The 56,814-nt window shown below is 56.9% G+C and carries 49 protein-coding genes (1 of these 49 only partly in view); 17 read left to right on the top strand and 32 right to left on the bottom strand.

What is annotated here, in order from left to right; genetic code table 11:
* The 4 genes from BMZ01_RS07425 to BMZ01_RS07410 all read left to right on the top strand — a co-directional run.
* The coding region (locus tag BMZ01_RS07425; protein WP_143067472.1) for an LPXTG cell wall anchor domain-containing protein at nucleotides 1–384 on the top strand (384 nt) is incomplete at its 5' end.
* Between the two features lie 313 nt (nucleotides 385–697).
* Nucleotides 698–1,585, top strand: coding sequence for an ABC transporter ATP-binding protein (locus BMZ01_RS07420; RefSeq protein WP_092286006.1), 888 nt, complete (start codon nucleotides 698–700; stop codon nucleotides 1,583–1,585).
* A gap of 3 nt (nucleotides 1,586–1,588) precedes the next feature.
* On the top strand, nucleotides 1,589–2,323 hold the full coding sequence (locus tag BMZ01_RS07415; protein WP_092286004.1) for an ABC transporter permease: 735 nt from the start codon (nucleotides 1,589–1,591) through the stop codon (nucleotides 2,321–2,323).
* Between the two features lie 3 nt (nucleotides 2,324–2,326).
* Entirely contained in the window at nucleotides 2,327–3,064 is a 738-nt protein-coding gene (locus BMZ01_RS07410) for an ABC transporter permease (RefSeq protein WP_092286002.1), read from the top strand.
* A 137-nt stretch (nucleotides 3,065–3,201) separates the two neighbouring features.
* On the opposite strand, the gene BMZ01_RS11555 is transcribed toward BMZ01_RS07410, so the two are convergent.
* The 5 genes from BMZ01_RS11555 to BMZ01_RS07390 form a co-directional block, all read right to left on the bottom strand.
* Entirely contained in the window at nucleotides 3,202–3,534 is a 333-nt protein-coding gene (locus BMZ01_RS11555) for a helix-turn-helix domain-containing protein (protein WP_092286000.1), read from the bottom strand.
* A 281-nt stretch (nucleotides 3,535–3,815) separates the two neighbouring features.
* Complete coding sequence (locus tag BMZ01_RS11195; protein WP_177180112.1) at nucleotides 3,816–3,971, bottom strand: hypothetical protein; 156 nt, start codon at nucleotides 3,969–3,971, stop codon at nucleotides 3,816–3,818.
* 120 nt (nucleotides 3,972–4,091) lie between these two features.
* The gene (locus BMZ01_RS07400; protein WP_092285998.1) at nucleotides 4,092–5,219 is read right to left on the bottom strand and encodes a glutamate--cysteine ligase; all 1,128 of its coding nucleotides are present in this window, start codon (nucleotides 5,217–5,219) and stop codon (nucleotides 4,092–4,094) included.
* Between the two features lie 61 nt (nucleotides 5,220–5,280).
* A complete protein-coding gene (locus tag BMZ01_RS07395; RefSeq protein WP_223845900.1) occupies nucleotides 5,281–5,907 on the bottom strand; it encodes a LytR C-terminal domain-containing protein in 627 nt (208 codons plus the stop codon).
* 198 nt (nucleotides 5,908–6,105) lie between these two features.
* Entirely contained in the window at nucleotides 6,106–6,363 is a 258-nt protein-coding gene (locus BMZ01_RS07390) for a DUF3263 domain-containing protein (protein WP_092285996.1), read from the bottom strand.
* On the opposite strand from BMZ01_RS07390, the gene BMZ01_RS07385 reads away from it, so the two are divergent.
* The 4 genes from BMZ01_RS07385 to cls all read left to right on the top strand — a co-directional run bounded on the left by BMZ01_RS07385 (nucleotide 6,362) and on the right by cls (nucleotide 10,560).
* A complete protein-coding gene (locus BMZ01_RS07385) occupies nucleotides 6,362–6,958 on the top strand; it encodes a peptide deformylase (RefSeq protein ID WP_092285994.1) in 597 nt (198 codons plus the stop codon). The genes BMZ01_RS07390 and BMZ01_RS07385 overlap by 2 nt on opposite strands.
* 5 nt (nucleotides 6,959–6,963) lie before the next feature.
* Nucleotides 6,964–8,094, top strand: coding sequence for an N-acetylglutamate synthase, CG3035 family (locus tag BMZ01_RS07380; RefSeq protein ID WP_177180111.1), 1,131 nt, complete (start codon nucleotides 6,964–6,966; stop codon nucleotides 8,092–8,094).
* A 67-nt stretch (nucleotides 8,095–8,161) separates the two neighbouring features.
* Nucleotides 8,162–9,019: an exodeoxyribonuclease III gene (locus BMZ01_RS07375; RefSeq protein WP_092285992.1), complete on the top strand. Its 858-nt coding sequence runs from the start codon at nucleotides 8,162–8,164 to the stop codon at nucleotides 9,017–9,019.
* Nucleotides 9,020–9,063: 44 nt separating this feature from the next.
* Nucleotides 9,064–10,560 carry a cardiolipin synthase gene (gene cls / locus BMZ01_RS07370; RefSeq protein ID WP_092286038.1) on the top strand — a complete coding sequence of 499 codons (1,497 nt, stop codon included), beginning with the start codon at nucleotides 9,064–9,066 and terminating at the stop codon, nucleotides 10,558–10,560.
* Nucleotides 10,561–10,598: 38 nt separating this feature from the next.
* On the opposite strand, the gene BMZ01_RS07365 is transcribed toward cls, so the two are convergent.
* The 4 genes from BMZ01_RS07365 to BMZ01_RS07350 form a co-directional block, all read right to left on the bottom strand.
* A complete protein-coding gene (locus BMZ01_RS07365; protein WP_092285990.1) occupies nucleotides 10,599–11,831 on the bottom strand; it encodes a multidrug effflux MFS transporter in 1,233 nt (410 codons plus the stop codon).
* A gap of 271 nt (nucleotides 11,832–12,102) precedes the next feature.
* Nucleotides 12,103–12,870: a hypothetical protein gene (locus BMZ01_RS07360; protein ID WP_092285988.1), complete on the bottom strand. Its 768-nt coding sequence runs from the start codon at nucleotides 12,868–12,870 to the stop codon at nucleotides 12,103–12,105.
* The gene (locus tag BMZ01_RS07355) at nucleotides 12,870–13,844 is read right to left on the bottom strand and encodes an ABC transporter ATP-binding protein (RefSeq protein ID WP_092285986.1); all 975 of its coding nucleotides are present in this window, start codon (nucleotides 13,842–13,844) and stop codon (nucleotides 12,870–12,872) included. The genes BMZ01_RS07360 and BMZ01_RS07355 overlap by 1 nt, the downstream gene beginning before the upstream one ends.
* Before the next feature lie 46 nt (nucleotides 13,845–13,890).
* Nucleotides 13,891–14,418 carry an NUDIX domain-containing protein gene (locus BMZ01_RS07350; protein WP_092285984.1) on the bottom strand — a complete coding sequence of 176 codons (528 nt, stop codon included), beginning with the start codon at nucleotides 14,416–14,418 and terminating at the stop codon, nucleotides 13,891–13,893.
* A gap of 141 nt (nucleotides 14,419–14,559) precedes the next feature.
* Here BMZ01_RS07350 and BMZ01_RS11190 point away from each other — a divergent pair, with 141 nt between their 5' ends.
* From BMZ01_RS11190 to BMZ01_RS07330, 3 genes are read left to right on the top strand one after another with little or no spacing between them, the layout of a single operon-like run.
* A complete protein-coding gene (locus BMZ01_RS11190; RefSeq protein ID WP_177180110.1) occupies nucleotides 14,560–16,299 on the top strand; it encodes a hypothetical protein in 1,740 nt (579 codons plus the stop codon).
* A complete protein-coding gene (locus tag BMZ01_RS07335) occupies nucleotides 16,299–17,474 on the top strand; it encodes a glutamate ABC transporter substrate-binding protein (RefSeq protein WP_092285980.1) in 1,176 nt (391 codons plus the stop codon). Before BMZ01_RS11190 ends, BMZ01_RS07335 begins: the two co-directional genes overlap by 1 nt.
* Nucleotides 17,475–20,363, top strand: coding sequence for a serine/threonine protein kinase (locus BMZ01_RS07330; protein ID WP_177180109.1), 2,889 nt, complete (start codon nucleotides 17,475–17,477; stop codon nucleotides 20,361–20,363).
* Nucleotides 20,364–20,473: 110 nt separating this feature from the next.
* Here BMZ01_RS07330 and BMZ01_RS07325 read toward each other — a convergent pair whose 3' ends face one another.
* The 3 genes from BMZ01_RS07325 to pta all read right to left on the bottom strand — a co-directional run bounded on the left by BMZ01_RS07325 (nucleotide 20,474) and on the right by pta (nucleotide 23,653).
* The gene (locus BMZ01_RS07325) at nucleotides 20,474–20,704 is read right to left on the bottom strand and encodes a hypothetical protein (RefSeq protein WP_092285978.1); all 231 of its coding nucleotides are present in this window, start codon (nucleotides 20,702–20,704) and stop codon (nucleotides 20,474–20,476) included.
* A gap of 262 nt (nucleotides 20,705–20,966) precedes the next feature.
* Nucleotides 20,967–22,160 carry an acetate kinase gene (locus tag BMZ01_RS07320; RefSeq protein WP_092286034.1) on the bottom strand — a complete coding sequence of 398 codons (1,194 nt, stop codon included), beginning with the start codon at nucleotides 22,158–22,160 and terminating at the stop codon, nucleotides 20,967–20,969.
* Between the two features lie 104 nt (nucleotides 22,161–22,264).
* On the bottom strand, nucleotides 22,265–23,653 hold the full coding sequence (gene pta, locus BMZ01_RS07315) for a phosphate acetyltransferase (RefSeq protein WP_092285976.1): 1,389 nt from the start codon (nucleotides 23,651–23,653) through the stop codon (nucleotides 22,265–22,267).
* A gap of 641 nt (nucleotides 23,654–24,294) precedes the next feature.
* Here pta and BMZ01_RS07310 point away from each other — a divergent pair.
* Nucleotides 24,295–25,656 carry an FAD-dependent oxidoreductase gene (locus BMZ01_RS07310; RefSeq protein WP_092285974.1) on the top strand — a complete coding sequence of 454 codons (1,362 nt, stop codon included), beginning with the start codon at nucleotides 24,295–24,297 and terminating at the stop codon, nucleotides 25,654–25,656.
* Between the two features lie 358 nt (nucleotides 25,657–26,014).
* A complete protein-coding gene (locus BMZ01_RS07305; RefSeq protein ID WP_223845899.1) occupies nucleotides 26,015–26,506 on the top strand; it encodes a hypothetical protein in 492 nt (163 codons plus the stop codon).
* A gap of 1,156 nt (nucleotides 26,507–27,662) precedes the next feature.
* On the opposite strand, the gene BMZ01_RS07300 is transcribed toward BMZ01_RS07305, so the two are convergent.
* From BMZ01_RS07300 to BMZ01_RS07285, 3 genes are all read right to left on the bottom strand, one after another.
* Nucleotides 27,663–28,523, bottom strand: a complete 861-nt coding sequence (locus BMZ01_RS07300) for a hypothetical protein (RefSeq protein ID WP_143067471.1) — start codon at nucleotides 28,521–28,523, stop codon at nucleotides 27,663–27,665.
* 268 nt (nucleotides 28,524–28,791) lie between these two features.
* On the bottom strand, nucleotides 28,792–29,025 hold the full coding sequence (locus BMZ01_RS07295; protein ID WP_092285970.1) for a helix-turn-helix domain-containing protein: 234 nt from the start codon (nucleotides 29,023–29,025) through the stop codon (nucleotides 28,792–28,794).
* A 760-nt stretch (nucleotides 29,026–29,785) separates the two neighbouring features.
* A complete protein-coding gene (locus BMZ01_RS07285) occupies nucleotides 29,786–31,033 on the bottom strand; it encodes a tyrosine-type recombinase/integrase (protein WP_092285966.1) in 1,248 nt (415 codons plus the stop codon).
* Between the two features lie 164 nt (nucleotides 31,034–31,197).
* Here BMZ01_RS07285 and BMZ01_RS07280 point away from each other — a divergent pair, with 164 nt between their 5' ends.
* A complete protein-coding gene (locus BMZ01_RS07280; RefSeq protein WP_223845898.1) occupies nucleotides 31,198–32,649 on the top strand; it encodes a phosphoenolpyruvate carboxykinase domain-containing protein in 1,452 nt (483 codons plus the stop codon).
* 453 nt (nucleotides 32,650–33,102) lie between these two features.
* On the opposite strand, the gene BMZ01_RS07275 is transcribed toward BMZ01_RS07280, so the two are convergent.
* The gene (locus BMZ01_RS07275; protein WP_143067469.1) at nucleotides 33,103–33,363 is read right to left on the bottom strand and encodes a hypothetical protein; all 261 of its coding nucleotides are present in this window, start codon (nucleotides 33,361–33,363) and stop codon (nucleotides 33,103–33,105) included.
* Between the two features lie 392 nt (nucleotides 33,364–33,755).
* Here BMZ01_RS07275 and BMZ01_RS07270 point away from each other — a divergent pair, with 392 nt between their 5' ends.
* Nucleotides 33,756–33,944, top strand: coding sequence for a hypothetical protein (locus tag BMZ01_RS07270; protein WP_092285960.1), 189 nt, complete (start codon nucleotides 33,756–33,758; stop codon nucleotides 33,942–33,944).
* 79 nt (nucleotides 33,945–34,023) lie between these two features.
* Here the strand turns inward: BMZ01_RS07270 and purT are convergent, their stop codons facing one another.
* Both purT and BMZ01_RS07260 read right to left on the bottom strand, forming a co-directional pair.
* Nucleotides 34,024–35,364, bottom strand: a complete 1,341-nt coding sequence (gene purT, locus BMZ01_RS07265) for a formate-dependent phosphoribosylglycinamide formyltransferase (protein WP_092285958.1) — start codon at nucleotides 35,362–35,364, stop codon at nucleotides 34,024–34,026.
* A 232-nt stretch (nucleotides 35,365–35,596) separates the two neighbouring features.
* Nucleotides 35,597–36,886, bottom strand: coding sequence for an adenylosuccinate synthase (locus BMZ01_RS07260; protein ID WP_092285956.1), 1,290 nt, complete (start codon nucleotides 36,884–36,886; stop codon nucleotides 35,597–35,599).
* A 76-nt stretch (nucleotides 36,887–36,962) separates the two neighbouring features.
* On the opposite strand from BMZ01_RS07260, the gene BMZ01_RS07255 reads away from it, so the two are divergent.
* Nucleotides 36,963–37,997: a hypothetical protein gene (locus BMZ01_RS07255; protein ID WP_223845897.1), complete on the top strand. Its 1,035-nt coding sequence runs from the start codon at nucleotides 36,963–36,965 to the stop codon at nucleotides 37,995–37,997.
* Between the two features lie 28 nt (nucleotides 37,998–38,025).
* Here BMZ01_RS07255 and BMZ01_RS07250 read toward each other — a convergent pair whose 3' ends face one another.
* From BMZ01_RS07250 to BMZ01_RS07200, 10 genes are all read right to left on the bottom strand, one after another.
* Nucleotides 38,026–39,228: an FUSC family protein gene (locus BMZ01_RS07250; protein ID WP_092285954.1), complete on the bottom strand. Its 1,203-nt coding sequence runs from the start codon at nucleotides 39,226–39,228 to the stop codon at nucleotides 38,026–38,028.
* A 219-nt stretch (nucleotides 39,229–39,447) separates the two neighbouring features.
* Nucleotides 39,448–40,521, bottom strand: a complete 1,074-nt coding sequence (fbaA, locus tag BMZ01_RS07245; RefSeq protein ID WP_263364359.1) for a class II fructose-bisphosphate aldolase — start codon at nucleotides 40,519–40,521, stop codon at nucleotides 39,448–39,450.
* Nucleotides 40,522–40,828: 307 nt separating this feature from the next.
* Complete coding sequence (locus BMZ01_RS07240; protein ID WP_092285950.1) at nucleotides 40,829–42,034, bottom strand: glycoside hydrolase family 76 protein; 1,206 nt, start codon at nucleotides 42,032–42,034, stop codon at nucleotides 40,829–40,831.
* A 100-nt stretch (nucleotides 42,035–42,134) separates the two neighbouring features.
* Complete coding sequence (locus BMZ01_RS07235; protein WP_092286028.1) at nucleotides 42,135–42,857, bottom strand: TrmH family RNA methyltransferase; 723 nt, start codon at nucleotides 42,855–42,857, stop codon at nucleotides 42,135–42,137.
* 140 nt (nucleotides 42,858–42,997) lie between these two features.
* Nucleotides 42,998–43,552, bottom strand: a complete 555-nt coding sequence (gene pyrE / locus BMZ01_RS07230; RefSeq protein ID WP_092285948.1) for an orotate phosphoribosyltransferase — start codon at nucleotides 43,550–43,552, stop codon at nucleotides 42,998–43,000.
* Between the two features lie 3 nt (nucleotides 43,553–43,555).
* On the bottom strand, nucleotides 43,556–45,409 hold the full coding sequence (locus BMZ01_RS07225) for a type III secretion system chaperone family protein (protein ID WP_092285946.1): 1,854 nt from the start codon (nucleotides 45,407–45,409) through the stop codon (nucleotides 43,556–43,558).
* Nucleotides 45,410–45,519: 110 nt separating this feature from the next.
* A complete protein-coding gene (locus BMZ01_RS07220) occupies nucleotides 45,520–46,386 on the bottom strand; it encodes a sulfurtransferase (protein WP_092285944.1) in 867 nt (288 codons plus the stop codon).
* 292 nt (nucleotides 46,387–46,678) lie between these two features.
* Entirely contained in the window at nucleotides 46,679–49,237 is a 2,559-nt protein-coding gene (gene clpB, locus BMZ01_RS07215) for an ATP-dependent chaperone ClpB (protein WP_092285942.1), read from the bottom strand.
* Between the two features lie 691 nt (nucleotides 49,238–49,928).
* Entirely contained in the window at nucleotides 49,929–50,267 is a 339-nt protein-coding gene (locus BMZ01_RS07205) for a hypothetical protein (RefSeq protein ID WP_143067468.1), read from the bottom strand.
* A 636-nt stretch (nucleotides 50,268–50,903) separates the two neighbouring features.
* Entirely contained in the window at nucleotides 50,904–51,929 is a 1,026-nt protein-coding gene (locus BMZ01_RS07200) for a PTS sugar transporter subunit IIC (RefSeq protein WP_092286026.1), read from the bottom strand.
* Between the two features lie 842 nt (nucleotides 51,930–52,771).
* On the opposite strand from BMZ01_RS07200, the gene BMZ01_RS07195 reads away from it, so the two are divergent.
* On the top strand, nucleotides 52,772–53,218 hold the full coding sequence (locus BMZ01_RS07195) for a PH domain-containing protein (RefSeq protein ID WP_143067467.1): 447 nt from the start codon (nucleotides 52,772–52,774) through the stop codon (nucleotides 53,216–53,218).
* Between the two features lie 98 nt (nucleotides 53,219–53,316).
* Here the strand turns inward: BMZ01_RS07195 and BMZ01_RS07190 are convergent, their stop codons facing one another.
* From BMZ01_RS07190 to dnaK, 4 genes are all read right to left on the bottom strand, one after another.
* Nucleotides 53,317–53,805 carry a heat shock protein transcriptional repressor HspR gene (locus BMZ01_RS07190; RefSeq protein ID WP_092285935.1) on the bottom strand — a complete coding sequence of 163 codons (489 nt, stop codon included), beginning with the start codon at nucleotides 53,803–53,805 and terminating at the stop codon, nucleotides 53,317–53,319.
* 149 nt (nucleotides 53,806–53,954) lie between these two features.
* Complete coding sequence (gene dnaJ / locus BMZ01_RS07185; protein WP_092285933.1) at nucleotides 53,955–55,160, bottom strand: molecular chaperone DnaJ; 1,206 nt, start codon at nucleotides 55,158–55,160, stop codon at nucleotides 53,955–53,957.
* A gap of 203 nt (nucleotides 55,161–55,363) precedes the next feature.
* Nucleotides 55,364–56,074: a nucleotide exchange factor GrpE gene (gene grpE, locus BMZ01_RS07180; protein ID WP_092286024.1), complete on the bottom strand. Its 711-nt coding sequence runs from the start codon at nucleotides 56,072–56,074 to the stop codon at nucleotides 55,364–55,366.
* 26 nt (nucleotides 56,075–56,100) lie between these two features.
* Nucleotides 56,101–56,814, bottom strand: partial view of a molecular chaperone DnaK gene (gene dnaK, locus BMZ01_RS07175; protein WP_092285931.1) — the 3' end only. It continues 1,134 nt past the right edge of the window; 714 of the gene's 1,848 nt are visible here — the last part of the coding sequence; its start codon lies off the right edge, out of view; it ends in the stop codon at nucleotides 56,101–56,103.

Here is a 56,814-nt window from a genome sequence, read left to right as displayed (position 1 = left end):
GAAACCGGCACCGCGCTGCCGACGACGACCGAAAGCAGCACCACAGCACCAGTCGAACCCGAAGAGACCACCACCCCGGCTCCTGGATTCGACGCCGGCTCCCTCATCCTGCCCGGCCTAGCCCTCGGCAGCATGGCGCTCGGCTCCTCCGGCAGCAGCAACGGCTCCGCACAACCGGCACCTGCACCGACCCCGAATCCCGCCCCAAACGCTGACCCCAGCAAACCCGCAAAGGGCGCACAACCTGCCCAACAGCAACCAAAGCGCACCGGCACCCTAGCTAACACCGGCGCCAACAGCACACTGACCCTAGCCATCGCATCGATGCTCAGCGTCGCAGGCCTCACCGTACTGCTCGCCGCACTACGCCGCCGCAACACCTAAACGACTCGCGTTCTAAAACGCCGTATCTCGCACACCGCGGGGTGCGGCGTTTTCTGCCCTAAACCCTTGCTTTAAGCACCTTAAAAACCCGACCAACACCAACCTCGCGCAGAGGCCCCGGCCCCACACACGGGCCTCACCCCACCGGCACACGCCCTGACACACCCCCAACTCCCAACCCCCAACAAACACGAGCACAAAACACCACACCCTGTTAGGAAAGTAAATATTCCATAACAAACCTACCCAGCGGTCTTAACACGAGTTACCCTGGCTAAATCGAAAAAACTAACCACGCATTTAGGCACCCAGGATGAACGTTGTAACTCTTAAAAGCCTCAGCAAAAGCTACGGCAAAAAACAGGTCGTGCAGGATATTTCCCTCACCATCCCCCAAGGCGCAATCTTCGGATTCATCGGCCCCAACGGCGCCGGCAAATCCACCACCATGAAGATGATCCTCGGCTTGGTGCCTCCTACTAGCGGCAGCATCCACCTCTTCGGTGAGGATCTCAGCACCCAATCCCGCAGCACCCTGGTCTCCAGCATCGGCGGCATGATCGAAGAACCCTCCGGCTACGCACACCTCACCGCCACCGAGAACCTGAAGATAGTGCAATCCCTCCTGCACTTCCCCGCCGAAAACATTGACTGGGCCCTCGACATCGTGGGGCTTCAAGAGGCAAAGAACCAGAAGGTCGGCACCTTCTCCCTCGGCATGAAACAACGCCTCGGCATCGCGCTTGCCATCTGCCGCAAACCTTCCCTTTTAGTGCTCGACGAACCCACCAATGGTCTCGACCCCTATGGCATTGAAGAGATGCGCGCTCTCATTCTGCGCCTCGCCAAGGAAGAAAATGTCACCGTCATGGTGTCCTCCCACGTGCTTGCCGAGTTAGAAAAAATCGCCACGCACTTCGCCATCATTAATAAAGGCCGCATGATCTTCCAGGGCCAAAGAAATGAACTCTTTGATCAACACGCCCCAGCGCTGTTCATTAGAACCAACCACATCCCAGAAGCCTTAGCCGCCATCCCCACCGCTACCGCCGTGCTCGAAGGGATCGAAGTCCCCGCCATCGCGGAAGAAGAAATCCCCAAGGTCTGTGCCACCTTGCTTCATGCCGGGGTGGACTTCTATGAGGTCTCCCGCCCACACCAAAGCCTCGAATCCATCTTCATGCAGCTCACGGGGCATTAAACCATGAACACCACCGCCATTTCCCACGAGCTCTCTAAAGCCCGCGCCACCAAAGTGCCCTTCATCAGCCTCAGCGCCGGCATCGCCATCGCCGTACTCGCCACCTTCTCACTCTGGGCTGGCAGCGGCGATAGCGCCTACCGCACCTACCCCGCCGTCCTTCTCTCCTCAGCATTCTTCAGCGCCCTGATCTGGCCAATCATCGGCGCGGTCATTGCTTCCCGCCTGGCCGATATCGAATTTTCCAACCGCGGCTGGCTCTTCATGGTCACCTCCGGAAGCAGCGTGCGTACCCTGCTATCCGCCAAGGGCCTCGTCGGAGCACGCGCCTTAGCCCTCGGGGTATTCACCCAAAGCCTCACAACCGCCCTGATCTGCACATTAGTCCACGTCAAGCAAGCGATCCCCGGCCCCTGGGCGCTCTATTTTTGCTGCATGTGGGCCACCACCACAGTCTTCTTCCTCGCCGCACTCTTATTAGCCTGCGCAGTGGAATCTCAACTAGCCACCCTCATCTTCGGCATCAGCAGCGCCTTCATCTGCGTCTTCGCATTCCTGCTGCCCACCCACTTCTTCCGCTTCATCCCCTTCGGCTACTACGCCCTCCCCTTACCCTTTACCCAAAGCGAAGGCAGCATCACCGCCACCGAGGTGCACTACCTCCCCTTCTTCATCTTCCTGCTGATCAGCGCCATCCTGTGGCAGGTTGGCTCCCGGCAACTCAAGATTTGGAGCTAAGGCATGTTCCACAGCGAAGCACTAAAACTCAAACGATCCTGGGTCTGGATAATTTGCCTAATCATCCCCCTCTTATCAGTCACCCTCGGGGCCCTAAATTTCGCCCGCAACCAGGAACAACTCGACAGCGGCTGGATCTCCCTAAGCTCCCAAGCCGGCCTGTTTTATGCGCTAATTTTCTTCAGCGTCGGTAGCGCGATCATCCTCTCCACAATCTGGCGCCCAGACTTAAATAAAAGCAATTGGAATGGCGTGCTCTGCTGCTACCAACACCCCTGGCTGGTCTTTGCCATAAAAGCCCTCATCGGTGCAGCACTGATCATCCTCATGCACCTCATTTTCCTGATACTCACCCTCGCCACCGCCTGGCTGCTCGGCGTGAAAGACATCGATCTTGGCGCACTCGCTGCCGATTCCTTGGTCGTCTTCATCGCCGCCTTCCCCCTCGCAGTTTTCCAAAGCCTGCTGTCTTTCCTGCTGCGCAGTTATTCCTGGCCCATCGGCATGTGCCTCGTCCTATGCGTAGCGGGTTTCGCGGTGGTCAGCAGCGACTCCGTAGGCTTCCTCATCTACCTTCTCCCCCAAGCGCTTGCCGCCTACGCTATCGCCGCGCCCTCCGCAGCCTTCGCGATCGGCAGCGCCAGCACACACCTCATCTCCCAATGCTTCGGCGCAGCATTAATCCAGGTGATCGCCTATTTTGGGTTCACCATCGCCCTTTTCAAACTCCGCCAACGCTAAGAGCCCGCAGGCACATACACCACCGGCGAATTGACCTTCATTTCTAGAGCTATCTGCCACTGGAACCCACCATCACTGGCGTAGCGGACCGCACACAATATGGTCCTACGCCAGGTTCCGGAAGCGGTAGCCCCAGGTCATAGCCCTAAGAGATCCTTCGGACTCAAGGCCTTCACTTTTAGCACTGCTCCTTGGGGCGCGCTAAAAACCCAGTGGTTGAGGAGGCTCCGTCCGTTCTTGGAAGATAACAGTATTCGCCGCCGCCCCTCAGGGGTATCGCTAGGCAGATCCCGGACTTGAGCGAGCAATTCAGCAAGCCGCTCCTCGTTCGGAGGAGACATGCGCCTCCCCCTCATCCAGTTATGCACCGACCTCCTAGAAACACCAAAAATACGGCCGATTTGGTCAATGGTAAGCCCAGAAAGCTCCTTCAACTCTTTCACTAACTCTGCAGTGTCGGATCTCGGCATGAGCGTCTTCCTCCACGTTCTTAGATGATTCCCCCGCGTCGAACTTTGTGCTTTTGGTCATCGGCTTTGGCACTAACTGAAGCACACAAACTCCGCCCCCCCTCAGCCTCGGCAGGAATACCCAGCTTTGACGCTCAACTGCTGGGCTTCCTACGCACAGAAAAAGGAGGGCGGAGTCTGCGTTACAGGCATGGGGCTTTGCTCGAGATCCGTCTTCCCTCGGTCGGCAGCTTTCACTGCGGCGGGGTCAACGGGGCTGGGCTTAGCCACACGCTGTAGGTCTAAGAGCTGAGTTTGGGGATATAAATCCCGCTGGGGCGCTCATCAAAGGGTGGTTCATTAAAGAGCGGGTCGAGGAAGAGGTTGTGGAGGATGAACTCATTAAGCCAGCGAGTGGCCATCAGGATCGGGTCTTGGAGGATCAGTATTAGGTTCATGGTGAAGCGCTACCTCTTTTCTTGCCTAGGGGTGTGAAGCTCATGCGCTTGCGCACCAAGGTTAGCTAGAGGAAAACACTTTGAAAAGAGGCTCTTTAGCTGTAATCGTTTCAGCAACACCTAGGGCCAGGTGAGCTCATCCAGTTCCGCGCAGGTGGCATCCACAACCTCAAGCCACGAACCAGTTTCCTCATAGATCTTGCGTTGGCGCTGGTAGAGCGCCCCGCGGTCCAGGATCTCCAATACTGAGCGCAATTCTGCTTCGCACTGAAATTCCTTAGCGATGGGTGTCAGGGTGTCCACCAGCTGCGCAAGCTCATCGCGCACCCAGGCTTCTTCAGTATCACGGTTGGTAATCACCAGGGCATCAAGCCCATAGCGAGCACCCCGCCACTTATTTTCTTCCACATGCCACGGCTGCAACACCACCGGGGTTTCCCCGCTGGCCACCTGGCGATCCAGATGCACCGTGAGGCAATGCGTGAGCGCGACCAGCCCGGCAAGTTCGCGAAGGTTACTGGTGGCATCGCTTACCCGCACCTCAATAGTTCCCCACTGGCCGGCGGGGCGAATATCGAAGTGCATGGAGCCGGTGTGGTTAATCACCCCAGAGATGGACTGGTCTTTCATATAGGATTCCCACTCATCCCAGGTAGTGAATTGTGGGGGCAGCCCGGCGGTGGGCAGTTGTTGATACAACATGGTGCGATTAGAGGCGTAGCCAGTATCTTCCCCATCCCAGCCCGGTGAAGAAGCAGTCAGTGCTAAAAGATGCGGATAGTAGGTGGTCAGCGCATTAATCACCGGCCACACGCGGTTGCGATCCCCAATGCCCACATGCACATGCACACCCCAAATGAGCATCTGCTGCCCCCACCAACGGGTGCGCTCAATGATCTCAGCATAGGAGCCCTTTTCACTCACCGGTTGCTGGCGCACATCAGAAAAGGGATGCGAACCAGCACCAAAAAGTTTCAGGCCACGATCATCAGCGGCCTGCCGGATGGCGTGAACATCGCGGGCTAATTCGGCAACCGCCTCCCCAGTGGTGGTGCACACCCCGGTCACCATCTCAATGGTGTTTTGGAGGAATTCCTTTTCCAAATGAATCTCGGGGTCGGCTTTTTCGGCAGCGGCGATCACCTCCGCGGCGGCGGGCACGAGGTCGCGCGTAGTGGGATCTACCAGGGCTAGCTCCCACTCCACCCCCAAGGTGGGTCGCGGTGAGGCGTTGAACTGCTCAGTCATAATGTGGATTCACTACATCTTGGTCGCGGAGTGTGTTGGGCAGGGCACGCCACGGCGCGGCTTAAAGTGCAGGTGCGTTCACCAGCACCACAACGAGGGAATGAGGCCCCTCAGTTTCCTGAGGTAATTCCGGGATTCGTTCGCGGGCCACTCCACCAATACGGGTCGCTAATTCGCGGGCCTCATGTTCAGCTGCGGCATCCCCGGGGTTAAAGAAAACGGTGTTTTCGGAGAGGATGGTGTTCGGCAGGTTGCCCACTTCGCCGGCATGGTACTTCGGATCGCCGGTGAGTTTTTGGGATACCTGCGCAGCAAGGCCCTGTTGGGTGGAGTTATTCAACACATGGATGGTGGCTTCTTCCATGGGTGCTGCAGGGGTTTGTTCAGCACTGCTTTCTGCTGGTTGGGGTTGTTCAGCAGGGGAAGGTTGCGCGGGCGCCGGGGATTGTGGCGCTGCGCTAGCAGGGGCAGCGCTGCTAGTAACAGAGGTGGTACTAGAGGCTGCGTTATTGGCCGCTTCGGTGCGGCTCATGGAGTAGATCGCCCAGAGGGCAAGGAGGGCGGCAACGGCAATAAGCACCATTGCCAGGCCCCGAAGCGGGAGGTTTTGGACGCCGCTGCGGGGTTCATCGGAGTAGTCAGCTGGGGGTTCGGCCTGGGTATCGGGTTGGCGGTTGTGGGAGCTCACGGTGTGTGAATCATCCTTCCCTTCAGCGACTGAAGATTAATGGAGAGCTTAAAAACAATAGGCTAGCGCGCAATCACCTTTAAGCACAGCAGTCCCTACAGTTTAAACAGTGTGGTGCGGCATGCCGAACCCCGGGGTGAAGCGTCCAGGAATTTCTGCGCACCTTCGGGGACACCGATCTCGAGGAAGGCTCAAATGCTAGTGCTGCGAACGCCACGCTGCCTGGCGGCGATCCCGGAGCCTGCGCAGACGCGCGGTAAGCATGGGTTTTTTGGCGATCGCGGTGGGATCTTCGATGAGCTGGTTGAGGCGCTGGTAGTAGCGGACGGGGGAGATCCCGAGATGCTTGCGGATGGCATCTTCCTTAGCGCCGAGGCTTTTGGGTGCGCGCTCCTCGAAATTGAGGATGCGGGCATCCATCTCATTGAGCTCATCCATGCCTACACTGTAGGCCATGACTATTCGACCAATTGTGATTCATGGCGACCCAGTATTACACAACCCCACTGAGGAAGTAACCGAGCCAATTAGTGAGCTCCAGGAGTTGATCGCGGACATGTATGAAACCATGGAAGCCGCGCATGGGGTGGGGTTAGCCGCCAACCAAATTGGTGTGAATAAAAGGATTTTTGTGTACCACTGCCCCGATGATGAAGGGCATTTACATCGCGGCTGCATTATTAACCCCGTATTAGAGACCTCCGAGATCCCCAAAACCATGCCGGCTGATGATGGCAGCGATGATGAAGGGTGTTTATCGGTACCCGGGGAAGGCTGGCCGACCCCGCGCGCGCAGTGGGCGAAAGTCACCGGCTTGGATGAACACGGCGAGCCAGTGGAAGTGGAAGGCACCGGGTTTTTAGCGCGCTGCTTCCAACATGAAGTGGGGCACCTGGATGGGTTTTTATATACCGATGTGCTGGTGGGGCGCCATAAGCGGGCTGCGAAGAAAACCATTAAACGCAATGGTTGGACCGAAGCCGGATTGACCTGGATGCCGGGTGAGGACCCGGACCCCTTTGGCCATGACCTGGCCGAAGAGGACGCATAAAACTGATGGGTTCCTTGCACGGGGTATTTCGCTCCGATGAACCTGCCATTGGCGACCGCGTGGTGGTGCGCCGCATACTGCCGGATACGCCGGGGCATTTATCCGATGTGATTGGGCATGTGATCAGTGTGGATCCGCTGCAGATCCGCCCGCAGTCGGTAGGTGGGTTTGTTTCTGATGCGCCGGTGATTGAGATTCCGCCGCAGCAGGTGAAGATTTTGAAGAAGCTGAGTCCGCGGCGGATCCGAAATTCGGATATTCGTGCGCTGGAGCATGCCACCGCGCGGGCCTTCCCCGGGATTGAGCACCGCTGGGTGGGGCCGTGGTTATTGCGGGCTGGGGATGGTGTGACGGAGCGGTCGAACTCGGCTGCGCCGTTGGGGCCAACGGCGGCGTTTGAGCAGGTGCCCTTGGCGGAGATTTGTGAGTTTTATGAGTCTTATGAGTTGCCGGCGCGGATTTTGATTCCGGAGCGGATTGGGAATCCGGTATTAAGAAGGTTGACGGCAATTGAGCGTGCTGGGGGTGCTGGTGGTTCTGAGGGTGGTTCTGGCGCTGGCGCCTTTGGGGGTTCCTGGCGCCTGGGCCCGGAGATTATTGTGATGGTGCGCGACTTACTCGGCGGCGTGGAGGCCGAGGATGAAGAGCTCAGCGCGCTGCTTCATAAGCTGCGGGAAGAACAACAGGGCATTCGCTTCCAGATTGATGATCAACCCGATGATGAGTGGCTAAGCCTCTACCATTTCCGCGGGAAACCTTTGCCCACCAAGGCCCTGGAATTATTGCGCACCCGCATTGAAGGGCAGATGGCTTTTGGGCGATTGGTCAATGAGGCTGGGGAAACCCTGGCGATTACCCGTGGGACTTTAACCCGGGGTGGTTTTGAGGATCCCTGTGATGCTGATGATCCCCTGCTGTTGGGGTATTCCGCGGTGGAGGTGACACCGCAGTGGCGGCGCCGGGGGTTGGGTACCCGCTTGGGTGCCGAGATGATGGCCTGGGGTGCTGCTTGTGGTGCCGCGCAGGTGTATTTGCAGGTCATTGCCAGCAATAAGGCTGGTATTGGCTTGTATCACAACCTGGGTTTCCGGGAGCATCATCGGCATCGCTATGCCGAGCAGATCACCTCCGAATAAAAATTGGAAATACATATCGCCAACCTGCTCTTCCCCGCATTGCGGGGTGGTAGGTAGGCTATGATCCATGCGCTTGGCCACTTGGAATGTCAATTCCGCGCGAACACGGAAACAGCACATTGTTGACTTTTTGAAGCAACGTGACATCGACGTGTTAGCGGTGCAGGAAACTAAATGCCAGGACAAACAATTCCCGGCAGAACTTTTTGAAGACTTAGGCTACGCGGTTGCCCACGTAGGGGTTAATCAGTGGAATGGCGTGGCTTTACTTTCCCGCGTGGGTCTAGCTGATGTGCAGCGCAGCTTCCCTGGGCAACCGCGCTTCCACAAAGATGCTGATGCCCCACAGGAATTAGAACCCCGCGCCGTTGGCGCCCTCTGTGGTGGGGTGCGGGTGTGGAGCCTTTATGTACCCAATGGCCGCAGCATTTTTGATCGGCATTATGACTACAAGCTGCGCTGGCTGTATGCCCTGCGCAACCATGTGCGCCAGGAATTAGCAGCAGAGCCCGAGCAACTCATGGCTTTAGTGGGGGATTTCAATGTGGCCCGGCGCGATGAGGATGTGTGGGACCGAGAATTCTTCCGCGGGAAAACCCATGTGACCCCCGCTGAGCGCGTGGCTTTAGAAGACCTCATGGATGCCGGGCAACTGCGCGATATTGCTGGGGAGTTAAGCAAGAACTCCTGGACCTATTGGGATTATCAGAGGTTTCGTTTTGATCGCGATGAGGGCATGCGCATTGATTATCAGCTCGCCTCCCCGGCTTTAGCGAAGGTGGCGGTATCCGCGCAGGTGGATAAGCAGGCACGCGCTGCCCAGAAGGCTTCTGATCATGCGCCGGTGATTGTGGAGTATGAGGTGCCGAAGACCCCTCGGGGTTCGGAGGGCACTGCAGCTTCTTCATTTGACTCTGAGGATTAAGGGAGCGCGATGCAGTGAGTACTTCGCTCCAGATCAACTTGGAGATGTGGCAGACCATTGGCCTGATCATCGACTATGCGATCAAGATCGTGGCCATTGGCTTTGTCCCAGAAGGACGCCGACCTAGTTCCTCAACTGCCTGGTTGCTCGCCATTTTGCTGCTGCCTTTTATTGGTTTGCCGCTCTTCTTGCTGATGGGCAGCCCCTATATCAATCGGCGTCGTCACCGCATCCAACAAGAAGCCAACCTCCTTATCCAAGATGTCCAAGCTGGCGTGCCGGATCATCCCCCAGCTGTACAACTCAGCCCCGCCCAACAATCCGTGGTGGCCTTAAACCGCAGACTTACCCGTATGCCCGCGGTCGCAGGCCTCAACCTGGGGTTATGGACAGACTATGACCTCACCATTAGACGCATGGCCGAAGCCATTGATGGTGCCAAAGAATATGTGCACGTAGAGATCTACATCATGGCCTGGGATGACACCACCGATTGTTTCTTCCGCGCCATGGAAAATGCGGTGAAACGCGGGGTCACCGTGCGCCTACTCTTTGATCAAGTAGGCAGCCTCAAATACCCCGGCTATTGGAACCTAGGGCGAAGGCTCACAGCCATTGGGGTGAACTGGGAAGTCATGTTGCCGCTTCGCCCCTGGAAGCTGCGCTTCCGCCGCCCGGATCTACGCAACCACCGCAAAATGCTCATCATTGATGGTGAACGCGGTTTCTTGGGCTCCCAGAACATGATCGACCGCTCCTATTTGGTGAATAAACACACCAAGGTACGTCGCCAATGGATCGATGCGATGGTGGAGTTAGAAGGCCCCATCGTCAGCTCCATGGACATGGTGTTTGCCACCGACTGGTGCCAAGAAACCGAAGAGGCTCTCACGCTGCCGAAGCAAAAACTTCATCCGGAATTAAGCTATGAGGCGTTGAGCTCTTCCGATGCGATTTCCACCATTGAAGATGTCAATATTTTGCAATTAGTGCCCTCCGGGCCGGGATATTCCACCGAACCGAACCTGCGGATGTTTACCTCCCTGGTGCACCACGCCAAGGATCGTTTGGTGCTGTGTAGCCCCTATTTCATCCCGGATGAGTCCCTGCTTGAGGCCATTACCACCGCCTGTTACCGCGGGGTGCAGGTGGAGCTTTATGTTTCGGAAAAAGCCGATCAATTCTTAGTGCATCACGCGCAATCCTCTTATTATCGGGCACTCCTAGAAGCCGGCGTAAGGATCTTCCTTTTCCCCGAACCCTACGTATTGCACACCAAGTTCATGCTCTCTGATCCGGATACTGAAGGTGGCGAACCAGTAGGCGTGCTGGGCTCCTCAAATATGGATATGCGCAGCTTTGGGTTGAACTACGAGATCTCTTTGATGGTCAGCCACGGCAATCTCATTGATGAACTCAATGAGCTCACCACCGCTTATCGCCGGGTGTGCCGGGAGCTGACGGAAAAGGAATGGGCCCAGCGCAGCTACCTGCGCCGCTATGTAGATAATGTGGCGAAGCTGACCTCCGCGCTTCAATAATCCGCGCTCCAATAAACGCCGCAGCCCCCGCTGCTCCGCTACTCCCCGCTTCCCATCCCACGGCGCGCCGCCACACGCCCGCCCATCACGGTGCCACATAAAGCAATGCAGGCAGAGACCAACATCCCCAACCCCATCGTCAAGGTCGGGTTCGAACCCAACCCCATCAGGGGACTTAAAAGCGCGGCTAAGAAGAATTGGCTAAAACCCATCAAGGCCGTTCCCGAACCAGCGCGCGCCCGCACATAACCGGTGCCCACCGCCATGGCATTACCCATCACCATGCCGATCTGGCTGACCGCAATAAAAAGCAGAGGCAAAATCAACACCGCGGTGGGTTTACTTAAAGCCGTCACCACAATCAGCGCACTCGCCACCGCCATTACGCTGAGTGCTGTGCGCAGAATCTTCGCCGGAGCAATACGATCCACCAGCCGCGCATTCAACATATTGCTGGCCATCAGCCCCATCGCGTTTACCCCGAAAATAATGGAGTACACCTGCGGGCTAAGCCCCAAATGCCCCTGAATCACAAAAGATGATGCCGCAATATAACTAAACATCACCGAAAAACTGAAGCCAAAGGCCACCACATACCAGCGAAACACCGGATTACTCAGCACATAATGGTAATTCGCCATAATGCCGCGCACACTCGCCGGACTGCGCTCCTCCACCGGCTTCGATTCGCGCACTAAAAATAGTGGCACCGTCAATTGCAGCGCCGCGATCCCGGCTAGCACCCAGAACAACCCCCGCCAACCAATCGGCTCAAGCAAAAAGCCACCAGCAATCGGCGCCACAATCGGCGCGATCGCCTGAATCGTCATCAGCAGCGCAAAACCCTTCGCCGCCTCACGGCCTTTCGCCAGATCCGGCACCACCGCACGCGCCAACACCACGCACGCCCCGCCACCTAAACCTTGCAGCAAACGAGTCACAATCAAGGTGGTCATATCCGGCGCCACCGCGCACCCAACCGAGGCCATAAGCTGCAAAAAGGCGCCCGCAATCAGCAGCCCCCGGCGCCCCAGGGAATCCGAAATCGGCCCAATGATCAGCTGCCCCACCCCGAGCCCCAGCATGAACCCGGACAAAGTCAGCTGCACCATCGCCGGGCTGGTCGCCAGGTCGTCCACAATCACCGGCAGCGCCGGCAAATACATATCCGTCGCCAACGGCCCCGACGCCGAAAGCAGCGCCAGCCCCGCCAACAAAGGCAAGGTCAGCGCTTGTTTCGGCTGGCTACGATCCGCAGGTTGAGTACTCATCACATTCACTTAGTTACACAAAAAGACCAGGGAGAGGTATTCAGCTAATATACCCAGGGCTTTCCCCGAGATCGGCGTGCCCCCGGGCATCAGCGCTACTAACGGTTCGCACAAGGCCCACGCTATGCCACACCTCATGGGTGTTTCCGGCCTGGGTAGGCGGATGGAATAACGCACCCCTCAAAAAACCTTCACCCTGCACACACATGTGCAGGGTGAGGGGGTCGGCCAGCTGTGGCTATCTCCGCATGGGTCTCAGGAGGGTTAGCGTTTAGGCATCGCGGCGCTCCAAAGCCACTATGCCCAAAATCAAGAGGCCGAAAGCCCAGGCTGCGAAATACCCCAAAGCGGTCCAGGTATTCAGCGCAAAATCTGGTGGGAAGCTCTCACCCACAAAGCGATTAAGAATCCCGAAGGGTACCCACTCGGAGATCTTGTCACCCCACTTCGGGATGAAGGATAAAGCGATCTCCAAGATGGCGAAGAAGAGAATGAAAATCCCCACCGCACCCGCGGTTTGGCGCAGAATCCAGGCCAAGCCTTGAGCAAACGTTGCCGTGAGTGCAGTAGCTACCGGATAGCGCCACATCACCCGCAGCGCAGCCTCATCATCAAAGGGGTTGAAGTCCTTCGCCACCGGAGATGGCGAGACGAAACGCACAATGTACAGCGCAATCAGCACCGTAATGAAGGTCAACGCGGCCACAATCAGCACGGTCAATAGCCACTTGGCTAAAGCCACCATCCAGCGGTGCGGGTTCATTAAGAAGGTCACCGATTGGTAGTTATGACGATATTCCGCCGTGACCACCATGATCGCTAATACTGCGATGGCAATAAAGCCCATCACCCACATCATTGCCACCACGGTGTCTGCGGCGGGTGGTGGCGCATCCGGGGCATCGAAAGCTGGGGACCTGGATACTAGGAATGCACCCATGAGGGAAACGAAGACGAAGGCGAAGCTCGCCCACCAAAAGCCGCGGGTGGTGCGCAGTTTCGACCATTCAGAACCTAGGGTGTGGAAGAAGGCACTCATTATTTGGCCTCCTGTTCTTTAGCAGCAGCTGGGACAAGCCCTTGCCGATAGTGTTCTGGTAGGTCAGCGTGGTGTTCCAAACTATCGCCTGTCATTTCCATAAATGCGTCTTCCAAGGAAGCCTTTTCCAAACGCAATTCCTTCACCAACACCCCATAGCTATAGGCCAGGGCGCCGATATAGTCCGTGCTTTGCTGCGGAATGACGAACTGTCCGCGCTGCTCTTCATCTACCCGGGTTGAAAACTCAATGCCCTCGCTCTTAAGCGCCTGGGCGAATTCCAATGGATGCTCGGTGCGCACCACCACAGTAGATTCAGAATGTTGGCGGATGAACTCATAGGTTGAACACTGCGCCACCAACCGGCCACGCCCAATAACCACCAGATCATCAGCGGTTTGGGCCATCTCTGACAGCAGGTGAGAGCTCACCAAAATGCTACGGCCTTCACTAGCCAAGCCCCTTAAGAGGCCACGGACCCAACGGATGCCTTCTGGATCCAGGCCATTGACTGGCTCATCCAGGATCAGAACTTCCGGATCACCTAGTAGCGCGCCAGCTAGGCCGAGGCGTTGCCCCATGCCTAGTGAGTATCCGCCAGCAGGTTTCTTTGCCACATCAACCAGCCCCACGAGGGCCAGGACTTCATCTACGCGGCTAGTAGGCAGCCCATTGGACTTCGCCATCCACCGCAGGTGATTAATCGCCTTGCGGTTAGGGTGCAGCGCTTTAGCATCAAGCAGTGCCCCAACCTTGGTCAACGGCCGCGGAATATCGCGATAACGCACCCCATCAATGGTGGCGCTTCCGGCATTGGGATTATCCAAGCCCACAATCATCCGCATGGTGGTGGATTTTCCAGCGCCATTGGGCCCTAGAAAACCAGTTACTACTCCGGGCTTGACGGTGAAGCTTAAATCATCGACCGCTCGGACTTTGCCATATATCTTGGTGAGTCCGTTGACTTCAATCATGACTTATACAGTGCCACAACTTGGCATTCTCATGGATCTTGAGTTCCTAGAGGTGCTTGGCTAGGTGTTCTTTCAAAGTCGCCAAAGAGGCCTCGAATGCAGGCAATAAAGGCAGGTTTTTTAAGTCTTTGAAAGCCACCCACCTTAATTCCAAGGATTCTTCGTTAGCGGTGGTGTCGATTTCTTCCCCGGAGCTCGTGCGCGCCAATACTGTCGTGTAGCTCCAACCCACAGGTTCCCCATCGGCCATCGCGGCATCTTCTCCCGGCGTAAACGGCCCGCAGGTGAGGATTTCTTCTAATACCTCAACGGCTGTGGGATCAATGCCCGCTTCTTCGACGCTTTCGCGCACTGCTGCTTCCGCGGCGCTTTCGTGGGAGTCTCGTGCTCCACCAGGAAGTCCCCAGGTGTTTCCTTGGTTAGTCCAGGGAGCTCGGTGTTGGAGGAGCACCTTGATTTCTTCTAGGTCTTGGTCTGGTGCTGCGGCCAATAGCATTAATCCAGCGGCCCCATAGCGTCCCCATACTTTGGTGCCTTGAGGTCCTTGTGCCCAACCGTCGCCGTCTCCACGCATGGTTTCTACGCTAGCGCTCTCTACGGTTGGCGGTTGAAGACTGCCCCCGTTTGTTTGGTGCTTAAGGGCCCTTCACACCTAGGAATACTGCTTTCAGGTGCTTATCCACATTTGATCCACAATTGCAGTTATCCTTAGGCAATGACCAGCGCGAAGGATTCCGTGGCCAATGAGGGGCAGAACTCTGCCCTTTCCGCTACGCCTTCGACTCCTTCTAGTCGTTCTCGACGCTCTAAAACTCGAGATACGCGGACGGTTCGTCGCACCAAAGTCAGCACCGCGACGCATGGCTCACGACGTGCTTGGCGTAAAGCTGAGGCACGGGCGAAGAATAATCCTGGCTCCAGCATGAGTGATGCAGAGCTGCACGATAATTGGCTTGATCAGGTCGCGGTGGAGGAGCCAGCTGGTGGCCACCGTCCGGTGTGGAATCGGGTGTATGAAACCTTCGGTTTGCCGATTATGTGGCTACGCCGAGGCTGGACCTTCGTATCCACCACACCAGGTAAAATGGTGACCTTAACGTTGATCCTGTCCATCGCAATTTTGGCTGCCGGCTATTCAATGGCGCAATCAGCGGATCAACGTCGCCAGTCCTTAGATGTGCTGGTCAATACCACCGAGCCTATGAGCTACTCGGCGCACAACCTGTACACCTCTTTATCCCTCGCAGATGCGATCGCTACTACTGGTTTTGTGCAATCTGGGGTAGAAAATGCAGAAACTCGGGCGCGCTACTCCAACTCCATTGATCAGGCAGCTATTGCTACGGTGCGTTCGGCTTATGGCACCGCGAGTATGAACTCACGCGCCATGGAGCTGATCACCACCATCCAGCGGGAGGTCCCGGTCTATACCGGATTGGTGGAAACCGCGCGGGCTAATCACCGCATCGGTAACCCCGTCGGTACCGCCTATATGGCAGAAGCTTCTGACCTGATGCGGTCGCGGATTCTTCCGGCGGCAGCTGAACTTTTTGAGATTTCTTCGCGGCAGGTTTCTGACTCCCAAAAGTCTTTGAGCCGTCCACAGTGGATTCCGCTTTCTGGTCTTGCTGCTGCTTTGTTATTCCTACCGTTGGCGCAGTGGTGGTTGTGGCGAATCACTAGGCGGCGCCTCAACCGTGGTTTTTTGGTGGCTACAGCTTTGATGGCGGTTGCGATGGCCTGGGTCTCAGCGTCGAATTGGATGACCTGGCAGGCCGGTACCAGAGGCTTCGAGGAAGCCAGTATGCCCTGGGATTCCTTAACGAACTCCCGCATTGAAGCGCACCAGGCGCGAACCTCGGAAACCTTATCGTTGGTGCGCCGCCAATCAGTTGAATCCACCGCACCAGCACTGGGCTTAGCACCAGGTGAAGATAGTCTGAAACCCGGCCAAAGCGGGGAGATTAATCAAACCGATGGTGCTGCCCCTAGTGATCCGACTACCTCCTTATCCTCCGGGGCGGTGAGCTTCGATGAAGCATGGCTTTCGGTGGAGAGCGCCCTCAACGATATGGAGGCTGCCGATACCACGGCTTCGCCGAAGGAAGTGCACGCCGAAATTGAGCGAGCCCGGGAAGCTTTGCACGCTTGGGAGGATGCGCACCATCGCCTCGTTGATGCCATTAATGAGGGGGACTATCAGCAGGCGGTGGACATCTCCACCCGGGTTGATGGGCCCATCACCCATGGTCAGCCCACCGCAGCGCAATCCTATGCGCGCTTAGATGCCTCATTATCGCGGCTCATTTCTGAAGCCCGCACCACCATGCGCTCTTTCATTAATGATGGTTTGGCGGCAACAAACCTCGTGTCGCGTGCAGTGATGATCCTGAGTTTGCTGTCGGTCGTTGCTATTTGGATGGGTATTCGCCCGCGTTTGCAGGAGTATCTGTGATGAGAAAAACCCATCCGCATCGCATCTCCCTCCTCGCCGCACTATTGGCGCTGAGTATGGGGGCAAGTACCTTGAGTGCTTGCTCGGAGAAACCTCAATCACCGAGTGCCAGCCCGCAGGATAATGCCAGCATGCAAGAAGCTTCCCGATGGCAGCGGCTACGCGAGGCCTTGCGTTTCGGTGACGCCCCAGAAGAAGCACTCAAGCCCTGGGATTCTGAAGATACTCATGCCGAAGTGCACGGTCCCCCCCTTCCGCCGGATGCGATTGTGGAAAAAGCAGGTGAGATTTCCGCGCTATTCCCAGATGGTGAGGAACGCCCCGCTCCTTTGGGGTCTTTAGCACCACAGGAAGGCGCTGATCCGCAGGATCTCATTCCCCGGATTGTGGCCCGCGGACGACTAATTGTGGGGGTGGATAATTCCCAGTACCTGTTGAGCTTCCGGGATGCTCTCAGCGGTGAGCTGCAAGGCTTCGAAGTGGATCTCGCTAGAGAGGTCGCACGGGATATTTTTGGGGATCCTAGCCGCGTCGATTTCCGTTTCGTGGCCAGCAATGACCGTCTCGAAGCCCTAAAAACTGGGCGGGTCGATGCGGTGGTGCGCACCATGACTATTACTCGAGATCGCCAATCATTAGTGGAGTTCTCCACCCCCTACCTACGGACACACACGCGTTTAGCGGTGCCCTTGCAATCAGATATCCAAGGGGTCGAGGACTTAGGCGGTAGAAGTGTCTGCATCACAGATAATTCAACACTGCTGGAATTATCGCGCCGACTAGCCCCAGAGGCTGTGAAACTGCGGGTACGCGGCTGGGCTGATTGCTTATTAGCGCTTCAGCAGAACCAGGTGGACGCGATTATGAGTGACGATGCAATCCTGGCGGGAATCATTGCTCAAGATCCGCACACCCAGATCGTCGGTAGGTCCCTAAGCGCAGAGGAATACGGGATTGCGGTGGCCCGGCCCTTGGAGAACCCCGAATCCCATGGGTTGGTTCGCCAAATTAATGCCACGCTGGAACGACTGCAGCGAGATGGCACCTGGGTGCGCCTGCATCACCAGTGGCTTGGTCCGGATCATCGTGACGCGAAACCTTATCCTCCTCAGTATCGTGAGGAAGAAGTAGATACTCCCGAGCAGCCCGGCGACAGTGGAGAGGAGGAGCATTAAATGAGCCCCCGTGCTGATCATGATGCTGCGCCCTGGCCGGGAGATGAGGACTTCCCCACTGGTTCCAGCGCGCATTCTCCCGGCGATCAATCCTCCTCCGCCAACCCCGGGACCGAAGCAGTCCTCTTCGACCCCTTCGCGGAGGATGACGATGAAGACGACATCGATGTGATGGCCTTATTGGCGGCCGATAATTTCGGGTTGGGCCCCTCTAATACTGATGAAGAATTAACGCCTAAAGCCGGGCCTCAAAAACGCCCGGATTTAGAAGATTTAGATGAGATCTTAGCTGGCCTCCCTCTCCCCCAACCCACGATTTCTGGGGCTTCCACAGCAGGAATCTCCCAAGCTGGCCCAGCACTGCACGGGGAAGAATCAGAGCCCAGTCAAAGCGGAGCTGCGCAAACACTCCCACCACTAGGCCCGGGGCTTAAACCAGGGGTTTCCGCCCGCGATGCGCGCGCCGCAGCTCAACGCGCCAGTATGCAGGGGGCCACAAAAGCTGGGGCGGCTGATGCGGTTGGTCTGCCTACCGCGGGTACTGCCCACGACTTTGATGATGATGCCGCCGAGCGACCTACCCAACCAGGTGGCCACCACCAGCCCTTAGCGCAGGCCGTTCCGGGGATACCCACGGCATCAACTCAAGCCGGGGGTTTTAAGACAGATGCTTCCGCCGACACGCAACCGCCTGGTGCGGATGCACTTTCGCGCTTAGATACCAGTGAACGTTCCCGGCAGGAAGCTTTGTCGACCTTCCGTGAACGCCGTGGCGCTCACCGCGTCGGCCGAACCGTAGCTGATGGCATGGTGCACCTGCCCTTTGTGGGGCTCACCCAGCCTTCTGCTGCCTTAAAAGATCCGGAGTCTTTAGCTAAAGCCGCCAAGGATAAGAAGATTGGGCCGCCACAACTGCATCGCGGCGATATTGTGGCTGAGCAGTACGAAATTTTAGGGGTTATTGCTCATGGCGGAATGGGCTGGATTTATTTAGCCAATGACCGCAATGTGTCTGGCCGACTCGTCGTGCTCAAAGGAATGCAGTCCTCCGCGAGTGCTCATGATCAAGGTGCCGCCCAAGCAGAACGTGAATTCCTAGCAGATATTACGCACCCCGGCATCGTGAAGATTTATAACTTCATTGATGATCCTCGCGTCGCCGGTGGGTTCATTGTCATGGAGTACGTGGGTGGGCCTTCGCTGCGGAGTCGGCGCAATGTATTGCCCAATAAGGTGTTTGCCCCGGATATCGCGATTGCGTACATCTTGGAAATCTTGCCGGCGTTGGATTACCTGCATTCCCGTGGGGTGGTTTATAACGACCTCAAGCCAGACAACATCATCATCACCGAAGACCAGGTGAAGTTAATTGACCTTGGTGCCGTGACTGGTATCGGGGCCTATGGCTACATTTATGGCACCCGCGGTTTCCAAGCCCCCGAGGTCGCTACTGCCGGTCCGAGTGTGGCCAGCGATATTTACACCATTGGTCGCACCCTGGCAGCTATGACGGTTCGCCTTCCGGTAGTTGATGGTGCCTATGCAATGGGTATCCCTTCGCCTTCAGAAGAACCCCTATTCCGGCGTTATCTCTCTTTTTATCGCCTCCTGCGCCGCGCCACCCATGAGGATCCGACTCAGCGCTTCCGTGATGTCGGCGAACTACAAACACAGCTTTTCGGAGTGCTACGCGAGATCCTTGCGGTGCGCGATGGTGCGCAGTTCCCTGCCCAGCACTCCTTGTTCTCCCCGCAGCGTTCAACCTTTGGCACTAAGCACCTGGTTTTCCGAACAGATCAGCTCATTGATGGGATTGATCGCACGGTGCGGATTACTTCCTCCGAGGTAGTCGGCGCGCTGGCTGCGCCCTTGATTGACCGCAGTGACGTGGGTGCAGCGATGCTTTCCGGTTCTTCCTATGCCGAGCCGCAAGAAGCTTTGGAAACTTTGCGCCAAGCAATGAACACCGAAGAATATGAGCATTCCGCCGAAATTCCTTTAGGTGTGGTGCGGGCACTCTTGGATCTGGGGTTCACCGCCCAGGCTCGTGCCTGGTTGAAGTCTTTGGAGCCTCGCTTAGGCCCTGATTGGCGTTTCCAGTGGTATTCCGGGATTACTGATCTGCTGATGGAGGATTATGCCAACGCCCAGAAGCACTTCAACCGAGTACTTAATATTTTGCCCGGTGAGGCTGCCCCTAAGTTGGCTTTAGCTGCTGTCGATGAGCTCTTATTACAGCAGCTAGGGCACCATCATGCGCCTCTGCTTGACGATGAAACCGCGCGTGCTGCCTCCGGGTTGTCCTCTCATCTTGATGAACTAGACAACAAGCACTTCGTGGAAATGTCAGAAAGCTGGTCGCATATCACTTTGGACCCGCGGGTACTGCGCTTCCATGCAATGCGGCTTTATGGGTTGGTGTGGGCGACTAACCCCACCACCGTGTCCTCCGCTTTCGGTCTTTCGCGCCAGTTGGTTGCGGAAGGCCAAACAGAGATGGCGGTCGCCGCGCTGGATAAGGTCTCCCAAGCCTCGCGGCACCACCGGATGGCGCAACTCACCACCATTTTGTTGCTGATCTCTGCGCAATTAACGGAATCCCGTATCCGGCGGGCGGCACGTCGCTTAGAAGGCATCCCCACCAATGAACCGCGTTTCTTACAGATCAAAATTGCGGTGATGTCAGCGGCACTCACCTTCTTACGCGACGCCAAAGTCGATGCCGCTGCCAGCCCTAATGATCTCTTTGAGTTTCCTTTTAATCAGCGTGGTTTGCGTGGGGGTTTGGCGGAAACCTTAAGGCAGCAGGCACGCCAAGCACCATTCGCACGGCACCGCTATGCCTTAGTGGATATGGCTAATCAAGTACGCCCCGCCACCTGGTGGTAAGCACGCGCGGGTAGCGACACCAGACCCCTTATCGGAGGCGCCAAACACGAACACTGCCGGCCTGGCGCAACAGCACCCAGCAGTGAGGGGTTTCAAAAGAGCTAGCGGGGTTAAGAAAAGGACTTCAGCAACCGGATACGGATCGCCTCAGCAACAATCACCACGGCACACAAGAAGGCGCCCAGGAAGAAGACGCCGCCGATGGGTGTGAAGCCGATCAGGCTCAGAACAAAACCGATGAGCAGCAACGTGAGCATGATATTCGAGGTGCGTCGAATATTGACGGGTTCTTGGGTTAATAACCCGCGGACAAATGAACCTCCCTGATAAAAAGCTGCCATGATCTAACCCCTTTGGGAACGCACCTATGTTGTGGGAATTACTATGCAGAATATTCCGGTATTCCGCGGCGCGCAATGCTTTCTCCCATATTTTCTTTATCGGTCTTGGTTAGCGGTTTCGCCCCAAGCACCCCTCGCGCACAAGCACCCCGCGCATACGCTCCCCACGCACACAAGTGCCCACGCGCACAAGCTCCCCGAAAACCAGAAATACCCTAGATATCTCTTCAGACATCTAGGGTATGAGCCCAACGAGCCGGTGTTATTGCTTTTCAGCTAGCTCCACCGCGTACTTGGCGATAGCCAATTCTTCATTGGTGGGAACCACAAACACCTTCACCGCGGAGTCATCGGTAGAGATCTCCCGCGGCCCATCATTAGGCGCAGCATTGCGTTCCGGATCCAGCTTGATGCCAAAGGCCTCCAAACCAGCCAGCGCGTCGGCGCGAACGAAGCGATCATTCTCACCCACACCAGCGGTGAAGGTAATGGCATTCACGCGACCCAGGGCGATCATGTAGGCACCAATGAACTTGCGTAGCTGGTGGATGTAGACGTTATAGGCCAGCCAGGCGTCTTGGTCTTCATCTTCGATCATGGCACGCAGCTCACGGAAGTCATTGACACCCGAAAGGCCCTTCACACCGGATTTGCGGTTGAGCAGCTCATCAATGTCATCAATGCTCATGCCGGCGGTGCGATAGAGGTGGAAGATAATGCCGGGATCAATATCACCGGAGCGAGTACCCATCACCAAACCAGCCAGCGGGGTCATACCCATGGTGGTGTCTACTGCTTCCCCACCGCGGATGGCAGCAGCGGAAGCACCATTGCCAAGGTGCAAGGTGATCTGGTTGACGGCACGTTCCGGCAACCCCAAAAGGCCAGGCACCTGTTGGGAAACATATTCGTGACTGGTGCCGTGGAAGCCATAGCGGCGCACACCATTTTGCATAGCCACCTCAGCATTGACGGCATAAAGCGCGGCAGCCGGAGGCATGGAGTGGAAGAAGCCGGTATCAAAGACCGCAACGTGCGGAATATCGGGCAGGATGCGGCGAGCAACCTCAATGCCATCAATATTGGCGGGGTTGTGCAGCGGCGCTAGGGGGATAAGGTCGCGGATCATGTCCACGATCTGGTCGGTGATGATCTCCGGTTGGCTAAAGAGGATGCCGCCGTGCACCACGCGGTGCCCCACTGCCTGGATCTTCACCTGGGTGGGGCCGCACCCATGTTGATCCATGAGGTCGAAGGAAAGCCGCAGGCCTTCGGCATGGTCCGGGATGGGCTCTTCCAGAACGTATTTCTCGCCACCGGCTTTTAAGGTGATACGCCCCATGGGCTCACCGATTTGTTCCACCAGGCCGCTTACGAAGGGCTCAGAGGTGGCGGTGGCGGCCAGCGGATCAAGCACCTGGAACTTAATGGAGGAGGATCCGGAGTTCAGGACCAAAGCGAAGTGGCTTTCCCCGGGGACACCATTGACCCCGGGTACGCCTGCTACTTCTGCTTCCGGCGTGGGTTGGGAGTTGGGGGTTGTGCTGGGTGCGTTCACTTCTACTTTCCTCCGGCCTGAATCGCGGTCACGGCAACGGTGTTCACAATATCGGGAACCGTGGCGCCACGCGAAAGGTCGTTGACCGGCTTATTCAGGCCCTGCAGGATCGGGCCAACCGCGAGGGCACCGCCGGTGCGCTGGGCGGTCTTATAACCAATATTGCCGGAGTTTAAGTCCGGGAAGATAAAGACATTGGCTTTACCAGCAACATCAGATTCGGGCATCTTCTTCGCAGCCACACCGGGATCCACCGCGGCATCGAACTGCAGCGGGCCATCCACCTTCAGATCCGGGTTCTTCTCACGGGCAACGGCCAAAGCCTCAGCGCAGCATTCCACATCCGGGCCAGCACCAGAGGTACCGGTGGAATAAGAAAGCATGGCCACCCGCGGTTCCATCCCGAACTTCGCGGCGGTGTCCGCGGAGACCACCGCGATCTCACCGAGTTGTTCCGGGGTGGGGTTGGGGTTCACGGCGCAGTCGCCAAAAGCCCAGAGCCGACCGCGCAGCACCATCAGGAAGATGGAGGACACCACCGAAGCACCGGGCTTGGTCTTAATGATTTGGAAGGAGGGCTTAATGGTGTGCGCGGTAGTGTGCGCGGCACCGGACACCATGCCATCAGCCATACCCTTGTGGATCATCATGGTGGCGAAGTAGGAAATATCTTCCATGGTTTCGCGTGCCTGCTCTAAGGTCACGCCCTTGGATTTACGCAGTTCTGCGAATTCCTCGGCGAAGTCTTCCTTGAGCGGGGAGGTCATGTGGTTAAGCACGTGCGCATTATCTAGGTGCAGGCCTAGTTGCTCGGCGCGGTTATTAATGGCGGCGGGATCACCCAAGATGGTGAGTTCGCAGATCCCCTGCTCAAGTAGTTGGTGTGCGGCCAGCAGGATGCGGTCATCATCGCCTTCGGGAAGCACGATGTGTGCGTTGGCGGCTTTGGCGCGCTCAAGGAGCCAATTTTCAAAAATCGGGGCCGACATTTGGGGTTCGACGCTGACCTTGAGGGATTCTTTAATAGCGGCAATGCCACTGCCATCGAGGATGGCTTCGGGGGTGACGGCCTTGGCAACCGTGGCGCCCAGGCGCTTGGCTTGGGCTTCGGCGAGCTGCACGTGGCGGCCCTGGTGGTCGATGAGCAGCAGCAGCGGCACACCTAAAGCAGCGGCGATTTCTGCGTCGAAGCTTAAGTTCAGGCTGCCTTTGATGAGGCTGGGGCCACCGGCGAGGGGATCCTGGGCGACGGCGGCGCCCAGTTCGGCTGGGTAATCATCGAGGTTGATGAGCTTCAACCCCAAGGCTTCGGCGATGGCGGCGGTATCTACGCCATCGAAGTTGCGGCCTACGGCGCTAAGCACCACGGAGGTGCTGGTCTGAGAGGTCATGCGCTACCTTCCCTTGGGTAGTTGAGCAACAGCGCCCTCCTGCGGCGCACCTGGGTGGCGGGGTGAGGCAGAGGACTGCTGCTTTCGCGTCCTCACCAGCATGCTTTTGGGGAAAGCGCTGCTGGTAAGGGGCGAACTATAGAGGTGTTATAAAAATTTTCACGCCAAAAAGACATTGCTGTCCTCTTTTTTGATGGGGTTCCAAGCATCACACTTAAAGCCCCGGCGCGCGGTCCCCCACAGTCTAGTCGCCAGCGCCACCCAAGGCATCTGAAACCAAAAAGGTTTTTCTCACTACTCCCAAAGAAAACCCAATAAGGCGCGGCCCCACCTGGGGAACGCCACCTCGCGGACACCTTCTATGCTCGCCGTTGCCAGGATCTCGAAAAGAGCCTAAATACCTGCCCTAAAACCTGTACACCTGTACATTAATTGCCCGCTGCGGCGGCGTGGTCCGGGCGCCTAACATAGGGGCGCTGGGGTGGCCAAGGTGAATACGCGGGGGAAGCGGCGCGGCATTACCCCCATCTATTACCCCACGTGGCGGGCGGAGGTTCTATCATCGCCAGGTAGACTCTCCCTGATATTGCATGCGCATTTTAAGTAGCTAGATCTCAGAACTGAAGGGAAACACCATCACTATGTCCCGTCCATTGCGTGTCGCCGTTATCGGCGCCGGCCCGGCTGGCATCTACGCCTCGGACCTATTAATTAAGTCTGACGTGGAGGTCCTAGTTGACCTTTATGAGCGGATGCCCGCCCCCTTTGGGCTGATCCGCTATGGCGTTGCCCCCGATCACCCGCGCATTAAGGGCATTGTGAAGTCCTTACATAATGTGCTGGATAAGGAAGAAATCCGGCTGCTGGGCAATATCAATGTGGGCGAGGATGTCACCGTTGATGAGCTGCGCGAATTCTATGACGCCATTGTGTTCTCCACCGGCGCAACGGGCGACCGCGACCTGGATATTCCCGGCTCTGAGCTGCCGGAACACCACGGTGCCGGGGAGTTTGTGGGCTTCTATGATGGCAACCCGGACTTTAAGCGCGGCTGGGATTTAACCGCCGAGCAGGTTGCAGTTGTGGGTGTGGGTAACGTGGCCCTGGATATTTCCCGCGTGCTCGCCAAAACCGCCGATGAGCTGCACGTCACCGAGATCCCGGACAATGTCTATGAGCACCTGGGCAAGAATGCCGCCCGCGAGATCCACATTTTTGGTCGCCGCGGCCCCGCCCAAGCGAAGTTCACCCCGCTGGAGCTCAAGGAATTGGATCATTCCCCCACCATCGAGGTGATTGTGGATCCGGAGGATATTGATTATGACGAGGCCAGCGAGCAGGCGCGTCGTGATTCCAAGTCCCAGGACCTGGTCTGCCAAACCCTAGAGGGCTATGCCATCCGCGAGCCCAAGGGTGCCCCGCATAAGCTGTTCATTCACTTCTTTGAATCCCCGGTGGAGATCATTGGGGAAGATGGCCACGTGGTTGGCTTTAAGACCGAGCGCACAGAGCTTACTGGCGATGGCGATGTGCGCGGCACAGGCAAGTTCACCACCTGGCCGGTGCAGGCGGTCTATCGCGCGGTGGGATACCGTTCCGATGCTGTTAATGACGTCCCCTTTGATGCGCAGCGCGCGGTGATCCCCAATGATGGCGGCCATGTGCTGGATCCAGATTCTGGGGAGATTATTCCGGGCCTGTATGCCACCGGGTGGATTAAGCGCGGGCCGGTGGGTCTGATTGGCAACACCAAGTCTGATGCCAAGGAAACCACCGAGATGCTGCTCAACGATTGGAAAGCTGGCGACCTTAAGCCCGCCGAAAAGCCGGAGCTCGATGCCGTGCTGGAGTTCCTCAACTCCCGCGATATTGCGGTGACCACCTGGGATGGTTGGCATCGCCTGGATGCCGCGGAGCGCGCCCTCGGTGAAGCCGAAGGCCGCGAGCGCAAGAAGATCGTGGAGTGGGATGACATGGTCGCCCACGCCGGTCCGCAGGACTAATCCCTCCTGCTCAACACCCTTGGAAGCATTTTTCCAAGGGTGTTTTCTTTTCCCTCAATCTCCTTGGAGTTCGGGGCTTGGGGCTTTATTCGAGATCGTGTGGCTGCGCTTGGGCAGACCCGTGTGCGGCTGGGCAGGGGGTTAAGGGAGACAAATGTGGGATGATTCACGTCCCCTCGCCCCTGATATTCTGTTAGCCTTAGTTCTAGTTACGGCTCCACGTACTCTGGTTAAGAACTCCTCCCCTTGTACTTCCCAGAGTGGCTTTGTCTTAGGACCTTTGGCCCCCGTGGTGCCGGGACTGCGTTTCAAGTGAAGCTTTAAGACTCTGAGCCCAACGAAGGGAAGCACACGCACCGTGAGCGAATCCACCACCCAGCAGCCCACCAACAACTCCACCCCCGTGAGCAAGGAAGAAGTTTCCAAGATCCTCACGGAAGGCGGTCTGACGAACCCCGCGGTGGCCGAATTCGTTGCTCAGTGGGCTGAGATCCTGCGCCCAGAGCGCATTGAGGTCATCGACGCCAGCGATGATGAGCGCCTCGTCCAAGAAGCCCTCGCAGCTGATGAAATTCAGCCCGCCGGTAAAGACCGCTGGTTCTCCCGCTCCTACTCCAAGGACACCGCACGTTCTGAGGAACGCACCGTTGTGGCCACCCATGATCCAGCGGATAAGGGTGTGTATAACAACTGGCGGGATGCTGATGAAGTAACCACCATCCAAAAAGAACGCATGGCTGGCGCCTATGAAGGCAAAACCATGTATGTGATCCCCTACCTCATGTCCCCGAAGGATTCCCCCTTCGCTAAGTGGGCTGCCGGTGTGGAGCTCACCGAGCTACACACTTAATCATCATCTATGCAGGTAGGCGCACTTTCTACGTCAATTAGCCGTGCGGTGTGCCAAATATGTGCCAAATCTTTGAAGGCATGCCACCGCACCCAACCAGGAAGGGCAGCCACCATGACCACCTACAGCACCCCCGCTTCACAGCATCAGGAAGGGCAGCAAGACCATGATGCGCAACGAACGCTACACGCCGTTATTGAGGTAACGCGGGACACCGTTTATCTTCTATGCGGATGCACCGCACCACGGCACTACCGGGATACCGGTCGGGACCGACTGACCAGGAACCAAGGGAAGGGTATTACATGCAAAGACTGTATAACGCTAGTGGAATTAGAGCGCACGCTTAATAGTGAGTGCGCTGCCCCTACGGTATTAGAGCCACACACTACGCACGGCTGTTAACCGTTCAACACATAAAGGCGCGCCGGGAGCAACCGGAACGGCGTACACACCAAACCGCCCCTAAACCATCCACCCCCCTCAATCCCCCCAAGGGGGGAAGGTGTTCTCTTCCCCTTATTCTGATCCCTTAATCCCCATCACTAAGCGGGCTTCAGACACACCAAGGGTTAGCGCCTTCCGCATGAAGGGCAGTGAGCGCGGGTTCACACGCGCACGGGGGGCACTGCCCTGATCCTTGATAAACGACATCAGAATTAACCCCACCGCTTAAAATAAGGCCCCCTAGAATCCCGTCTAACGCGCTTTCACGCACCCCCTAATGTGTTTGCCTATCCATGCCATTAAAGGGCCTTAGAATGGCATACAGGCGCGCCGGGAAGGGCACACACCTATAAACGGCATCAACCTGAAGGCATGTACACGCTACCCGGCGCGATAACCAATACCCGATGGCACTTAAGGCCTATAGGCCGGGGAAGGGGGAACCGTGCCCGGCATACCCTCCCCACCTAGCCACCTACCCGCCCCTTAGAACGTGGCATTAGACCAAATCCGCCCCGCCACTAACTTTAATCCGTTGATTAACTCATCCGTTTCTTCAGGGGATAGCTCAATCATGTTCGGGGAAGATATGAACATCCGGTCTGGGTTGTTCCTTGATTGTTGCAAACTGATATACGCGGGTTTGCCGATGCGAGAGCGACCATAAATGCGCAACTATTGCTCCTTACTGCTTTCACTATTGAAGGGGTTAGGTGTAGTTGAGGTCAGCAAGTGCATCCGCTGCCATGCCTAGTTCGTCCGGTGTGCTCTCTTCCCCTGTAATTGCCATTGATGCGTAGTACTTGAATGCACCAAGCCAATTACTGCGATTCTCCCCTGCCATGTGCGAGCTGAACACTGTCAGCGCTGTTTCGTAGGGCACCTTGAATCCTTCTTTCTCTGCCAAATAGTTGTAATAGTTCCTAGTTTCCGCTGGGAAGCGGTCTACATGATCGAGGAAGGTTTCGATAGCTTGAGGCCCTGAAGGGGTTGGGATAGTGCCAGGTACGGCTTTTCGGGCGTTAGCAGCCAGTTCAGGGGTTCCCCTTCGGAGGTTATTATCTCGGAGGTTCTTATCTAAGGTTAGGGTGTGCAATTGAGCCCCCGCCTCTGTTTCGTTCGGGGCCCTATCCCCGGCATTATCCCCAACCTTATCCCGGTGTGTTTTCCGGTCTGAAGGTTCAAGGTTTGCACTAACGCGCTCTTCTTCGCTCTTCGGCAAGACCAATCGCCACTTAGCGGTTACAGCGGGCCTATCCCACGTAGGTGCAACCCCTTCACGTAGCTTCACGATAAACCCAAGGCTCTCCAGGGTTCGTAAGTGCTTGCTTACCTCACGCCGCTGGGTTTCCGGCTTTCCTCCAATCTCAGCTGCTTTGGCGATACGGTTTCGACCGGGCCAGCAAGTGCCCTGATCCGGCCCCGCTTGAGCGTGCTCAAAGGACTGCAGAGCCTTCGCCACGGCAAACGTGTTCGGGCTTAGTTTCCTACCGTTTTCCTTCCTATAGGTCGCTATCGCTAGCATCCAGTAATCCTGTTTCCTGCGAAAATCAGAAGGTTTCAGGTTCAAAGTTCAATCTCCTGTTAGGGAATCGTTGGGTTATGCGCTTTGGTGGCTACGGTTGTTAGCACCAATTGTTGTTAGGCCCCTGAAAACGGCACACACGCGCGCGCGACCCCCTGAGTACTCGGGGAGAGATAAACGACTGTTCATGCTGGGAGGGGCGTAGTCATCTGGCATACCCCCTAGATATTTTGGGCCACCCCCTGTTACCAGCTGCCCATATGCGCCCGGGCGTGGGTTTACATGCTGAAGGCTGTTAGGTGCGCACATGAGGTTATGCACCCCACTTAGTGCTACGGGCTTCCATGACCTGATCTAGTTCGACTAGGTCGACACGTAGGCGGCGTGGGGTGGGGTAGTAACCAGTCAGTTCCCCCGCGTTAATCATCCTGCGGATAGTCTTTTCGGATACGCACCACCGCTTAGAAGCGTCAGCTACGGTGCCAATATGGCGGGGCTTTAGGTGGCAGGTGCGCTTAGTCGAAGCGCCGGGGGTGTGGAGAGACACGGCTCTAGGCTCCTTCCGGTATGCCACTTTTGGGCATACTTAACCGCCCCCAACGAATCAGGGGCTATTAGAAGCGAAGCACCGCTTTAGGATGCTTAGGGCAATAGAGTCTTTGCCGTCCACCGTCTATATCCACCAGCCTTACCGGCCTTCCGTTATGGGCCCTAGCCTGTTCGATCGTGAGGATAGGGGTAACGGCTCCACTAGGACTACGGCTAGAACCTAATGAAGGGCTTTCACAGACACCCTACAATGCCCCCACATGCCCCCACAAGGTTACGTGCCATAACTCACATATCAAGTAAGCGGCGTAACACTGAATACTCAATCTCACGCACCCCTGACCTATAAATGCGATCAAGCACAGGCCCTAACTTTTCCTCAGTAATCCGAAAATCAGGGAACACCAGATACCGCACATCTTCCCCATCAACCGCCCGCGCCGCTACGCAAATCTGACGTGTACCTAACTTAGCGCAGGGGAAATACCGCACCCCGTTATCACCAAAACAAACAGGCACGGGACTATGACCGAAGGCCCCTACCCATTTACCACGAGCCAAGTGCCTTGTGTGCATACTGTTTCCCCACCTGTTCCTAACGAAAATCATCCCCCGGGCAAACCCTTCAACATGCGGTGTCACCAAGCGCCCCATAATGTAACCCTCATCCACTACCTGAATCTGCCTAGGGGAACCCTTCCTATGTCGTAGAGTTTCACGCCCCATAACAACCACCTTCCTAACCCGGCGCGCCGGGACTAATCCACACCTAACGAATCACTCAGCTCACCCATGAGCTCTTCCGTACGCTCCGCACGAACCTTCATATAAATCTTTGTAATCGTGGTTAAATCATTATCACCAAGAATGCTGCCAATCTCTTTAAGATGCGCCCCACGTTCAGCAAGCCGCGTTGTAAGCCACCTACGACCCGAATGCGGTTTAATTCCCTCATCTGCCCCTACCCGACGTGCCACACGCCTCAACACACCCCGATAGCCAGCATCCGTAAAGATACGGCCCCTTGCGGTAGTGGTGAGCAACCGAACAGACCGGGGCCCCTCCCACGTCTCCACCTCCACCGGGGAAGCATCCATATAGTGCTCTAAGTGGTCATAAAGATAGGGCACAAACCTAGGCATGAACGGCACCACCCGGTAACCCGCTTTACTCTTAGGGGGTTGAATGCGCATGTATGTACGCCGGTTATCACCTCGTAGGCGTTGGGCATTCTGCTTCACCCGTACACCAAACACCGGCGCGTAAGGCACAGGTGTAGTGGACACAAAGCAATCAGACTCAAGCGCTAACGCTTCCCCAATGCGCAACCCGTGATACAAGCACAAGATCGTCAGCAACCGATAGCGGGGGTTTACTGCTTCCACAATGGCAGCTAACTCCCAATCTTTAGGGAGGTATTGCTCCTTGGTGTCTGGTTTACGTGAGGCGGCCAGAATATCCACCGGGCTAATTGTGATTAGTTCACGCCGTATCGCTTCAGCGCACGCCGCCTTTAAACGCATGTACGCTTTCCTGTTCGTTTCAGCGGTGTCATAGACACGCTCTAAAGCGTCCCACCACCTATAAACATCACCCTTCACCAAATCCACGAGGGGAATATCTTTCAACCGAATAATGTCCGGTTCCTCATCACCCGGCGCGATAGGGGCAATAATGCGGTTATCGATAACACGCCGGTAGTGCTGTGCGGTGGAATGGCGAATAGGTTGTGCACCACGGGTTAGTGACTCTAGGTGCTGTTCAAGCCACGCCCCTACAGTAAGCGCGCGGCGTTCCTCATCGTTTGCTTGCTCTTCCTGTCTTTGAGCCGGGGGTGCCCACTTATCGAAGGTGATTAGCTCTTCTTCTTTGTTGAGCCACCCCTGTGCCAGCGCCCGCGTCTTAAACGTACCGGGCCCTATGTAGTCATTACCCCGGTAGCGGTAGCGGGCTTGGTAACGCCCTGACTTTAAGCGGCGGATATTGCCGAATTGAGTACGCCCCATTGCCTGTACCTGCCCTTGGTGTGTGCCACGAACGTGCCAAATATGTGCCAAATACGAGGCTACACGAGTCCATCACAGTCCATTAGTGGTGTATGCTGAAAACGTGTTTACCAGCGTAGATGCAGCAAAACCCCCGGTTACAACTAACCAGGGGAAATGAGTTTATGGAGCTCACCGATAACCGCACCGTGTGCCTGCACATGATCCGCATGGCGCGCGTGGGCGTGGGCTACCTCAGCGACCTAGCCGAACCAGAGCACTTTGTGCGTGCTGTGCACGTCACCGGTGATCTGCCGAACCTGGGCCAGGGCACCGAAGATGATAAGCGCCTCTTTGCCACCGTGGCGGATGATCGCACCATCTTGCACTTCGGTTCCTCCTATGGCGGCAATGCGCTCTTGGGCAAGATCGCCCATGGCCTGCGCCAGGCCTGCTATGACGGCTGGGCTTCGGGTGAGTTCTTGGCTGAACAATTCATGCTCATTGGTATTGAGGACCTCAAGACCGGCAAGAAGTGGCATATTTGCGGTGGCTTCCCCTCTGCTTCGGGTAAAACCAACCTGGCTATGATGCTGCCGCCGAATGGCCTGGAAGATCGCTACCGCGTCTACTTCTATGGCGATGACATTGTGTGGCTACGCGTTGGTGAAGATGGCCGCCTTTATGGCATGAACCCGGAATTCGGTGCCTTCGGTGTTGCCGGCAATACCAACGAAGACACCAACCCCGGTGCCATGAAGTCCATCGAAGAAGGCAGCCGCACCCTCTTTACCAACGTTGCCTATAACCCCAAGACTGAGGAAGTGTGGTGGGAAGGTAAAACCCCGCAGCACCCTGAGGACCTGGATGGTTGGTTGGACTGGACCGGCGCCCCGATTAGTGAGCGCCCGGAAGAACGCCAACGCTCCGATGCGGATGGTGATGAGTGGGCACACCCGAACTCTCGCTTCACCACCACCTTGGCGAATGTGCCGAATATTGCATCGGATTATGAGGCACCGGCTGGTGTGCCGATCGATGCGATTATCTTCGGTGGCCGCGTGCGTGACCGCGAACCTTTGATCCGTGCTTTCACCGACCCAGCGGAAGGCGTTTATGATGGCCTGACTTTGGGTGCGGAAGCCACCTTCGCCGCGGAGGGTAAGCAAGGCCAACTGCGCTATGACCCCATGTCCATGCGCCCCTTCATGGCCTACCCAGAAGGCAAGTACGCCGAGCACTGGTTGGAGATCCTTGACCAGGTCAAGGAAAAGGGTGCCGAAAATGCCATGCCGGTGTTTGCGCACGTGAACTGGTTCCAGCGTGGTGAAGATGGCCGCTATATGTGGCCTGGTTACCGCGATAACCTGCGTGCCCTGCTGTGGCTGATGGACTACCGCGAAGGCCGTGCCACCGGCACGAAGACCCCGGTTGGTTCTGTTCCCACGGTGGAGGAACTCAACCTGGATGGCTTCACCGGTTCCTTGGAGGACCTCGAGGAGATCCTGAAGGTCAACCATGATCGTTGGATGATCGAGATGGAATCCCGCAAGGAGCACCTGGAACAATTCCCGGATCTGCCGCAGGCCATTAAGGATGCGCATGCTCGCATCCAAGATGACCTAGACAAGGAATAAGCACGAGAAGCACGCCCTTTTAAGGCGAAAGCCGATAGCGGCGTTGCCTAACTCCATAGACGTGGCATGAGTGTGTGCGGTGAGCTGCACCGCTGCTGAGAGGGTAACCCAACAAGCTGTTCAGGAGCCCAGGTTGTTGGACTACTCAAACACGGTAGTGCGCCCGCTGCACACACTCATCGCCCACCTACCTTGAGCGCCGCTCCACTCCCTATGTGGAGCACCTAGGGCGCCTGAGGCTTGGGAGTGTGAGGAAGGAAGAATCTAGGGCTGGCTTCTTCAGCGTGATCTCGCAGAATCTCTCTCCTGTACACAATGCGACCTCCGTTGAAGAAGTAGGGTTTTTGCCCTCCGAGGCAACCTTCCTCGCACTCCCTTGGCGCATGGAAAACTGCGCGCATCTAAGGCCCACCCACTTCTTCCACGGAGGAAGTGGGTGGGCCTTAAGCATGGCTAGAAATAATCGCTCCAACATATCTGCTCGCGAACAGCTTTCCATTGTGCACAGAACAAGCGGGCCGTTTCAGCGTCGGCAACATAGACAGAATCAGCTTGCCCAAGCTCTTGATGAAAACCAGTCGGTGTCGTCTGTGCCGCAGTGACAGGAACAAGCACCTCCGCCACCTCGCTAAAGGCACTCAACTCTTCCAGGGCAAACGAAGCTTTCGGCATCTTAAGTACTACGTCATCGACATAGAGAACTCTTCTAGTCACGCACTTCCCAAGATCTGAATGTAGGTATCAAGCAAGAAGTAGGTTCATCGGGTAGTTCACGGCCTAACGTCTCGCAAATCGGGGATACTTGAGTGTGCAGCAATCCACTGCGCCGCCTTAAAACCACGCTTTAAGATCGGTCCCCGAATTATTCTTGATGCCGTACGGACTAGTGTTACGCTTAATCACGAAGGCCTCGGAGCGATCCCTGCGTTTTAGACGTATATCGCCGGGGTTATTGCAGTTTAAAGGGCAAAAGCGCGTCTGCTCCCGGGGTGCGGGCCGCGGACAAGTCGCCTGAGGTTTTGGGTATTGTGTCGAACTTGGGGTGGGCAGTGCCGAGGTAGCTGTTAAATCCTTAAGACCCTAAGTAGAGCAAGGAGGGCGTTGGCATGGATACTTTTAGACAATTCCTGGTCAGGTGGATCATCATGATCCTGATCATCGGAGCCTACGTTATATTCCGCGATGTCATCGGGTGGGATGAGAATCTAAGCTGGTCGCGGTTTGCAGATTTTGTAGCGCTGGGAACCCTTGGTCTTTTCCTTCTGGCTGTCTACTCGCCCAAAAAGGCAGACTGATGTGATCTGCTCAGCAGGACACGTCGCTGCAAAGGGAGGTGAGTAAAACAGGAAGAGCCCTGTCTCCTTGACGGGGCCTCTACTCCTCGTCTTCTTCCCACTGCTGTGAAGGTTCTGCGGTGGACTTGCTGCTATCTACTAGGCGGATATAGTCCACGGCCTTCAACGCTGTCTCACGGGCCGCTTCAGCGGTTTCCGCAGTGGCTAAGGTGACACCCATCCGACGGTTCAGAGTAGAACCATGCTTACCGAAATAGCGCAGATCCGATTCCGGTAAAGCCAAGGCTTGCTCCACGCCTTCGCAACGCAGGTTTTCTGCAGCAATCTCTTCTTCGCCGATGATCACCGCCAGTGCACCCGGGGAGGTGAGCGTGACATCCACCGGCAAGCCCAAAATGGCGCGGGCGTGAAGATCGAATTCGCTAAAGCGTTGGGTGGCTACCGTGACCATGCAGCACAGATCTGGGCGCGGGGAAACGGCAGAGAAATACACATCATCCCCGGCGAGGAATAATTCCACCGCGAAGACACCACGCCCACCTAAAGCGTTGGTGATGCGTGCCGCCACGGAACGCGCATTATCGCGGGCAGCGGGGCTTAAATACATGGGCTGCCAGGATTCCACCAGGCGGCCTTCATGGCGGCGATGCCCAATGGGTTCACAGAACCAGGTGGCATCCTTGCCGGTAGCTGGGTCAATGGAGCGCACCGTCAAGATGGTGACTTCGCAATCAAATTCCACGAAGCGTTCCACCATGATGCGTGGGGTATCGCCACCACCAGCCCAGCGGGCAGTATCCCAGGCCCATTGCAGATCAGCATCGGATTCCACAATGGATTGGCCGCGCCCATAACGAGAGCGCAGGGGTTTTACCACGCAGGGATAACCCATCTCAGCGATGGCGGCGGTGTATTCCTCATAGGTATCGGCGAACTCATAGGCGGAGGTGGGTAAGCCCAATTCCTCTGAGGCAACGCGGCGGATACGTTCGCGTTCCCACGCTAATTGTGCGGCCTTGGCACTTGGTGCGATGGGAATACCGGCGGCATCAATGCGCGCTAACGCGGCCGGTGCGGTCCATTCGAATTCCGGCACGACATGGGTGGGGTGGATGCGTCCAACTAGCTCTACTACGGCTTGGGGATCATCCGGGTCTACCACATGGCCCACATCTGCTGCGGAAAGCGCAATGGCATGTGGGTCCGCATCAGCGGCATGGACTTCCACACCGAGTTTGCGGAAAGCGAAGGTGAGTTCCTTACCTAGCTCCCCGGCGCCGAGGATGAGCACGCGGGTAGCACCCGGGGTGTGCAAGGTACCCAGCGCAGGAGCGGTGCTTTGCGCGTTGGAAGCGCTGTGCGCAACGGAAGCGCTGTGCGCAACTGATTCTTGGGGTGTTGGCGATTCGTGTTGGCTCATGGTGGTTATGGGGTGAACAACTCCTCGCTGAACACTAATGCAGAAATCTATATATGTGCAGCTTAGCTAAGGGACTCGGGGGATGATCGCGAAATGAGGTTATGCCACGCGCAAATTCCGTGGCCAATCGAGACAATCACGTGCGGCAAGCCGTGGGCGGATGCCACCGCGGCTTGCCTTCCTGTGAAGCTTCGGCAGGAGGGTCTCGGACATAAGCCCTCAGCAGTAGTTTCTAGGACTCCATGACGTCGTGGACGACGATGGTTTGGTCGCGGCCGGGGCCCACACCGATATAGGAGATGCGGCAACCAGAGAGCTCCTCGAGGCGGCGGACATAGGCCTGTGCCTTCTCGGGCAGCTCATCGAAGGTGCGGCAGGAGGTGATGTCCTCTTCCCAGGCGGGCATGGTTTCGAAGATGGGCTCGGCGTGGTGGAACTCGGATTGGGTGAGCGGCATTTCATCATGGCGCACACCATCAACGTCATAGGCCACGCAGATCGGGATTTCGCCGATGCCGGTGAGCACATCCAGCTTGGTGAGGAAGAGGTCTGTGAAACCGTTGACGCGGGAGGCGTAGCGGGCGATCACGGAGTCATACCAACCGCAGCGACGCTTGCGACCAGTGTTCACACCGATCTCACCACCAGTGGTTTGGAGGTACTCGCCCCACTTATCGAAAAGCTCGGTGGGGAAAGGACCAGCACCCACACGGGTGGTGTAGGCCTTAATGATGCCCAGCGAGGAGGTGATCTTGGTGGGGCCGATGCCAGACCCCACGCACGCACCACCGGCGGTGGGGTTGGAGGAGGTAACAAAGGGGTAGGTGCCGTGGTCGACGTCCAGCATGGTGGCTTGGCCGCCTTCCATGAGCACGCTCTTGCCCTCATCAAGGGCCTGGTTGAGCACGCGTTCAGCGTCGATGACCATGGGGCGTAGGCGCTCGGCATAGCCGAGGAAGTACTGCACCATCTCTTCGGGGTCGATGGCCTTGCGGTTATACATCTTCACCAGGGTTTGGTTTTTCACATCCAAAGCGGAGGTGATTTTTTGGCGCAAGATGGATTCATCGAAAACATCCTGGACGCGCAGGCCCACGCGGGAAACCTTATCGGCGTAGGTGGGGCCGATGCCGCGGCCGGTGGTGCCGATGGCGCGCTTGCCGAGGAAGCGTTCCTGCACGCGGTCGAGGATCTGGTGGTAGGGGGCCACCAGATGCGCATTCGCGGAGATCTTCAGGCGGGAGGCATCAGCGCCGCGGGCTTCGAGGCCATCGATTTCGGCGAAGAGTGCTTCGAGGTTAATGACCACGCCATTGCCCAGGATCGGGGTGGCGTTCTCCGAAAGCACGCCGGCGGGTAGGAGTTTGAGCTCATATTTTTCACCGCCAACAACGACGGTGTGGCCGGCGTTATTACCGCCATTGGGTTTGACGACATAGTCGACGCGGCCGCCGAGAATATCCGTGGCCTTGCCTTTACCCTCATCGCCCCATTGGGCGCCGACGATCACGATTGCAGCCATTGTCACTTCCGATCCAGGTGTAGTGCGTTAGACGCTGAGTCAGTCTACTATCTCTATGCCGCTACACTTTTCTCCCATGGCCACAATAATCCTGTGCTGCGGTGTTCTTGCCCCCGAAGTGATGCGCGAGGTGCGCTTTGAGGAGCCCGGGGAGGGGGATGGTTTTAGGGAGCGCGGTGCGCGTGAGCTCGGGGACTTGTGGACGCTGAGCTTAAGTGCTGTGCCCACCCGCCAGGAACTCAAAGAGCTCGACCAGCTGGCGGCAAAAATTTTCCCCACTGATCCGACGCCGAGTTTGGCGGATATTCAGGCACAACCTGAGGTGGCCTATCAGGGTGCCCCGGAGTTCGCGCCGCAACGCGAGCACCTCAGCGAGGATCTGCGGGTGATTGTTGCAGCTCCCGCGGAGGGTGTGGATGCGGCACTATCGGCAGTGGTGACGCGCCTCATGCGGGCGGATAAGTTGTGGGTGGAGGTGGCGTGTGTGGCGCTGCCGGGGCCTGCGGGAGGCTCTGGGACGGCGGGAAGCGCTGAGCCTGAGGCAGGTGCTTCCACCGCGGCAGACGCCTCCACCGCGGCCAAGAATTTTGGGATCGCCGAGCTGCCGCTTCCCGAACAATGGCAACTGGCCTTATACGGTCAGGTGCGTCCCGTGCCACTGATCCGCAATGATTCCGGTGTGGCCGTGGTGGGTTCTGCCACCGTCATGCAAGCACCCGATCCGGAGGCCGCGGTCGCTGAGCTCGAGGAGTTCACCGGCGAGGTGATCGTGGATGATCATGTGCTGGTGCGCAACCTCGCAGAAGGCAAAGCCCAACTCCCCGGCGTTTATGGTGCGCGCCTAGTGCCCATGCTGGATGCCCCCGGTATTGCCGCGGTGCGCGCTACTACCCCAGTTGAAGACACCCCTGCCGGCTTATGGTCACGGCTGCGCGGTAAAAAACTTATCCGCGGCGGGCAGGTTGATCCAGAGACCTTAGTAACTGGCCGGGCACTGCAAGCTGGTGGGCCACGCCTGGCGGTCACCGTGGATGGGGTGGCGCACAAGCGCACCTTAGAGCGCGTGACTTTCTATCGTCACCTGCGCGACCTCCAAATGGTGCGGCCCTAGTCGGCACTCCCCGGAGCCACGCCTCTAGCTACTTCAGGTCCTTCAACGATCTAGTAGGCGAACTATCATCCGCCCAGATTTCCGGCGGGTACGCCGGGGTTTCCGAGGTCGGCACCAATACTGCCACCGCGGATTCCCGCGACATGCCACACACCTGCAGCAGATCCACCACAATGGAACGCGTCTGCGCCAACACCACCGAAGCAGAAAGCACCTTGCCCTCCACCAGGTCCAAACCCACCTTGGCGCCTAATACCCGCAGGCGGCGCACCAGCTCCGGAATCTCCTGGGCCTCATCGATTTCTTGGCTGCGCTCATAGATCTCGCTCAGCGCATGAGTAATATCCGCGAGTTCCTCAATCGCCTGAATCTGGCCTTCGCTCACGGTATCGCCATCTTCACACAGCACCAGCGCCCGCCGCGCTAATACCCGCACATTCCGGATGGTGTTATCCACCGGCGTCAAAATGCGTTCCAGGGTGCGCACCCGGCGCTTTTGCCCCCACATAAAAGGCGACAACGTCGAGGCTTCCCGCCCGGTTTTCGCGGCCGCCAGCATCGCATTAATCGCATCCTGGCTGCCCCGCACCGCCTCCAAGGCTTCGCTTAAGGCCTGGTGGTCGCGGTTGCGCAGGGCATCGGAAACATCATCAAGCACACTGCTAGCCAAACCTAAGACCTTGGAGAATTCCCTTCGCCCACTACTTAGTGGATGCGTGGGAATAATCGCCGCGGCTAGTAGACCCACGCTGCAACCAATCAGCGCATCAATCATTCGCGATGCCCCCGCCAGCCCAGGTTGCGGCGGCATGATGGTGGCAATCAGGATGGAGCCAATTGCCACCTGGTTACTAATTAATGGCGATTTACTTAAAAATGAGGCGAGCAGCAGCGATATCAATACCGCCGCGGAAAGCTGTAAATACCCGGTTCCCAGGTTATAGAAGAGGAAATCCCCCACCCCAATACCCAGGGTGCAGCCGATGGTTAATTCCACGGCCCGCGGAATACGATCCCCACCGGTAAGCCCCAAAATAATAATCGCCGAAATTGGGGCAAAGAATGCCTGGCGGTGATCAAAAATCTGGGTGGCAATAAAGTACGCAAACCCGGTGGCCAAGGTAATTTGCAGAATCGGCAGCAGCCTATGGCGCACGCGCCAAACCCGCGACTTGAGGGATCTATCCAAACCCTTGAGTCGCTCGATGGTGCCTATTCGTGCTCTTTCCATGTGCCTAACTCTAATGCTCTTTGTTGTTGACGTCTGCTGCTTTCCCGAGATCGAAGGGCCCACGCTAGGTGCGCAGTGATGCTGCGGTGCAGCCGGCCCACGCTTAACCACACCTGGCTTCTTTGGGACACGCGAGTAGTGCACGAGCGCAAGTAGCGCACAGACGCAAACCAAAAGCCACATACCCTGTTGTAGGTATGTGGCTTGGGGCCTGAAATGTTACTTAGACAGGCTGGTTCCTACCGAGTGCAGGTCCTGGCAGGCTTTGATAATGCGATCAGCCATGCCTTGTTCGGCCTTCTTCATGTAGGAGCGCGGGTCGTAGACCTTCTTATTGCCCACTTCGCCGTCGATCTTGAGCACACCATCATAGTTTTGGAACATGTGGGTGACGATCGGGCGGGTGAAGGCGTACTGCGTATCAGTGTCAACATTCATCTTGATGACGCCATAGCGCAGGGCTTCTTCGATCTTTTCCTTCTCGGAGCCGGAGCCACCGTGGAAGACATAGTCGAAGGGCAGGGCGCTATCATCCAGGCCCAGCTTCTTGCGGGCAACCTTCTGGCCTTCCAGCAGGACCTCCGGGCGCAGCTTCACATTGCCGGGCTTGTACACGCCGTGCACATTGCCGAAGGTAGCTGCCAGCAGGTAGCGGCCATTTTCGCCGGTACCGAGGGCATCAATGGTCTTCTCGAAGTCTTCCGGGGAGGTGTAGAGGTTGGCATCGGCCTTGGCCTGAATGCCATCTTCTTCGCCACCAACAACACCAATTTCAACTTCCAAGATGATATTGGCGGCATGTGCCTTAGCCAGCAGCTCCTGGGCGATCTCCAGGTTCTCATCAATGTGGATGGCCGAACCATCCCACATGTGGGATTGGAAGAGCGGGGCCTGGCCAGCATCCACGCGTTCCTTAGAGATCGCGATTAGCGGGCGCACATACTCATCCAGAACTTCTTTTTGGCAGTGGTCGGTGTGCAGAGCCACGTTGATGCCATAGTTCTTGGCTGCTTCATGGGCGAAGGCGGCCAGTGCGCAGGCGCCGGCAACCTTATTCTTCACGCTCAGGCCAGAGCCGAATTCTGCACCACCGGTGGAGAATTGGATGATGCCATCGGATTCAGCTTCGGCGAAGCCGCGCAGGGCTGCGTTAATGGTTTCCGAGGAGGTGCAGTTGATCGCGGGGTAGGCGAATCCGCCTTCCTTCGCGCGGTTGAGCATCTCGTTGTAGACCTCGGGAGTGGCAATGGGCATTTGAGTGCGATCCTCACATCGTTGACGGTGTTCCCACACCGCTAGCCCGCAAGACTGCACCTACTTTGTCTGTGGCATAGTGTCTGCCTTGTTTTACACAAGGAGTCTTTTGGACCACGGTGTCTAGCTACCAGTATGCCTCCAAATACTCGAACACGCTCGGACACACTCGGACAGCGCCCAATATGACCATTTTTGCCCGCTTGAGTCCGAGCAAACATCCTGTTAGCTGACCTAATCAGCACCCCACACCCGCAGAATGTGAGATTTAGCACCTCAACGGTTCGCTTAGCCGAAGTTGCCCGATCGGGCCCGATTTTCTTCGGCGCGCTGGACCCACCGAAGCTTATTTTTGGTTCTGTTTGTCTTCGACATCCTTGGCGATCCGCGCGGCTGCTTCCATCAACATCCACCCAGAAAGCTGCACCGAAAGGTCCCGCTCATCAATCCGAATCACTCCAAGGGTTTCGGAAATAGAGGAAGCACCCAAACCATAGTTATGCGGCAAGCGCGCATCCTGGGTCCAGTCAGTGGCAAACACCGGCAAGCCATCTACTTCCAGGCGGTGATTCCACACCGATTCCGCACTTGCCAGCACCAAGCGTGCCGCCACTTTCTTAGTGGCACGGTTCGCCGGGGAATCCGCCGGCAGCCGCACAGCCACATCAGCGAGGTAGCGGGCCAAGATGCCCTTGAATAAGCCACCATCACCATCGCCGGTATTCCAATCGATCACACCCTGCGGGCTAGCCATTTCCGTAGCAATGGCAGCCACCAGAGAACGGATGCGGGCAATAAAGCGGATAGCTTCATCAGCACGCTCCGCATCCTCATAGCCATCGATTTCTTCAGAGTGCTCAAACCCGGCGCGCTCTCGCAGTTTCAATGCAATATCCAGGCAAGAACCCAGGGATACACCTTGGCAGTAGGGGTGAATATCGCGCACGATTTCTGGGCCATGCATGCGCATGCGCAGCCCATCCATAATCAGACCTTCGTCATTGAGCAGGTGATCAAACACCCAGTCGGTCACTCGGATGGCCTGGTCTAGGCGCCCGGTGCGCGCCATCATAATGGCTGCGGGGCCATTCGTCGGGGTGTTGTAGAAGGTTTCCCCGGTACGCCACGGCAGCACATCGGTGAGTCCATCAACGCCACCGATAATGTCGCGCTCTAGTTCATCTAGGGCGGTAGGCACTTTCACCTTGCGCACTTGGTTCGCGCGGCTCATCGCCAGCGCAAGCCAGGATTTGTCATCGTAATAGCGGTTGATTTTTAAGGCCCGCAGGTTCCGGATCCGGATGCCGCGCATGGTGTGGCGGATACGGGCACGCCGGGAAGCGGTGGGGCGTCGTAGTGCCGCATCAACGAGGCAATCCAGGTAGTGTGCCTGCCACCAATAGTGCCAGTGAATAAAGAGGCGTTCTTTGGTGGTCGGTGGCCAAGCAACAACAGCAAGGTTGGTTTTCGGCAGGCCCCATAAGCGGCTGGCGTGCCTATCATTAATGGCCTGTTCGGCGAGGTCGGCGCGGTGCGCCCATTTATCCAACACTGTTTGTTCTTTCTGCTCCCTGCACGTACCGGAGGATTAAAAAATTTTGTGGGTTGCGCGCCCTTATAAATCTAGCGTTCCCGAAGCTATATCGCTGGGATTACCAAGAATGTTGCAGATCAGCATGCTGCCGGATCCAAGCATGCATCGCAATGCCCGCTGCCACACCCGCATTAATGGACCTAGTAGAGCCAAATTGCGCAATCGAGCAGGTCATCAATGCACCTTCTTGGGCAGCGGCAGTCACCCCGGGGCCTTCTTGGCCGAAAAGCAAAATGCAGCGCTGCGGTAGGTCCGCGGTTTCTAGTGGCACGCAACCTGGGGTGTTATCAATCGCTACGATCTTCAGGTCGTGTTCTTTCGCCCAAGCTAGAAGGTGCTCGACATCGGGGTGGTGCATGAGGTGTTGGTAGCGGTCGGTAACCATCGCCCCGCGGCGATTCCAGCGGCGGCGCCCCACAATGTGCACCGTGTCAGCGGCAAAGGCATTCGCGGTGCGTACCACTGTGCCGATATTGGCGTCATTTTCGAAGTTTTCAATCGCGATGTGGAAGGGATGCCGGCGGGTATCAATATCGGCGATGATCGCTTCGCGCTTCCAATAGCGATAGGCGTCCACCACATTGCGGCGATCGCCCTCCGCGAGCAGCACGGGATCGAAGTGTGCGTCTTGAGGTAGTGCTTCGCCGGGGTGTTCTTCTTCCCAGGGGCCCACCCCGTGGCGGCCCTCACCCCACTCCGTTGGCCCGGGAGCTACGGCCTCAGGGGCTATAGCCTCAGGGGTTAGGGCCTCAGGGGCTGCGGTCTCCGGTTGGGGCTGCATGCCGGAAGATTCGGGGCTGGAATGATCCGTAGTGGAATTATCCACGAGGAAGCTGATGTCCTTTCCAAAGAAAAGCAGTGAGCAAACGCAATGCGCCTTAGGGCCTCAGCAGGCCTTAAGACGCTCGAACTATTGAGGGCTTAGGCCAGGCCCAGGTCTTCTAGACCCAGCAGGTAGCGATAGTCCAGGCCTTCAGCGCGGATCACATCGGCAGCACCAGTAGCGCGATCCACCACCGTTGCCACGCCCACTACTTCAGCGCCGGCTTCCCGCAATGCGGCCACCGCGGTTAAAGGTGAGTTACCGGTGGTGGTGGTGTCCTCCACCACCAGCACGCGCTTGCCCAAAATATCGGGGCCTTCAATGCGGCGCTGCATGCCATGTTTCTTGGCTTCCTTGCGCACCACAAAGGCATTAATCGGGTCGCCTTCGGCATGCATCAGTGCGGTAGCTACCGGATCTGCCCCCAAGGTCAGCCCACCGACGGCCACATAATCCCAATCCACGGTGAGCTGACGCAACAAGGTGCCAATCAGCCGCGATGCGCGGTGATGCAAGGTAGCGCGGCGCAGGTCCACGTAATAATCCGCTTCCTTGCCGGAAGACAAGGTCACTTTGCCATGCACTACGGCTAATTCTTTGACCAGCTCGGCCAGTTCATTCTTCAGGGATTCATCAACTGCAGGAAAGCTCATTGCTTAGTTCTTTTCTTCCTCAGGATCGGTTGGGTTGTCATCATCATCGGTGTCTGCATCCACAACTTCTACATCAACAGGTTCAGCGCTGCTTAGTTCGCTCTCAGCAGCTTCCGCTACTAATTCGGCTTCCGCAACCTCAGCATCTAGCCCAGCATCTACCTCAGCATCCGCTTCCGCCTCCGCCTCCGGCTCGACGTCCGCCTCAGCCTCAGCTTCTGCTTCCGTGTCCGCTAGCTCTTCATCCTTCTCATCATCCATCATCGGGATATCCGACAACGGATCAGTACCCAACTCCAAAGCCAAATCATCAAAAATACTGGAACCACGGCTAAGGTCCCGCAGTACCCGCGTACCATCATCCGGCAGATCAGCCTTCTCACCAGCAGCAATGGGCTCCACATCATCCACACCCACAATGTGCGGCTCCACTACCCCACGGCTCACAATCGTCGAGCGCGTCGGCAAATCCAAGGGCTCCTCCGGGCGAGTAACCTTCGGCATCTCCTCAGCCAATTCTTCGGCCTGCTCAGCGGCATCACTTTCAGGTTTCTGCCCAGCCGGTGCCATTAAACGCCCCGGGTATAGTTCCTCAGCAGCAATCGCCTGGCCCGCGTTCGTCGCCGGCGGCAAGGTGCAGGCCGCATCCGCAATCTTTGAAAGCGGCGCAATGGTCGCTTCCCAATCTTCGCGGTGATTCGCGCGAATAAACTCTGCCAACACCCAACAGGATTCCGTCCACACGGCCACTACAGAGTCCGGTAATTCCTGCAGCGCCTCTTTCACCCGCGCATCCAAGAACCTTTGGGCTGGCCCAGCATCATTAGCCATCACCCCAAAACCAGCAACCTCATCCACCGGCACCAAATCACTATTCACCCCGCGCGAACCACCCAAACTCAATAGGAAATTCCGCAACACCTTCGTCTCATCACCACGCGGCGCCCCCGATTGATCAATGCTGCCATTAATCGCGCGTGTAGCATCCTCCAAGGTCAACCCACGGTGCATATCCACAACCACCCCGGTTGCCCCAGTCGGACGACGAATCGCCATCACCGCACTGCCATTGAGATCCACCACATGCATCTCATAACCATCCACAGTGCCGCTCACCACATCACGAGCCTGCGTCTGCCCAGCCGCTACCCCGCGGTTCCACTCCTCCGATAAATATTCATCCCCGCGCTGGAAACTAAAGCCCCGCTCCTCAGCCCATGCGCGACGCTCCCGCCGGTGCGCCCCCGGCAACCCACTGGCCAAACTCGAAGACAAAGCTGCAAAGCGCCCAGTATGCGCCGCATGTTCATCAGCTGGGCTTTCCTCGAGATCGGTGTCCTCGGTGGCAGTTTCCTTCACGGGTTCTGGCTTCCCCAGGTTTGCCGCGCCAGCTTCCGGTGCATCTTCAGGAGTGTTCGAAGCCTCCTCTAGTTCATCAGCTTCTACCTGCGGAACCTCATGGAGGTCTTCTTCTACCTCCACGTCCAGTGGCTCATCATTATCTTGATAATCCACCGCAGATTGATCCGGGTCTTCCGCAGATTCATGTTCTTCCGGGTTGACTGCCGGCCACGGGATAGCAGCAGAACGCAGTCCTGCTTCTTCCTCAGCATCCTTAGCGCGCAGCTGGGCGCTCCGCGGAGCCGCATCTACTTCTTCGGGCATGCGGGTACGCGGTGGGCGCTGCGAACGCCGTGGTTCGCTCAGTTGCGCAGGCTCATATTCTTCGCCCTCATACTCTTCATATTCATCATCAAAGTCGGGACGATTCTTTGCCGCGATGCGCGCGTCAATGACCAGCAGCACAAAGGCGGCGAGTGCCAGCAGGCCAGCAAGGACGAAAGCTAGAGTTACCATCAAAAAGCAACTGTACTGGCATAGCCCAATAAGCTATGGCATTGCTACCTCAAAACGCTTAAGCCCCACATCTGATTCCACCCCTAACCCGGGGTGCGGGCAGCTTCTACCTAAAGCGAAGCGCGACAGGGGGTAAGTCTACGGCCATCCCCAATTTCCACGGGGTTCGTCACCGTTGCTGACCACTGCGACCAGCCACCAATAAAGTGCTTCGGGATCGGCAAACCCGCGTACTCCATCGCGGCAATCACCTGCACAGAGTGATTGCCTGACCCGGAGTAAATGATGACCTCTGAGTCTTCATTAATACCGATCTCGGCGAAGGTTTCGCGGATCTCCCGGGGGCTTCTAAACGTATGGTTGGCATGCAATAGGGCACGGTTCGGCAAATTGATTGCCCCCGGAATATGCCCAGCTTTTAAGTCCAAAATCTCCCGGCGCCCGGCAAAACGGTCCGGCTCCCGGGTGTCTAAAAGGATGCCATCAAAATCTTTTACTTCTTCAATGCTGGCCACCGGCATCATTCCGGGGTTCACCCGCATAGTGCAGGGCAAAGGCAGATTACCTGGTCCGCCCACAATTTTATGTCCCTGCATTTCCCACTGCGCCATGCCACCATCGAGCAGGCTTACTTGGTTCACTCCCGCCCACCGCAGGATCCACCAAGCTCGTGCAGCATAAAGGCCGCGGCCTTCGTCATAAACCACCACCGGGCGGCCAGCTTCTAATCCCCATTTCCTGAACCATTGCATCACCAGGTCCGGGTCCGGCAGCGGATTACGGCCGCGGGTGGAACTGGGAATCCCGGCTAGGGCATAAGGCGGGTCGCAAAACAATGCGGTGGGAATATGCTCCGACAGGTACTTCACATGCCCTGCCCCAACCTGCGGTCGCCAATAGGAAGCCAGAATCGTAATCGGCGCCCCGTGATACACCGAATCTGCGAGCTCGCCGGGACTCACAATGGTTGTGTTCATAAATGCGATCCTATGGTGTGCTCTTTTTTGGGCAAGCTCGCAGGTCACTTGGAGATCTAAGTTCGTTAAGCCGGAGTATAGCCAGGTCATAGCGCTAGCGTTTTTTGGCTAATTTTCAAGTCCATGCCCACGCTTAATCAAAGCCGCACCTTGAGCGCAGTACGGGCAAGCAAAAGCGGTGGCGTAAGACAATTTCTTGTCCACACCACCGCTATTGTTCAGAGCTCATCCCGCGCTCTGGCAGCTACCTACCGCGCAGCCCCAAAGTGGGGGTACTGCGCGGTCGGGGAGCTTAGCCACGGGTGACGCTTAGCGAATCCCCGCCTTCAGCCAGGTTCACCTGCACCACATCACCATCGTGGATGCGGCCAGCTAAGAGTTCCTTAGCCAACTGATCACCAATGGCCTGCTGAATCAGGCGACGCAAGGGGCGAGCACCATAAGCCGGGTCATAGCCACGTTCTGCCAACCAAGCACGAGCGTCCTCGCTAACCCGAAGGTCCAGGCGGCGAGACGCCAGACGCTCGGCAAGCTGCTGGACCTGGATATCCACGATGCCGGCGAGTTGCTCCTCACTTAGGGCCTCGAAGGTCACCACATCATCAAGACGGTTAATGAACTCCGGCTTGAAGGCTCGCTTCACAGCTTCCATCATCTGCTCTGGGGTGCCACCAGCACCCAAGTTGGAGGTCAGAATCAGGATCGTGTTGCGGAAGTCCACAGTGCGGCCCTGCCCATCGGTGAGCCGTCCTTCATCCAGGACCTGCAGCAGCACATCGAAGACATCCGGGTGCGCCTTTTCTACCTCATCGAAAAGCACGACGGTATAGGGGCGACGGCGAACCGCTTCGGTGAGCTGGCCACCAGCGTCATAGCCAACATATCCGGGAGGAGCACCCACCAGACGGGCCACGGAATGCTTCTCGCCATATTCGGACATATCAATGCGCACCATGGCTCGTTCATCATCGAAGAGGAACTCCGCCAAGGCCTTCGCCAGCTCGGTCTTACCCACACCGGTAGGACCAAGGAAGAGGAAGGAACCAGTCGGACGATTCGGATCCGCAACACCAGCACGGGCACGGCGAACCGCATCGGAGACAGCCTGCACAGCTTCATGCTGGCCAACAACGCGCTTGCCCAGCTCATTTTCCATATTCAGCAGCTTCTCGGTTTCACCCTGCAGCATCTTGCCGCTGGGGATACCGGTCCATGCGCTTACTACTTCGGCGATGGTGTCCGGGGTGACTTCCTCGCTGAGCATCGCATTGTTTTGGGTATCCGCTACCTCAGCTTCAGCTTCGGCAACCTGCTTTTCTAGCTCCGGGATCTTGCCATAGCGCAGCTCAGCGACCTTGCCATAGTCACCATCGCGCTCGGCGATTTCCGATTCGCCACGGAGTTTCTCCAGCTCTTCTTTGGCTTCGCGGACGCGATCAATGGCTTCCTTCTCATTCATCCACCGGGATTTGAGTTCGCCAAGTTTCTCACGTTCATCCGCCAATTCCGAGCGCAGCCTCTCCAAGCGATCCTGGCTAGCAGCATCGGTTTCCTTCGCCAAGGCCATCTCTTCGATTTCCAGGCGTCGAACAACGCGCTCAAGCTCGTCGATTTCCTGCGGGGAGGAGTCGATCTCCATACGCAGCCGGCTGGCAGCCTCATCGACAAGGTCAATCGCCTTATCCGGCAAGAACCGGGAGGTGATATAGCGATTCGACAAGGTAGCGGCAGCCACCAGTGCGGAGTCCTGGATGCGCACACCATGGTGCACCTCGTAGCGTTCCTTGAGGCCACGAAGAATACCGATGGCGTCTTCCACACTCGGTTCACCCACGTACACCTGCTGGAAGCGGCGCTCTAAGGCTGCATCCTTTTCGATGTACTTGCGGTACTCATCCAAGGTGGTTGCACCCACCAGGCGCAGTTCACCGCGGGCCAGCATCGGCTTAATCATATTGCCGGCATCCATGGCGGATTCGCCGGTTGCGCCGGCACCCACGATGGTGTGCAGCTCATCGATGAAGGTAATGATCTGGCCATCAGAGTTCTTAATCTCATCCAGCACAGCCTTCAGGCGTTCCTCGAACTCGCCGCGGTACTTCGCACCAGCCACCATGGAACCTAAATCCAAGCTAATCAGGGTCTTACCCTTCAAGGACTCCGGTACGTCACCAGCGACAATACGGCGGGCTAAACCTTCGACAATCGCGGTTTTACCCACGCCAGGCTCACCGATTAATACCGGGTTGTTCTTAGTGCGGCGGGAAAGTACCTGCACCACGCGGCGGATCTCAGAATCACGGCCAATAACCGGATCAATCTTGCCTTCGCGGGCACGCTTGGTCAGGTCCGTGGAGTACTTCTCTAAGGCCTGGAATTGGCCTTCGGGGTCCTCGTTGGTCACCTTCGCCGAACCACGTACCGACGGGAAAGCAGCCTTAATCGCCTCATAGGTGGCGCCGCGCTTAGTTAAAAGATCAGCAGCATCCGACTTGCCGCGAGCGATACCAGCCATCAGAACTTCGGTGGAGACATATTCGTCACCGAGTTCCCCAGCTAATTCCTGCGCAGCGGTAAGGGCATTCAGGGCCTCGCGGTTGAAGTTCGGGTTCGCGAGGTTGCTACCTTCTGCCTTGGGATAAGAATCCACCAGGTCGCGGGCTTCTTGAAGCACCACACCGGGTTCCACACCCGTGGCTTTAAGCACCGGGGCGGCAATTCCATCTTCTTGTTCCAAGATGGCGACTAAAAGGTGCGCCGGACGGATATCCGGGTTGCCATTAGCGGAGGCACTTTGGAGCGCTACCTGCACGGCCTCTTGGGTTTTAGTTGTGAAGTTAAAAGAGCTCATGTGTTGAGTCAGTTCCTTTCTTTTAATACAACGCGCCCGCAGCCTTCTCCTAGTGTCCAAAGCTGGAAGGGAGCCTTGTTTTTCTTTGTCACTATCCTCAACGCACAAGAAGTTGAGTCTGTTCCACTCAACTCTAAATTTTCCTGTGATTCATGTCTCATGCACCTATTGAGCGCTTCCCATAAAGTTGAGCCACCCTCACGCAACCATTCTGCCCGGGGGTTAATCACGCCCGCCCCGCGGGAAGGCGCCATTTCTCAAGGCTGGCCTCTGCCACCAACTAAACACCACTTCTTCGGAGTCACCGATCTTTAAAGGCCAGGATCCTCAAGCATGTGCCTAGGAGTGAACGAGAGGTGCTGATTTAGCTGCGATAAAAGCCACGCATCCTCAAGTTGTGTGGATGCGTGGCTTTGTGGAGATGCCCGGCGCGACGAGCAGAAGGAGGATCGACAGGCGCTTCTAGGTCAGGCTTTTAGGCCTTCAACTTCGCCATTGATATCCGCATTCTTCTTTTTCATTGCTTCTGAAGAAAGGAAATACTTGATCGCTATAGGTGAGAACAAAACAATGGTCGCAATCGGACCTATCCACCAGAGGCGAATGTTCCCGGTCGTATGCGTAACGACCATTGTTAAAAAGAGCATCCACCCTAAGAAAGTAAATCCTCGGGACAAGTTCTTCTTCCCATTTAGGCCAGGCCTCCTGCGACTCCGTCGCCTACTAGACCCCATGTATCAGCGACAGCCCATCCGGCTGCACTAAAAACGGGGTGCATGATTTTTTCTTCTACATGTTTGTTTTCGAGTACAGCGACAACCTGCACCAAACCGAAATGTGGCTGGGCTACGAAAGATGTGTCTGATTCGCTGGCCATACCCACCACAGCTTTTCCGGCGTGAATCTGCTTGATGTTGATGTCCGTGCTGAGGCCCTGCGCCACCAGAGCGTTGTTATCTGCCCTAAGCCCAACTGCTGGCAGATCTAGCTGCACCACAACCCCAGTTGCAGCGACCAGTTCATTTTTCAAAAGCTCTTCAGCACCTACGCGAGGCACCGCCCTTCTAGGCACCAGCGGCGCGATGGCGGACGTGGAAGCGAACATCCGGGGTTTTCCCACTAATCATCCTGACATTGGTTGGGCGGGGGCATGCTGCGGTCTAGCTACGAAGCCGAGCAGCTCTCCCTTTTTGGCGGGACGCTTAGTTACCGGAATTGACAGCAGTTGGCTGCGGTTCACACTAAAGGTCGCCTGGGTCTGCCGTCAATTCCTTAGCCGTCACCAGAAATAACGTCGTAGACGGTTCCACCTCACACATGGAATAAGCCCTGCTAGCCGGCTCATTGACCCTGATTTATTAGCTGCGAACTGGCGTGGACAAGCCAGTGCGGGTTCCACGCCCCGGGGGCCGGTCAACACGTGGCTTTGGTGCCGCTTTGCTCGTAGCTTAAGCAGCTACCAGCTACCGCACCTTATAAAAGCCCGATCGACCCCTTCTGAGCAGCGCGAATATCGAAAACCAGACACACATTTTGCTACTTAAACCCCGATTTGCACGCGCACACAAGAAAAACCCCCCACTAGGTGTGGAGCTGGTTGTCACCAGTCCAGCTAGTGGGGAGCAATCTCAGTTATTGACGCAGGATGTGCCTACGCACGCTGGTTTTAGTCGAAGCTCAGGCGGTAGTTTTCTTCATCCACCCAACCCAGGACCTTGGCGAAGAGGAATTGGAATCCCACCGAGAGCACAATCGGCAGCACCACAAACATCACGACCACAATGCCCAGGTTCAGCGGGGTCCAACCCCACCCTTCCGCATTCAGGGCAGCTAGCGGGCCAACCAAGCCAGAAATACCGAAGCCTGCGGAAATCGGAGTACCGGAAATCCCCACGGCACCACCAATACCGCCAAGCACAGCGGCAGTACAGAGCATCGGCAAGAAGGACACCGGACGGGAAAGCATATTGGCCATCTGCACCTTCGGCGAACCCAAAACGTGCAGCAAGGAGGTGGCAAAACCGTTCACCTTCCAGCCAGCCACCAACAGACCGAAGCCAGCTGCAACCACACCTAGGTTGGCAGTACCAGAGGCCACCCCAGCCATATAGATCGCGGTAGCCACACCCACGGTAGATACCGGGGAGACAATCATGATCGCAAAGAGGACCGCCAACAAAATTCCCATCGGTACCGGCTGCAATTGGGTAGCGCCATTGACCAGCCCGCCGAGCCACATGGTGAAGACCTTGACGATCGGGAAGGTAACCACCCAACCAATACCGCCGGCAACCACCACCACGATCGTGGAGAGCAACAAGATCGTGTAGTTCTTCAGTCGGTCCCCAATCAGCAGAATCACCAGCACCGCAAGAGCTGCGGTAATACCGGTATTAATCACCAACCCGGTGCCCTGAAGGTGGAAACCACCATTCGGATCCGGCATTGCCACACCAGAACCACAGGTTGCAGCAATACCCACTGATGCGGTTTGGATCTGCGAAAGCCCGAATTGTTTAGCCACCAGCACACCGATGAGCACCGGCATCAAAGACGATGCCAGCGACACCAGCTGGATGATGGTTTGACCTTGAGGGAATACCGGCAATAATGCGCGGAAAAGTTCACCGAGGAGGGCTTGGGGGACCAACGCCACCACCACTGCAACAGAGATGCCCTGGAGGACCTTCATAGTAAAGGCCCCGGGGGACATCGGGGCTGGGGTGCCGTGCGGCGCTGTGGAAGTAGGCGGCTGCTTGAAAGTCATGCCGAACATAATAAAACTTAAGCACCACATTCTCGTGTTTCTGGCTTGGCGATTACCCCCAACCATGGTGTTTAAAACCCCAACGGTGGGTGCATACAAGGTAATTGTTTCTCGCACTATCTACGTGGCCATCACCCGCAGCATCCCGATGTGCAGTCCCAATCAATGAGGAAACCTGAAGTTCCGCAGAGCGCAGGTTCCCCACGCCCCTCGATGTCCCTATCGCCAACCACATGCGATCAGCCCCAGACAAACCCCTCAAACCACCCCCGGATCGGGTTGCAATATTGCACCTTTGCATCACAAGGAACTCGCAGCTCAATAAGTATTTTGGTTGGGGAACAGACAGTGGTGTGGAAAGTTTTTCCCCAGACAAGCCTGGCCTACGCCACAACGCTTGAGCTACTCTTCTTTTAACCGCAAACCTACATGTCAAGCAGTATTTCTTTAACCATCTAAAGCAAAGGATTCTCAAGACGGCAGCACCTCTGCCACCCCTGCAGTTATCACGTTATATGAGTTAGCAAGCCCCACACAGCTGAAGGACACAAACCCGATACCCCTCGGTAGCACTACCCCTAGATCCCACATCTTGGGCTCTTCCTCCCGCTACACCGTCCGACACAATCCGGAATCCTCGTGAGGGGTTGGGGTGTGGCCACCAGCATTCCCAGAACAGGAAGGCGACTTGGCTCTACCCCTCTAAGTGCACTTCTTGTCTTCCTGTCTCATTGCCCACCGCATCAAGAAAGGAAACCCCGAAGACCGTGAATACTACAAAATGCAACTCCCGCGTCTTCGGTTATAACCTAGGACGAATAATCATCTTGCTGGTCGTAGCGGGAATCTTCGCCTACTTGCTCAATCAAGGCGACAAGATTGGAATGCTGATCAGCGGAATCCTCTTTGTAGCTTTGGCGCTTTTCTCTATCGGGGCGCAACTTAGTGAAGATAAGTTGAAGGTCGATATCTCCGGCATTCCCGTCAAAACCATTCCAGTCGCAGACATCAAGAACGCCAGTCGCGTCACGTCTTCACCATTTTTTGAGCGCAACACCTTCGGTGCCCATGTCGGCGGCCTCGGTTGGTCTTTCCACGTCGGAGCGCCGAACCTGCTGATCACCCTAGCCAACGGAAATACCTACCGCGTATCGGTGGATGACCCCAATGCTTTCATCTCAGCACTCCGCAAACAGCTAGCCCCAGCTGCATAAACCCAGCACGCTGTGAGGCTTGTGCACTCAGGAAGCAAAACGAAGGGCGAGCAGTATCTCTTCAACTTCTCGCCCTCTATTCTTGGCTTTAATTCCAGCTAGGAGCTGCGGGGACGCCGCCGGCTGGCCTCACGATCCCACATCACCACCGCCGTGGAGCGGGGCACATGCACAATCTCCCCACGCGGCCGCGATGACCTTTGCTTTTCTCTTAAGAGTTCCTCGCGGAGCCGGCGGTTTTCCTCCGCCAATTGCTCATTTTCATGATGCAGATGCGCGTTCTTTTCGCTCAATTCAATAATGGATTTAATCCCCGCCAGGTTCACCCCATCATCCTGGCTGAGCTTTTGAATAAACCGCAGCATCGCCACATCCTGCCGGGAATACCGCCTGCCACCACCACGGGTACGCTTCGGCGAGACCAGCCCAATGCGGTCATAGGTGCGCAGCGTCTGCGCATGCATCCCCGCCAGCTCCGCAGCCACCGAGATGACGAACACCTCACCTAAATCCTTGGGCGGGAAATTCGCCTGGATTCGGGCTGCCACATCACCTTGTTCACCTTGTTGGTTCTGCGCTTGGCTCATTAGGTGTTCACCTCCTCGAAGAATCTGCGTTGTTTCTTTGTATTCTTGCTTATCCGAGACCCGCTGGCTGAGGTTTGGCACTCACGGCCTGGGGTGAATCGGTGCGGGATAAGGGTTGAGGCATCACGCGCATGGTTTATACACGCGAGTTAGCGAGCCCCAGCCCAGCCCTCACGGGGGTTAAACCCAGCATCCTTTTCCGCTTGGGCATAGGTACGTAGTGCACTTCGAGCCGCTGGATCCAAGTTGCTCGGAACCTGCACTCGTACGGTCACCAGTAGGTCACCCGCCTTCTTGGAGCTCCCACGGGCCGGAATACCACGCCCACGAACCCGAAGGATCTGCCCATCTGGGGTACCGGCTGGGACTTTGACCCGAACCGCATTATCTAAGGTCGGCACCGTAATGGTGTCGCCTAAGGCGAGTTCGCTGAAGGAAACTGGCACATTGACTTCCAGATCATCACCGCTGCGGCGGAACACCTCATCCGGTTTCACATGCACGGTGACAAAGAGGTCACCAGCTGGCTTCCCATTACGTCCAGCTTCACCTTGCCCAGCTAGCCGCACCTTTTGGCCATCTTCCACACCTGCGGGGATCCGCACGGTAATGGAGCGAGTGCGGTGCACTGTGCCACTACCAGAGCAGGTACTACAGGGATCGGTGATCACCTGGCCGGTGCCATGGCAGGTCGTACACGGTGCAGAGAACCCGAAGGCACCCTTGGTTTCGGATGTGAATCCGGTGCCATGGCAATCCCCACAATTAGAGGGGTTTCCGGAGGTAGAGCCGGAACCATGGCAGGCGTTACAGGGCACATTCCCGCTTAGTTGGACGGGAATCGTGGTCCCTTTCGCCGCTTCCCGGAATTCCAGGGTGATGTCGGTTTCGACGTCCGCCCCCCGCGACGGCCGAGTTGCGTGGCGAGCACTGCCGCCGCGGTTGAAAACGCCACCGAGGAAATCGCCCAGACCGCCGTCTTCAGCAGGTCCTCCACCGGATCGTGCTGCTCGGGCTCGGGCGAAGATGTCCGAGAGGTCGAATTCTTCTTCCGTGCCGCGAAACCCTCCCGGAAAGCCGGGCCCCGCATTCCCGAAGCCACGGAAAGCGCCACCGCTTCCGAGCATCGCTTTTAGATCGTCGTATTCTTTACGCTTCTTGGGATCCCCAAGGACATCGTAGGCTTCGGCGGCTTTCTTAAAGCGCTCTTCGGCAGCTTTGTCACCCGGGTTCTTATCGGGGTGGTTAGCGCGTGCCAGTTTGCGGTAGGCCTTTTTAATTTCCTCATCCGTTGCAGATGAGGAGACCCCCAGATCCGCGTAATAGTTCTTGTCTGCCCATTCTCGCTGTGCCACTGGGCATCTCCTCCTTTCTATCCGCTAGCGGATGTTGCGTTGTCCTTAGCTAGGTAGCTCAGGGCTAATTCAAATTTATCGAGTATTTCTAAAGTTTTATAAAAATCTATGGCTAATAGGTTTCGGGGAGTTCCCCACGGTCTGCTACTACCCCGGGCTAAGGGGTAGTAGCAGCGCGGGTGTTCTCGCCTAGCTGGAAATGTTTAGGATTCCTCGGTGCCAGTAGCACCTTGGGTGCCAGTTGCACCATCATTGTTGTCTTGAGGATCCGCAATGATCACCATGGCGGTGCGCACTACTTTCTCACCGACGCGGAAACCGCGACGTAAGACAGTGCCCAATACCTTGTGGTCACCTTCCGAAAGATCCTGAACTGCTTCATGGATCTCAGGATCGAAGTCCTCACCGGGTTCACCGAAGGGGGTGAGCTTGAAGCCGCCGAGAGTGTTCTGCAGCTTATCGGCGAAAGCCCGCAGCGGACCTTCTTCTAGATCACCATGTTGGCGGGCTAGTTCCAGGTCATCCAGGATCGGCAGCAAGCTGCTCAGTACCTGGGCTTTAGCGGTTTCGGCGATCTGACCGCGTTCCCGCTCGGTACGCCGACGGTAGTTGGCATACTCAGCGGTTACTCGCTTGAGATCATCGGTGCGTTCCTCTAATTGCTCTTGCAAGCTGCTTAAAGGATCAGCTCCTTCAGCTGGTGCTTCGGTGCCTAGGACTTCATCCTCGGCGCTTAGGCGTTGCACCTCTGCTTCGGCTTCTTCTTCTAAGACGGCTTCCGGGTCGAAGGTTTCTTTACCTTCGGCACGGGCTTCCGCCTGGGCGTCGGCTACCGCATCAGCGGCAGCCTCGGCCTGCTCTGGGCTGGTGGCCTCCGGGTCGGTGGCTGCGGGATCCCCGGGGTTATCGGGCATCTTCGCTTGGCCCTCGTCGGGGTAGGTCACTTGTTGTCATCCTCCTCGTCGACAACTTCAGCGTCGACGACATCGCTATCGGCACCTTCAGCGCTTTCGCTACCAGCGTCAGCCTGGGTGGCACCGGCGTTAGCCTGTGCCTCGTAGATAGCCTTACCCATTTCCTGCGATTCGGTGGAGAGCTTCTCTACCGAGGACTTGATGGCGTCCAGGTCATCACCCTTGAGGGCTTCTTCCACTTCACCAGCGGCCTTTTCGACCTTCTCCTTGATGTCTTCGGAGACCTTGTCGGAGTTATCCTCCAAGAACTTGCGGGTCTGGTAGACCATGGACTCGGCGGAGTTGCGGGTTTCCTGCTCCTCGCGGCGCTTCTTATCCTCTTCGGCGTGAGCCTCGGCGTCCTTGATCATGCGATCAATTTCTTCCTGGGACAGACCGGAACCATCTTGGATCTTGATGGTGTTTTCCTTGCCGGTGCCCTTGTCCTTCGCGGTGACGTGCACGATGCCATTGGCGTCGATGTCGAAGGTCACCTCGATCTGCGGGATACCGCGCGGAGCCGGAGCAATACCGCCGAGCTCGAAGGAGCCGAGCAGCTTATTAGCGGAAGCGATTTCACGCTCACCCTGGAAGACCTGGATCTGCACCGAAGGCTGATTATCTTCAGCGGTGGTGAAGGTCTCGGAACGCTTGGTCGGGATGGTGGTGTTGCGTTCGATGAGCTTGGTCATCACGCCACC

The sequence above is a fragment of the Corynebacterium spheniscorum genome (assembly GCF_900113445.1).
Lineage (GTDB): Bacteria > Actinomycetota > Actinomycetes > Mycobacteriales > Mycobacteriaceae > Corynebacterium > Corynebacterium spheniscorum.
Note: the sequence above shows the minus strand (reverse complement) of the source record. Positions and strands in the feature narration are given on the sequence as shown.

Bases quoted from the DNA above. Each gene is read 5' to 3' on its own strand.
- BMZ01_RS07420 (WP_092286006.1), top strand. From the start codon at position 698: ATGAACGTTGTAACTCTTAAAAGCCTCAGCAAAAGCTACGGCAAAAAA.
- BMZ01_RS07415 (WP_092286004.1), top strand. From the start codon at position 1,589: ATGAACACCACCGCCATTTCCCACGAGCTCTCTAAAGCCCGCGCCACC.
- BMZ01_RS07410 (WP_092286002.1), top strand. From the start codon at position 2,327: ATGTTCCACAGCGAAGCACTAAAACTCAAACGATCCTGGGTCTGGATA.
- BMZ01_RS11555 (WP_092286000.1), bottom strand. From the start codon at position 3,534: ATGCCGAGATCCGACACTGCAGAGTTAGTGAAAGAGTTGAAGGAGCTT.
- BMZ01_RS11195 (WP_177180112.1), bottom strand. From the start codon at position 3,971: ATGAACCTAATACTGATCCTCCAAGACCCGATCCTGATGGCCACTCGC.
- BMZ01_RS07400 (WP_092285998.1), bottom strand. From the start codon at position 5,219: ATGACTGAGCAGTTCAACGCCTCACCGCGACCCACCTTGGGGGTGGAG.
- BMZ01_RS07385 (WP_092285994.1), top strand. From the start codon at position 6,362: ATGACTATTCGACCAATTGTGATTCATGGCGACCCAGTATTACACAAC.
- BMZ01_RS07390 (WP_092285996.1), bottom strand. From the start codon at position 6,363: ATGGCCTACAGTGTAGGCATGGATGAGCTCAATGAGATGGATGCCCGC.
- BMZ01_RS07380 (WP_177180111.1), top strand. From the start codon at position 6,964: ATGGGTTCCTTGCACGGGGTATTTCGCTCCGATGAACCTGCCATTGGC.
- BMZ01_RS07375 (WP_092285992.1), top strand. From the start codon at position 8,162: ATGCGCTTGGCCACTTGGAATGTCAATTCCGCGCGAACACGGAAACAG.
- cls (WP_092286038.1), top strand. From the start codon at position 9,064: ATGTGGCAGACCATTGGCCTGATCATCGACTATGCGATCAAGATCGTG.
- BMZ01_RS07365 (WP_092285990.1), bottom strand. From the start codon at position 11,831: ATGAGTACTCAACCTGCGGATCGTAGCCAGCCGAAACAAGCGCTGACC.
- BMZ01_RS07360 (WP_092285988.1), bottom strand. From the start codon at position 12,870: ATGAGTGCCTTCTTCCACACCCTAGGTTCTGAATGGTCGAAACTGCGC.
- BMZ01_RS07355 (WP_092285986.1), bottom strand. From the start codon at position 13,844: ATGATTGAAGTCAACGGACTCACCAAGATATATGGCAAAGTCCGAGCG.
- BMZ01_RS07350 (WP_092285984.1), bottom strand. From the start codon at position 14,418: ATGCGTGGAGACGGCGACGGTTGGGCACAAGGACCTCAAGGCACCAAA.
- BMZ01_RS11190 (WP_177180110.1), top strand. From the start codon at position 14,560: ATGACCAGCGCGAAGGATTCCGTGGCCAATGAGGGGCAGAACTCTGCC.
- BMZ01_RS07335 (WP_092285980.1), top strand. From the start codon at position 16,299: ATGAGAAAAACCCATCCGCATCGCATCTCCCTCCTCGCCGCACTATTG.
- BMZ01_RS07330 (WP_177180109.1), top strand. From the start codon at position 17,475: ATGAGCCCCCGTGCTGATCATGATGCTGCGCCCTGGCCGGGAGATGAG.
- BMZ01_RS07325 (WP_092285978.1), bottom strand. From the start codon at position 20,704: ATGGCAGCTTTTTATCAGGGAGGTTCATTTGTCCGCGGGTTATTAACC.
- pta (WP_092285976.1), bottom strand. From the start codon at position 23,653: ATGACCTCTCAGACCAGCACCTCCGTGGTGCTTAGCGCCGTAGGCCGC.
- BMZ01_RS07310 (WP_092285974.1), top strand. From the start codon at position 24,295: ATGTCCCGTCCATTGCGTGTCGCCGTTATCGGCGCCGGCCCGGCTGGC.
- BMZ01_RS07285 (WP_092285966.1), bottom strand. From the start codon at position 31,033: ATGGGGCGTACTCAATTCGGCAATATCCGCCGCTTAAAGTCAGGGCGT.
- BMZ01_RS07280 (WP_223845898.1), top strand. From the start codon at position 31,198: ATGGAGCTCACCGATAACCGCACCGTGTGCCTGCACATGATCCGCATG.
- BMZ01_RS07270 (WP_092285960.1), top strand. From the start codon at position 33,756: ATGGATACTTTTAGACAATTCCTGGTCAGGTGGATCATCATGATCCTG.
- purT (WP_092285958.1), bottom strand. From the start codon at position 35,364: ATGAGCCAACACGAATCGCCAACACCCCAAGAATCAGTTGCGCACAGC.
- BMZ01_RS07260 (WP_092285956.1), bottom strand. From the start codon at position 36,886: ATGGCTGCAATCGTGATCGTCGGCGCCCAATGGGGCGATGAGGGTAAA.
- BMZ01_RS07255 (WP_223845897.1), top strand. From the start codon at position 36,963: ATGGCCACAATAATCCTGTGCTGCGGTGTTCTTGCCCCCGAAGTGATG.
- BMZ01_RS07250 (WP_092285954.1), bottom strand. From the start codon at position 39,228: ATGGAAAGAGCACGAATAGGCACCATCGAGCGACTCAAGGGTTTGGAT.
- BMZ01_RS07235 (WP_092286028.1), bottom strand. From the start codon at position 42,857: ATGCAGCCCCAACCGGAGACCGCAGCCCCTGAGGCCCTAACCCCTGAG.
- pyrE (WP_092285948.1), bottom strand. From the start codon at position 43,552: ATGAGCTTTCCTGCAGTTGATGAATCCCTGAAGAATGAACTGGCCGAG.
- BMZ01_RS07225 (WP_092285946.1), bottom strand. From the start codon at position 45,409: ATGGTAACTCTAGCTTTCGTCCTTGCTGGCCTGCTGGCACTCGCCGCC.
- BMZ01_RS07220 (WP_092285944.1), bottom strand. From the start codon at position 46,386: ATGAACACAACCATTGTGAGTCCCGGCGAGCTCGCAGATTCGGTGTAT.
- clpB (WP_092285942.1), bottom strand. From the start codon at position 49,237: ATGAGCTCTTTTAACTTCACAACTAAAACCCAAGAGGCCGTGCAGGTA.
- BMZ01_RS07200 (WP_092286026.1), bottom strand. From the start codon at position 51,929: ATGAAGGTCCTCCAGGGCATCTCTGTTGCAGTGGTGGTGGCGTTGGTC.
- BMZ01_RS07190 (WP_092285935.1), bottom strand. From the start codon at position 53,805: ATGAGCCAAGCGCAGAACCAACAAGGTGAACAAGGTGATGTGGCAGCC.
- grpE (WP_092286024.1), bottom strand. From the start codon at position 56,074: ATGCCCGATAACCCCGGGGATCCCGCAGCCACCGACCCGGAGGCCACC.